General features: G+C 42.7%; 51 protein-coding genes (1 of these 51 running past the window's edge). 33 read left to right on the top strand and 18 right to left on the bottom strand.

The genetic code is table 11. From position 1 onward, the window contains the following. The 10 genes from M2444_RS09875 to M2444_RS09830 form a co-directional block, all read left to right on the top strand. Positions 1-735: the 3' portion of a glycoside hydrolase family 125 protein gene (locus M2444_RS09875; RefSeq protein ID WP_094875083.1), read on the top strand. The gene continues 585 nt to the left of window position 1, outside the view; 735 of the gene's 1,320 nt are visible here — the last part of the coding sequence; its start codon lies off the left edge, out of view; it ends in the stop codon at positions 733-735. Continuing rightward, positions 732-3,890, top strand: coding sequence for a beta-galactosidase (locus M2444_RS09870; RefSeq protein WP_280786850.1), 3,159 nt, complete (start codon positions 732-734; stop codon positions 3,888-3,890). The genes M2444_RS09875 and M2444_RS09870 overlap by 4 nt, the downstream gene beginning before the upstream one ends. 45 nt (positions 3,891-3,935) lie before the next feature. After that, positions 3,936-6,689 carry an alpha-mannosidase gene (locus M2444_RS09865; protein WP_280786849.1) on the top strand — a complete coding sequence of 918 codons (2,754 nt, stop codon included), beginning with the start codon at positions 3,936-3,938 and terminating at the stop codon, positions 6,687-6,689. Between the two features lie 150 nt (positions 6,690-6,839). Then, on the top strand, positions 6,840-7,601 hold the full coding sequence (locus tag M2444_RS09860; protein ID WP_094869363.1) for an IclR family transcriptional regulator: 762 nt from the start codon (positions 6,840-6,842) through the stop codon (positions 7,599-7,601). Beyond that, positions 7,601-8,374, top strand: coding sequence for an SDR family NAD(P)-dependent oxidoreductase (locus M2444_RS09855; protein WP_280786848.1), 774 nt, complete (start codon positions 7,601-7,603; stop codon positions 8,372-8,374). Before M2444_RS09860 ends, M2444_RS09855 begins: the two co-directional genes overlap by 1 nt. Positions 8,375-8,409: 35 nt before the next feature. Next, positions 8,410-9,321, top strand: coding sequence for a fumarylacetoacetate hydrolase family protein (locus M2444_RS09850; RefSeq protein ID WP_280786847.1), 912 nt, complete (start codon positions 8,410-8,412; stop codon positions 9,319-9,321). A gap of 28 nt (positions 9,322-9,349) precedes the next feature. Continuing rightward, positions 9,350-10,210 (top strand): amidohydrolase family protein, encoded by an 861-nt coding sequence (locus tag M2444_RS09845; protein WP_280786846.1) that lies wholly within the window; start codon positions 9,350-9,352, stop codon positions 10,208-10,210. Positions 10,211-10,213: 3 nt separating this feature from the next. Then, positions 10,214-10,984: an SDR family NAD(P)-dependent oxidoreductase gene (locus M2444_RS09840; protein WP_280786845.1), complete on the top strand. Its 771-nt coding sequence runs from the start codon at positions 10,214-10,216 to the stop codon at positions 10,982-10,984. A 26-nt stretch (positions 10,985-11,010) separates the two neighbouring features. Beyond that, a complete protein-coding gene (locus M2444_RS09835; protein ID WP_280786844.1) occupies positions 11,011-11,334 on the top strand; it encodes an L-rhamnose mutarotase in 324 nt (107 codons plus the stop codon). Positions 11,335-11,370: 36 nt separating this feature from the next. Beyond that, positions 11,371-12,468, top strand: coding sequence for a mandelate racemase/muconate lactonizing enzyme family protein (locus tag M2444_RS09830; protein WP_280786843.1), 1,098 nt, complete (start codon positions 11,371-11,373; stop codon positions 12,466-12,468). A gap of 104 nt (positions 12,469-12,572) precedes the next feature. Here M2444_RS09830 and M2444_RS09825 read toward each other — a convergent pair whose 3' ends face one another. The 3 genes from M2444_RS09825 to M2444_RS09815 form a co-directional block, all read right to left on the bottom strand. Beyond that, complete coding sequence (locus M2444_RS09825; RefSeq protein ID WP_280786842.1) at positions 12,573-13,457, bottom strand: IS3 family transposase; 885 nt, start codon at positions 13,455-13,457, stop codon at positions 12,573-12,575. Further along, positions 13,412-13,726, bottom strand: a complete 315-nt coding sequence (locus M2444_RS09820) for a helix-turn-helix domain-containing protein (protein ID WP_280786841.1) — start codon at positions 13,724-13,726, stop codon at positions 13,412-13,414. The genes M2444_RS09825 and M2444_RS09820 overlap by 46 nt, the downstream gene beginning before the upstream one ends. A gap of 112 nt (positions 13,727-13,838) precedes the next feature. After that, complete coding sequence (locus M2444_RS09815; RefSeq protein ID WP_256989808.1) at positions 13,839-14,276, bottom strand: MarR family transcriptional regulator; 438 nt, start codon at positions 14,274-14,276, stop codon at positions 13,839-13,841. Between the two features lie 334 nt (positions 14,277-14,610). Between M2444_RS09815 and M2444_RS09810 the strand changes: the two genes are divergently transcribed. Continuing rightward, entirely contained in the window at positions 14,611-14,799 is a 189-nt protein-coding gene (locus M2444_RS09810; RefSeq protein ID WP_280786840.1) for an HAD family hydrolase, read from the top strand. 137 nt (positions 14,800-14,936) lie between these two features. Here the strand turns inward: M2444_RS09810 and M2444_RS09805 are convergent, their stop codons facing one another. From M2444_RS09805 to M2444_RS09795, 3 genes are all read right to left on the bottom strand, one after another. Next, on the bottom strand, positions 14,937-15,506 hold the full coding sequence (locus M2444_RS09805) for a YdeI/OmpD-associated family protein (protein ID WP_280787046.1): 570 nt from the start codon (positions 15,504-15,506) through the stop codon (positions 14,937-14,939). 51 nt (positions 15,507-15,557) lie between these two features. Next, positions 15,558-16,073 carry a DinB family protein gene (locus M2444_RS09800; protein WP_094870180.1) on the bottom strand — a complete coding sequence of 172 codons (516 nt, stop codon included), beginning with the start codon at positions 16,071-16,073 and terminating at the stop codon, positions 15,558-15,560. 79 nt (positions 16,074-16,152) lie between these two features. Next, positions 16,153-17,064: a helix-turn-helix transcriptional regulator gene (locus M2444_RS09795; RefSeq protein ID WP_280786839.1), complete on the bottom strand. Its 912-nt coding sequence runs from the start codon at positions 17,062-17,064 to the stop codon at positions 16,153-16,155. Positions 17,065-17,276: 212 nt separating this feature from the next. Between M2444_RS09795 and M2444_RS09790 the strand changes: the two genes are divergently transcribed. The 4 genes from M2444_RS09790 to M2444_RS09775 are packed head-to-tail and all read left to right on the top strand — an operon-like array spanning position 17,277 to position 20,191. Continuing rightward, the gene (locus tag M2444_RS09790; RefSeq protein WP_094870178.1) at positions 17,277-17,903 is read left to right on the top strand and encodes a TetR/AcrR family transcriptional regulator; all 627 of its coding nucleotides are present in this window, start codon (positions 17,277-17,279) and stop codon (positions 17,901-17,903) included. Position 17,904: 1 nt separating this feature from the next. Continuing rightward, complete coding sequence (locus M2444_RS09785; protein ID WP_094875095.1) at positions 17,905-18,759, top strand: ABC transporter ATP-binding protein; 855 nt, start codon at positions 17,905-17,907, stop codon at positions 18,757-18,759. Beyond that, entirely contained in the window at positions 18,756-19,469 is a 714-nt protein-coding gene (locus M2444_RS09780) for a fluoroquinolone export ABC transporter permease subunit (RefSeq protein ID WP_094875096.1), read from the top strand. The genes M2444_RS09785 and M2444_RS09780 overlap by 4 nt, the downstream gene beginning before the upstream one ends. Next, positions 19,466-20,191: a hypothetical protein gene (locus M2444_RS09775; RefSeq protein WP_094875097.1), complete on the top strand. Its 726-nt coding sequence runs from the start codon at positions 19,466-19,468 to the stop codon at positions 20,189-20,191. The genes M2444_RS09780 and M2444_RS09775 overlap by 4 nt, the downstream gene beginning before the upstream one ends. Here the strand turns inward: M2444_RS09775 and M2444_RS09770 are convergent, their stop codons facing one another. From M2444_RS09770 to lacZ, 3 genes are all read right to left on the bottom strand, one after another. Next, positions 20,192-21,847: an AraC family transcriptional regulator gene (locus M2444_RS09770; protein WP_280786838.1), complete on the bottom strand. Its 1,656-nt coding sequence runs from the start codon at positions 21,845-21,847 to the stop codon at positions 20,192-20,194. Positions 21,848-21,987: 140 nt separating this feature from the next. Beyond that, the gene (locus M2444_RS09765) at positions 21,988-23,013 is read right to left on the bottom strand and encodes an ABC transporter substrate-binding protein (RefSeq protein WP_280786837.1); all 1,026 of its coding nucleotides are present in this window, start codon (positions 23,011-23,013) and stop codon (positions 21,988-21,990) included. A gap of 286 nt (positions 23,014-23,299) precedes the next feature. Next, positions 23,300-26,413 (bottom strand): beta-galactosidase, LacZ type, encoded by a 3,114-nt coding sequence (lacZ, locus tag M2444_RS09760; RefSeq protein ID WP_280786836.1) that lies wholly within the window; start codon positions 26,411-26,413, stop codon positions 23,300-23,302. Positions 26,414-26,529: 116 nt separating this feature from the next. On the opposite strand from lacZ, the gene M2444_RS09755 reads away from it, so the two are divergent. From M2444_RS09755 to M2444_RS09745, 3 genes are all read left to right on the top strand, one after another. Then, positions 26,530-27,351: an AraC family transcriptional regulator gene (locus tag M2444_RS09755; RefSeq protein ID WP_094875160.1), complete on the top strand. Its 822-nt coding sequence runs from the start codon at positions 26,530-26,532 to the stop codon at positions 27,349-27,351. A 208-nt stretch (positions 27,352-27,559) separates the two neighbouring features. Then, on the top strand, positions 27,560-28,465 hold the full coding sequence (locus M2444_RS09750; protein WP_094870172.1) for a hypothetical protein: 906 nt from the start codon (positions 27,560-27,562) through the stop codon (positions 28,463-28,465). Between the two features lie 196 nt (positions 28,466-28,661). Further along, complete coding sequence (locus M2444_RS09745; protein ID WP_280786835.1) at positions 28,662-31,043, top strand: alpha-L-arabinofuranosidase C-terminal domain-containing protein; 2,382 nt, start codon at positions 28,662-28,664, stop codon at positions 31,041-31,043. A gap of 31 nt (positions 31,044-31,074) precedes the next feature. On the opposite strand, the gene M2444_RS33550 is transcribed toward M2444_RS09745, so the two are convergent. Continuing rightward, complete coding sequence (locus M2444_RS33550; protein ID WP_373455804.1) at positions 31,075-31,209, bottom strand: alpha-L-arabinofuranosidase C-terminal domain-containing protein; 135 nt, start codon at positions 31,207-31,209, stop codon at positions 31,075-31,077. Positions 31,210-31,424: 215 nt separating this feature from the next. Here M2444_RS33550 and M2444_RS09735 point away from each other — a divergent pair, with 215 nt between their 5' ends. The 9 genes from M2444_RS09735 (at position 31,425) to M2444_RS09695 (ending at position 39,791) form a co-directional block, all read left to right on the top strand. Continuing rightward, positions 31,425-31,712, top strand: coding sequence for an ArsR/SmtB family transcription factor (locus tag M2444_RS09735; protein ID WP_094870170.1), 288 nt, complete (start codon positions 31,425-31,427; stop codon positions 31,710-31,712). Positions 31,713-31,839: 127 nt separating this feature from the next. Beyond that, positions 31,840-32,850 (top strand): LacI family DNA-binding transcriptional regulator, encoded by a 1,011-nt coding sequence (locus M2444_RS09730; protein WP_094870169.1) that lies wholly within the window; start codon positions 31,840-31,842, stop codon positions 32,848-32,850. Positions 32,851-33,028: 178 nt separating this feature from the next. Beyond that, the gene (locus M2444_RS09725) at positions 33,029-33,970 is read left to right on the top strand and encodes an ABC transporter permease (RefSeq protein ID WP_280787045.1); all 942 of its coding nucleotides are present in this window, start codon (positions 33,029-33,031) and stop codon (positions 33,968-33,970) included. 14 nt (positions 33,971-33,984) lie between these two features. Next, positions 33,985-34,872 (top strand): carbohydrate ABC transporter permease, encoded by an 888-nt coding sequence (locus M2444_RS09720; protein WP_094870168.1) that lies wholly within the window; start codon positions 33,985-33,987, stop codon positions 34,870-34,872. 117 nt (positions 34,873-34,989) lie between these two features. Continuing rightward, positions 34,990-36,627, top strand: coding sequence for a type 2 periplasmic-binding domain-containing protein (locus M2444_RS09715; RefSeq protein WP_280786834.1), 1,638 nt, complete (start codon positions 34,990-34,992; stop codon positions 36,625-36,627). Positions 36,628-36,716: 89 nt separating this feature from the next. Beyond that, positions 36,717-38,060, top strand: coding sequence for a glycoside hydrolase family 30 protein (locus M2444_RS09710; RefSeq protein WP_280786833.1), 1,344 nt, complete (start codon positions 36,717-36,719; stop codon positions 38,058-38,060). 122 nt (positions 38,061-38,182) lie between these two features. Further along, positions 38,183-38,611, top strand: a complete 429-nt coding sequence (locus M2444_RS09705; protein ID WP_280786832.1) for a hypothetical protein — start codon at positions 38,183-38,185, stop codon at positions 38,609-38,611. Positions 38,612-38,738: 127 nt separating this feature from the next. Beyond that, entirely contained in the window at positions 38,739-39,170 is a 432-nt protein-coding gene (locus M2444_RS09700) for an RrF2 family transcriptional regulator (protein WP_094870164.1), read from the top strand. 246 nt (positions 39,171-39,416) lie between these two features. After that, positions 39,417-39,791 carry a DoxX family protein gene (locus M2444_RS09695; protein WP_280786831.1) on the top strand — a complete coding sequence of 125 codons (375 nt, stop codon included), beginning with the start codon at positions 39,417-39,419 and terminating at the stop codon, positions 39,789-39,791. Positions 39,792-39,880: 89 nt separating this feature from the next. On the opposite strand, the gene thiD is transcribed toward M2444_RS09695, so the two are convergent. Beyond that, positions 39,881-40,693 carry a bifunctional hydroxymethylpyrimidine kinase/phosphomethylpyrimidine kinase gene (gene thiD, locus M2444_RS09690; RefSeq protein ID WP_280786830.1) on the bottom strand — a complete coding sequence of 271 codons (813 nt, stop codon included), beginning with the start codon at positions 40,691-40,693 and terminating at the stop codon, positions 39,881-39,883. A gap of 130 nt (positions 40,694-40,823) precedes the next feature. Further along, positions 40,824-41,711 carry a DUF4850 domain-containing protein gene (locus M2444_RS09685; RefSeq protein ID WP_280786829.1) on the bottom strand — a complete coding sequence of 296 codons (888 nt, stop codon included), beginning with the start codon at positions 41,709-41,711 and terminating at the stop codon, positions 40,824-40,826. 220 nt (positions 41,712-41,931) lie between these two features. Between M2444_RS09685 and M2444_RS09680 the strand changes: the two genes are divergently transcribed. Beyond that, complete coding sequence (locus M2444_RS09680; RefSeq protein WP_280786828.1) at positions 41,932-43,026, top strand: glycosyltransferase; 1,095 nt, start codon at positions 41,932-41,934, stop codon at positions 43,024-43,026. Here M2444_RS09680 and M2444_RS09675 read toward each other — a convergent pair. Continuing rightward, positions 42,983-44,725 carry a response regulator transcription factor gene (locus M2444_RS09675; protein WP_280786827.1) on the bottom strand — a complete coding sequence of 581 codons (1,743 nt, stop codon included), beginning with the start codon at positions 44,723-44,725 and terminating at the stop codon, positions 42,983-42,985. The two genes, M2444_RS09680 and M2444_RS09675, sit on opposite strands and share 44 nt — an antisense overlap. Before the next feature lie 14 nt (positions 44,726-44,739). Next, positions 44,740-46,461: a sensor histidine kinase gene (locus M2444_RS09670; protein ID WP_094875108.1), complete on the bottom strand. Its 1,722-nt coding sequence runs from the start codon at positions 46,459-46,461 to the stop codon at positions 44,740-44,742. Between the two features lie 248 nt (positions 46,462-46,709). On the opposite strand from M2444_RS09670, the gene M2444_RS09665 reads away from it, so the two are divergent. The 4 genes from M2444_RS09665 (at position 46,710) to M2444_RS09650 (ending at position 51,910) form a co-directional block, all read left to right on the top strand. Continuing rightward, the gene (locus M2444_RS09665; RefSeq protein WP_280786826.1) at positions 46,710-48,314 is read left to right on the top strand and encodes an extracellular solute-binding protein; all 1,605 of its coding nucleotides are present in this window, start codon (positions 46,710-46,712) and stop codon (positions 48,312-48,314) included. An 81-nt stretch (positions 48,315-48,395) separates the two neighbouring features. Next, a complete protein-coding gene (locus M2444_RS09660) occupies positions 48,396-49,319 on the top strand; it encodes an ABC transporter permease (protein WP_094870157.1) in 924 nt (307 codons plus the stop codon). A gap of 17 nt (positions 49,320-49,336) precedes the next feature. Continuing rightward, the gene (locus M2444_RS09655) at positions 49,337-50,260 is read left to right on the top strand and encodes a carbohydrate ABC transporter permease (protein WP_042187073.1); all 924 of its coding nucleotides are present in this window, start codon (positions 49,337-49,339) and stop codon (positions 50,258-50,260) included. 45 nt (positions 50,261-50,305) lie between these two features. Beyond that, on the top strand, positions 50,306-51,910 hold the full coding sequence (locus tag M2444_RS09650; RefSeq protein WP_280786825.1) for an extracellular solute-binding protein: 1,605 nt from the start codon (positions 50,306-50,308) through the stop codon (positions 51,908-51,910). Positions 51,911-52,000: 90 nt separating this feature from the next. Here the strand turns inward: M2444_RS09650 and M2444_RS09645 are convergent, their stop codons facing one another. Beyond that, positions 52,001-53,344, bottom strand: coding sequence for a glycoside hydrolase family 30 protein (locus M2444_RS09645; RefSeq protein ID WP_094870155.1), 1,344 nt, complete (start codon positions 53,342-53,344; stop codon positions 52,001-52,003). Positions 53,345-53,479: 135 nt separating this feature from the next. On the opposite strand from M2444_RS09645, the gene M2444_RS09640 reads away from it, so the two are divergent. Next, a complete protein-coding gene (locus M2444_RS09640) occupies positions 53,480-54,274 on the top strand; it encodes an AraC family transcriptional regulator (protein ID WP_094870154.1) in 795 nt (264 codons plus the stop codon). A 12-nt stretch (positions 54,275-54,286) separates the two neighbouring features. Here M2444_RS09640 and M2444_RS09635 read toward each other — a convergent pair whose 3' ends face one another. From M2444_RS09635 to M2444_RS09625, 3 genes are all read right to left on the bottom strand, one after another. Further along, positions 54,287-55,333 (bottom strand): glycosyltransferase family 4 protein, encoded by a 1,047-nt coding sequence (locus M2444_RS09635; RefSeq protein WP_280786824.1) that lies wholly within the window; start codon positions 55,331-55,333, stop codon positions 54,287-54,289. 118 nt (positions 55,334-55,451) lie between these two features. Further along, positions 55,452-56,297 (bottom strand): sugar phosphate isomerase/epimerase family protein, encoded by an 846-nt coding sequence (locus M2444_RS09630; RefSeq protein WP_094875111.1) that lies wholly within the window; start codon positions 56,295-56,297, stop codon positions 55,452-55,454. 50 nt (positions 56,298-56,347) lie between these two features. Beyond that, entirely contained in the window at positions 56,348-57,256 is a 909-nt protein-coding gene (locus M2444_RS09625) for an alpha/beta fold hydrolase (protein ID WP_280786823.1), read from the bottom strand. Positions 57,257-57,671: the final 415 nt, after the last annotated feature.

Below are 57,671 nucleotides of genomic sequence, written 5' to 3'. Positions count from 1 at the left end.
CGTTTTACGCGTAATAACGGAATTCCTGAAGATACGCTGCGCAACAACGGCCTTGGTATGCCTGTAAATTACACGGGTATGGTCTGGTCAGGGTTCCGATCAAGCGATGATGCTTGCGACTTCCATTACAATATCCCGGGGAATATGTTCGCCGTTGTTGCCTTACGTCATATGCAGGAATTCGCAGAATGGGTATTCCGTGATCTTGAATTTCTAAAAGAGCTTAAAGCATTAGAAGCGGACATTGATCATGGCATCAAGCTGTATGGGATTTACCGTCATCCTAAGTTTGGTCCAATCTACGCCTACGAGACCGATGGGTATGGCAACTACTGCTTGATGGATGATGCGGGAACACCGGGACTCATGTCGATTCCTTATCTCGGCTATGTTACGGCAGAGGATGAGATTTATCAGAACACACGCCGATTTGCGCTGAGCAAGGAGAATCCTTTTTACTTTGAAGGAACCGCAGCGAAAGGGATTGGCAGTCCACATACTCCGAAAGATTATATCTGGCATATGGCATTGTCTATGCAAGGTTTGACGGCTTCTACGAAGGAAGAGAAGCTGGACATGCTTGCGATGCTAGAGTCAACAGATGCGGGGACTGGTTTTATGCATGAAGGATTTCATGTCGATGACCCGAATATATTCACTAGGAAATGGTTCGCTTGGTCTAATAGTCTGTTCTCCCAACTCGTCTATAAAGCGATGAAGGAAGGACTACTATGAGCAGCCCTAACAGACCTGTAATTATATTCTATGATTCTGATTTTCCGATTTCGAATTCGATTCCTAGCGATGCGATTAAATTCATGCGTGAGTTCGGTACGATTGTGAATGGAGATCAGCTTGCAGCAGCGCTTAGGGAAACCGAAGGCGGCTGTTTCATTAATCTGCATGCACCCTATTTCCCAAAAGCGGCATGGATAGACATTCTTGGATATTTGCAGAGAGGTGGCGGGCTGATCAGCATTGGAGGCGCCCCCTTCAAACAACCCGTTCGCTGGAGAAATGAACAATGGCATGTGGAAGCGGAGCAGACTTCATATCATCAAGAGCTGTATATTCATGAGGCATTACGTGTTGATTGTTCTCGTAATCAATCCTTGCTAGCATCAGATGTCATTCCTTTGCTTAAGGGTCAAGAAGCTCTCTTTTCAGCGAGTGAAGAGACATGGAACCTTGTGCCACATACGACGAAGACGAGTGATTTGCCCCATCAAATGGGGTCGGCAGGTCCGATGAGCACACGCATTTACCCGCTTTTGAAGGGAATTACGCATGAGGGCCGGGAAACTGCCGCTCCAGTAGTTCTTTGGGAGAATACGATTGGTTTATTTGCAGGCTCACGCTGGTTGTTCGTAAATACGGCTGCAACGTCTTCTTTATGGAAGGAAAAAGGGCTGTCCGCGATGTCTGAGTGGGTTCGTTTCTGCAGTAAGGGTGTAACGGAAATGTGGGTTAAGCCAAATTACGCATCATATGAGCCAGGAGAACGCGCTTCTCTGACACTTCAGATTCAGCAGCTTGAGCGGGTAAAATCTTCTTTGCGAAATGAAGACAAATGGAAGTTAACAATGTATGTTGAGCATGAATCCGATCCCTCCTTGCGTTGGTCCCACAGTTTGGAGATGAAGGCTAATGCTGAGCTTAACATCGTTCGGGTGCCTATTCCTCTGGAAATTAGGAGCGGTCTGTTCCAAGTGATCTGCGAAGCGGAAGCCAGTGATGGTGAGGTCCGTATTCTTCGTCAAGGGTTCTGGGGGCATGCCCCTGAACTTCTTGCAGCAGGTCAACCGGTAACGAGTGGAAGAGATTATTTCATAAAAGATGGGCGTCCGCTACCTGTTGTGGGGATGACATATATGACGAGTGATGTGGCACGGAAATTTCTATTTCTGCCGAACGTCGGGGTATGGGATCGCGATATGGATCAAATGCGGAAGGCAGGGATTAACTGGATCCGAACAGGAATCTGGACGGCTTATCGCAATGTGATGCAAGACGATGGTCATGTTTCAGAAGAGGTACTGCGAGCGATTGATGCCTTTATCATGACGGCGAAGAAGCATGATCTTCAGGTGACTTTCACGTTCTTCTCCTTCACACCGGAAACGTGGGGTGGTGTAAATCCTTACTTGGACCCCCAAAGTGTTGAGGCTCAGAAGCGGTTCATTCGTTCTATTGTATCTCGTCATAAAGCGTCTTCGAATGTAGATTGGGATCTTATTAATGAACCGTCGATGTTTGATCCGGCACGGATTTTCTCGGAGGGTCCGAGTTCATGTCATGATCGCTTCGAGCAACAAGCTTTCATAGAATGGCTTCGGCATAGACATGGGGAAATCGAAGTGCTACAGGAACGTTGGAATATGACACCCGCACAGCTTCCAGACTTTGCATCGGCAGGGCTGCCAGAAGCGAAAGAGATGAACTTCGATGTACAGGATATGCACAGCGCAAAAAGAGGGACACGTTGGCTTGATTATTGCTTGTTCTCTATGGATATGCATAACCGGTGGGTGAAGCAGTTATATGACACCATTAAGGAGCAATGTCCAGATCAGATAGTTACGGTTGGGCAGGATGAAGGGCTAGGGGCACAGCGACCTTCGCCGTTCTTCTACGAGGAGGCGGTGGATTACACCACTGTACATTCCTGGTGGTTTAATGATTATCTGGTGTGGGATGGCATCTTTGCCAAGACGCCTAATAAGCCAAACCTGATTCAAGAAACCGGCGTCATGTATGTAGAAACTCCTGATGGACGAGCCAAACGTTCGGAGCTAGAGCTGCGAAATCTGCTCGAACGCAAATATGCCTATGCGTTTGGAACTGCTGGTGCGGGGGCCATACACTGGATTTGGAATACGAACTTCTATATGGATAATGCGAATGAGTCCCATATCGGAGCATTGAGAGCAGATGGAACCGAAAAGCCAGAGGCGGATGTCTCTTATGACTTCGGGAAGTTTATAGAGGGCATTCGTGACGTATTTGGAGATCGGAAACTGGAAGAGATCGCTGTGGTGTTTCCGTATTCGAATGATTTCTCTAACCGGAAGCTGGCTTTCGCTGCTACAACAGAGCTTACCCGTATTCTTTCATATGATCTGAAGATGCCTTTCAGAGGGGCTTCTGAATACCACCTAGATGATTTGGAGAACCATCCTGTGAAGCTTATTATACTGCCAAGCGCGCATAACTTCGATGATGCAGCGATGGAAAGGCTGTTACACATCGTTGAAGAGACTGGTGCGGTATTGCTTGCTACAGGCCCGCTCGACATTGATGCTTACTGGCGTTCTTCAGAGCGCTTAAGTGATATTCTCGGCAAGCGTGAATTGCGTAATGTGCGCCGTGAAGAAGTGCTTAGCCTTCAAGGTCAAGAACTACCCGTCTCCTTCGGTCACCGGCGGATTGCTGAGGTATCGAAGGAAACGATGATTCACGAATCCGGCGGAAGTGGAAGTTCTGCCATAGATACTGTCGTGAATATTCCACTCGGCAAAGGCCGGCTCCTATGGAGTCCACTGCCCGTTGAATTGAGCGACCGAAGTGACACTACAGCTGCACTGTACAGCTACGCGATGACTTCTGCTCGTGTGGAGTGTGATTTGGAATGGATTAGTGGTGGGAACTTAGCAGGCATCTATGGACGGAAATTGAACTTTGATACGGGGGCACTGTTCACCTTCGTGTCGGAATATGCTCAAGATGCGAAGATCGAGGTGAAGGATTCAGCCACTGGCCGAACCTACGCGTTCTTGTTGGAACAGGAACGTTCAGTCCTGTTTGCTACGGACTATAAAGGTGATCTTCTTGGCGTGTATCGCCAGCAGGAAGTCGAAATCCATATAACTTATCCACAGCTACTACATTAAGCATCTTAGTAGAGAAAACGTATTGCATATAAGGAGGTCTTCACTTTGGAAAGCTCAGATAAATCTATTAAACCTCAGACTGCTCATATCATTTCTCATACCCACTGGGACCGGGAATGGTATCTTCCATATGAGAAGCATCACGTGCGTCTTATTAAACTGGTCGATGAATTGCTGGATCGATTGGACGCGAATGGTGAATTTAAGAGTTTCTTTCTGGATGGACAGACCATTATTCTGGAGGATTATCTTCAAGTTCGTCCCGAAAATCAAGAGCGTCTACAAAAATATATTACGGAAGGTCGTCTTCTGATCGGACCTTGGTATATTCTGCAGGATGCTTTCCTTACCAGCGGAGAGGCAAACGTACGTAATATGCAGATTGGTCATCAGGATTCGAAGCGTTACGGAGAACCTTCCAAGATCGGTTATTTTCCGGACACCTTTGGACTAGTTGGCCAGACTCCACAATTAATGAAGCAATCGGGCATTAATAATGCCTTTTTTGGAAGAGGTGTAAAGCCGACTGGATTCAACAATACAGTATCGGACGGTGGATATGAATCTTCGTTCTCGGAGCTGGTATGGGAAGGTCCGGATGGATCGAAAGTGCTTGGCATTTTATTTGCAAACTGGTATTCGAACGGAAACGAAGTGCCAGTGAATGAAGCAGAGGCAAAAGAGTTCTGGGAGAAGAAGTTAGCAGATGCGCGGAAATTTGCCTCTACAGGCGAGCTACTATTCATGAACGGCTGCGATCATCAGCCGGCTCAGCTGGATTTGCCGGAGGCGATCGAAACTGCGAAGCGGCTATATCCAGATATGGAGTTTGTCCATTCTAACTTCCCTGATTACCTTAAGGCTGTAGAGGATGTAATGGATCACAACAAATTATCGACCGTAAAGGGCGAACTGCGAAGCCAGCACACTGACGGATGGGGGACGCTAGTGAATACCGCATCTGCTCGTGTTTATTTGAAACAGATGAATCAGGAAGGTCAGGTCTTGCTTGAAAAAGTGGCCGAGCCACTTGCTTCGTTCGCGCATTTACTGGGCAAAGATTATCCCCATCATCTGTTCACCTATGCCTGGAAGACGCTGATGCAGAATCACCCGCATGACAGCATTTGCGGCTGCAGCGTGGATGAGGTGCATCGAGAAATGGTCACCCGTTTTGATAAAAGCCGCCATGTAGCAGAGACCATTGTTGATGATAGTAAGCGTGTGATCGCAGATGCGGTTGATACGTCTGGTTTTACAGCATATGGTGAAGAAGTGCTTCCACTCGTAGTTATGAATACGACCGGATGGAGTCGCACGGGTACAGTGAGCATAGAAATTGATGCGGCACGTCTATATTTGCGAGAGGGTTTCTCTTTAGAAGAAACAGCCAGCCGTATGAAAGATATTGATTTAAACGGCCGTGAATTAGTAGACGATCAAGGGAATACCATTACATGCCAGATGGAGGATTTGGGTCTTCAGTTTGGTTATGATTTGCCTGACGATAAATTCCGCCAGCCCTATATGTGCCGCCGAGTAAGACTTACCTTTGAAGCTGTGCAAGTTCCGGCGCTGGGTCTTCGTGCATATGCGTGGGTTCGCCGTGCTAACGCAGGGTTGCCTATAGCTCCTGAATCTTTGCTTCAAGGGGATCGGGTGTTGGAGAATGAGACCATCAAAGTAGTGATCCATGATAATGGTTCATTTACGCTGAGTGACAAAGCCAGTGGCATGACCTACCGGGATCTTGGTATGTATGAGAACACAGGTGATATCGGGAATGAATACATGTATAAACAGCCAGAGGGTGAACAAGCTTTAACGACTAAGGGACTACAGGCGAACATTTGTGTTCTGGAAAACACACCTTATCGAGCATCTGTGGAAATTAAGCATGACTGGGAGATTCCAGTCTCAGCAGATGATAAGCTGGACGAGGAACAGCGTGCTCTTGTGTACTACCCAGAGCGGAAAGCACAGCGCAGTAATGACACAGTCATTCTTAAACTTCGTACCGTAATTAGCTTGGAGCGGGGCGGGAAGGGGCTGCATATCGAAACGAAGATAGACAATAAAGCCAAAGATCACCGGATTCGGGCGCTATTTCCGACAGATTTATGCACCGCCACACATCATGTGGATTCGATGTTTGAGGTTGCGGAGCGGAATATTGAGCCAGCTGCAGAATGGATGAATCCGAGTAATACGCAGCATCAGCAAGCCTTTGTTGATATCAGTAATGACACAGCCGGTCTAACCGTCGCTAACTTTGGATTAAATGAATATGAAGTGCTAAGAGACGGTCGTAACACCATTGCGATTACACTACTCCGTAGCGTGGGTGAACTGGGAGACTGGGGGTTGTTCCCGACTCCAGAAGCGCAGTGTCTCGGAGAGCACGTTGTACGTATGGAGCTCATCCCACACACAGGAGATGGTATAGCCTCAGGTGCTTTTGCTGAAGCCTATCAATTCCAGATTCCTTGGATCGTATGTCAGACTGATGTACATGAAGGAGCAATTGCTCCGGTGTATACTCCATTCGAATGGGAGAGTCATGAGCTCGCATTTTCCTCTCTAAAAATGAACGAGCAGACTGGAGACCTACTGCTTCGCTGGTACAACATGAGTCAGCAGAGTACCGACCTGACCATCCGTTCAACGATACCGCAGCAGTATTTCTATAAGACGTCGATCCTGGAAGAGGAGAGCCACCCACTCTCTAGTGAAGAGAAAGGCAGTTCGCTCTTACAGATCGGTCCATGTGAAATTATAACGATTGGTATTCGGAGATAATATGAATATAAAGACGATAGTTAACCTAGGCATCAGCTTGGGAGCTATCGTCTTTTTTTAAAAAAAAAGATTGCCAAATATAACTAATAAAATTAAAATTAGTTTGTATAGAAAACTTGGTTTTGTATAATGTTCGAAGGAGGTGCTCACATGGAGAAAAAATATTGGGTGCCTGCTTTGGAGAAAGCAGACGGGATTCTACGCCTTGTATCCGAGGAACCCTATAAGCATCGATTAATTGATTTATCCAATCAGCTTGGTATCCATAAGAGTTCTATGTATTCTATTTTGCAGACTATGGAAGTACTTGATTGGGTGAATAGAGATACTAACGATACTTATGCCATTGGCTCCGCTACGGGAAGGTGGGGAGATTCCTACTTGCAAGGTCAGGACTTAATCTCATCATTCCACCGAGAAGCTGCCGCCACAAGAGAACGCCTGCAAGAGACGGTTCAGTTGGCCAGACTTGAAGGTAATGAAGTGTTGTATCTGGCTAAGGAGGAAGCGCCGACTATGGTCAGGCTAGCATCCGGCCCCGGTATGAAGTTCCCGGCTCATGTGACTGCACTTGGGAAATTGCTTCTGTCGTTCATTGATGATAAAGATCTGGATTCATTATACCCGATTCAAGAATTAACGAGCGCTACAGAGTATTCATTGAAAACTAAGGCCGATCTGGTTAAGCAACTACGAATCATCCGCGATAAGGGGATTGCTTTCGATGAGCAGGAAGTTATCGTTGGGTTCAGCTGTGTTTCAGCCCCGATCCTATCTAAATCAGGTGAGGCTATCGCAGCAGTGAGCTGTACCATGCAGCAGCATATCTGGGAGAAAAAGAAGGATGTTGCGGAGGCTGAAATTCGTCATTTGGCGAATCGGTTATCGCTATACCAAGGAGGCAATCATTAATGAGATTAGCCAATAAAGTCATCTTAATTACGGGATCAGGTTCAGGGATCGGAAGAAGCACGGCATTGCTGTTTGCTCGTGAAGGCGCAACTGTAATTGTGAACGATTTAGATGAAGCAAAAGGTATAGAGACTTTGAAGAATATTCATGAAGATGGAGGAAAAGGTCATTTCATCCATGCGGATGTGACCCATGCTGAATCTGTAGAGCAGATGGTAGATCAAATCATTGAACACTACGGTCATATAGATGTGCTTTTTAACAACGCAGGAATTAGCGGAGTAGGCGCTTTACATGAAGTTGAACCGGATGCATGGGAACGGGTAATTCAGGTTAATATTCGGGGTGTATATTTGCCATCCAAATATGTGCTACCTCATATGATGAAACGAAAATCCGGCAACATCATTAATATGTCCTCTTGCGTCGCAGAAATCGGGCTCGCCAGAAGAGCTTCTTATTCAGCTACCAAAGGAGCGGTATTGGCCCTGACGAAATCCATGCAAGTAGATTACGCAGCATACAATATTCGTGTAAATGCCCTTTTACCAGGCACAATCTTAACGCCGTTCGTTGAGAATTACTTAAAAACCTCTTACGATAATCCGGAAACTGCGATTGCGTCAATTAAGAAACGTCAGCTTAGTGAAGAGCTCGGCTTACCTGAGGATGTTGCCCAAGCCGCCTTATTTCTTGCTTCGGATGAATCAAAATTTATGATGGGTTCTCCTCTCTATATTGATGGAGGCGCAACTTTTGGGAAAAACGCCTGAACAGCATGAAACGATAAAAGGAAGGGGAACTAATAATGAAGTTATTAACATTCCTTAACAATGGCGATTACCAATTAGGGGTCGTAACAGAAAAGGGAATATTGGATGTTGCAAGCGCTTTAATAGATTTGCCTAGACAGTATGGGTATTCCGTACCTATGACCGTTCACGAAGTCATTGACGGTGGTGAGGCAGCGGTTTCGAGGCTGGATCAATTCACAACTCAAGCACTGGATATAGCTGGAGAAGACTGTTCATACCTATTAGATGAAGCGAAGTTGACACTCGGTCCATGCGTGACTCATCCAAATAAAATTATCTGTGTCGGTCTTAACTATCGCAAGCATGCGGTTGAAACGAACGCAGCGATCCCTGAGTTCCCGATATTGTTCAATAAATTTAATAACACGTTGGCGGGACATGGCGGCGATATTCCGCTTCCAAGAGTGACAAAAAAAGTTGATTACGAAGCAGAGCTTGTGATCGTTATCGGTAAATCAGCTAAGTACGTTACGAAAGAGGACGCGCTTAACCACGTATTTGGTTATTGCAACGTAAATGATTTGTCCGCACGTGACTTGCAGCTAAGGACTCCGCAATGGCTGTTAGGCAAGTCATGTGATAAATTCTCTCCTCTTGGACCTTATTTAGTTACAACGGATGAAATAGAAAACCCGAATGATTTAGAGATTAAATGTACAGTCAACGGAGAAATCCGCCAGCATTCGAATACGTCAGATATGATTTTCCAATGCGATGAGATCGTAAGTTATATTTCGCAACATATGACGCTTGTGCCTGGAGACATCATTTTGACTGGAACACCAGAAGGCGTCGTCCTCGGTTATCCGGTAGATCAGCAGATTTACCTGAAGGCTGGTGATATCGTCACGATTGAGATTGAGAAGCTCGGCAAGCTGACGAATCGGCTCGTTAAGGAAGACTGAGAATGTACTCATTTTGTGAGGTGAAAGCATGAGAGTTGATGCACATCAGCATTATTGGCGATTAAGTCGAGGCGATTACGTATGGCCTACACTAGAATTTCCATTACTATATAAAGATTTTATGCCTGATGACCTGACAGAATCATTACTACGACATGGAATCATGAAAACCATTGTTGTTCAAGCAGCAGCTACTGTTGAAGAAACTGAATTTCTACTAAGTTTATGCGAGATCCATGATTCAATAGCTGGTGTTGTGGGGTGGCTAGATTTAGAGCAGGACAATTTTACGGAAACCTTTGAACTTTTGCGTAAAAATCCTTATTTTATTGGCCTCCGATTAATGCTTCAAAGTATTGATGCTGATGAATACTTGCAACGTCCTCAAGTTATTCATCATTTAAAATGGTTAGAGACCATGGGATTCCCTGTTGATTTATTGATCCATGCTGCACAATTCCCAGCCGTATTGAAATTGCTCAAGCTTGTGCCAAATCTACATGCGGTCATTGACCATATAGGTAAGCCACAAATTTCCCAGCAGGAAACCTCACCTTGGCAAGAGTGGGTTACGGAGGTCGCGCAATATCCCCAGACGTATTGCAAACTTTCAGGTATGGTTACCGAAGCAAATTTGGCGGCCTGGGTAGAGTCTGACTTTAACTTTTATATCAAACACGTCATACATGCATTTGGATTAAACCGTGTCATATTCGGCAGTGACTGGCCAGTGTGCCTGCTTGCAGCAAGCTATGATCAAACAGTAAGCATTTTGTTAAACAATTTACCTGAAGCGCTTACAGAGCGAGAATTAGACGATGTTTTTGGCAAAAATGCGATCCGCTTTTATCAATTGGAGACATCACATTTTATTGAAACTGGAGTGTAGCCTATGCAATTACAAGGGAAAGTCGTTATTGTTACAGGCGGTGGCTCTGGGATTGGCGAAGCGACTGCCAAATTATTTGTTAGTGAGGGTGCCAAGGTGATCATTGCGGACTGGAATGAGGCTGAAGCTAAACGAGTAGTCGAGGAAATTCATTCAGTTCATTGTGGGGATTCTGTTGCTTACGCTGTGAAAACAGATGTTTCATCGGAGCTAGAGGTTAAACAATTGGTAGAATGGGTCCTAAATAAGATTGGCAAGATTGACATTCTATTCAATAACGCAGCTGTTGTATTGCCGAAGTCCTTGGAGGATATTTCTGAATCAGAATGGACTCGTACCTTAGATATCAATTTGAAGAGTGTCTATTTGATGATTAAATTCTGCATTCCTTCGATTAGAGAAAACCGTGGCTGCATCGTGAATATGGCATCATTAAGCGGATTGGTAGGCCAAAAGCAAAATCCGGTATACTCTGCTTCAAAAGGCGCAATTATTGCAATGACTAAAGCATTAGCGTTGGATTATGCGAACGATGGAGTCCGTGTCAATTGCATATGTCCAGCAGGTGTAATGACGCCTTTATTAGAAGAGTGGATCGGTCAACAGCCCAATCCGGCAACTACAGTACAAGATTTGATCGATATGCATCCATTGGGAAGATGTGCTTCAACGGAAGAGATAGCTAGAGCCGTGTTGTATTTAGCGAGTGATTTATCCGGATTTGTTACGGGTGTAGCGCTCCCTGTTGATGGTGGAGCAGCCTTAGGTTATTAATGAGTTATTGGAAAGGGAGGGGCGGAATGACTCGATATGGGAGTGTTATTCATGTCAAGGATGAGAAGCTGGAAGAATACAAAGCGTTACATGCATCTGTATGGCCTGAAGTGTTGGATAGATTAAGGAAATGCAACATTAAGAACTATTCCATTTTTTATAGAGACGGCTATTTGTTCAGTTATTTTGAATATACAGGGGCTGACTATACGGCTGATATGGCCATCATGGCTGAAGATCCTCGTACACAAGAATGGTGGAGCTTAACAGATCCTTGTCAGTATCCTGTGAAGTCTGCATTAGAGGGTGAATGGTGGGCGAGTATGGATGAGGTTTTCCATTTGGATTGAGTAATTATTTCATTTAAAGCTAGGGAGATGAAAAAAATGAAAATTACAAAAGTAGAAAGCTTCGTCTTACACGTTCCGATTACGCCACCAATTACGGATGCAATTAATGTTGCTACGCATTGGGGACTTGCAGGCATTCGGATTTTTACAGATGAGGGTTTTGTGGGGTATGGGTATACAGGAACTTGTGCACATGGTGATGATATGATCGTTGATACGATTGACCGTTATTACGCTCCTTTATTAATTGGCAAAGATCCGTTTATGGTTAAAGAAATTTGGGATGAGCTGCGTTTTGGGAAAATGCATTGGATTGGTAGAGCGGGAGTAACTCATATGGCATTGGCTGCAGTAGATATTGCACTTTGGGATATTATGGCGAAAGCTTCCAATAAACCGTTGTGGCAATATCTTGGCGGACATAAATCCAAACAAATAAAAGCTTATAATACAAACGGCGGCTGGTTGAACTGGTCTAAAGAACGTTTAATAAGGGACGTTACTGAAATAGTAGAGCAGGGCTTCACTGGAGTCAAAATTAAAGTGGGTAAAGCAGATTCACATGAGGATTATGATCGTTGCAAAGCGGTTCGTAAGGCGATAGGAGATCAAACCATCTTCATGATCGATGTGAACCAACAGTGGAATATCAATACAGCGATGACATGGGGGAGGAAGTTAGAGGAATTTGATTTGTTCTGGTTAGAGGAACCCTTAAATCCAGATGACATCATGGGACATAAGAAGCTGGCCGATGCATTAAATGTACCTATTGCGTTAGGTGAACATGTCTATACGAAATATGCATTCCGGGATTATATCCATCATGGGGCACTCGAATATTGCCAAGTAGATGTAACGCGTGTTGGTGGGATTACGGAATGGCAACAGATTGCAGGTTTAGCCGCTTCATACGATATTCCGATTTGTCCGCATGTTGGTGATATGGGGCAAATTCATCAGCATTTGGTTGCAGCAACACCGGGTGCGATCATGCTGGAATACATTCCTTGGATCCGTCATATTTTTGTGGAGCCGGCCACTGTAGTCAACGGGCACTATATACTTCCTCAAATGCCGGGTGCATCAACAGAGATTATACCAGCGCTGTTTGATCTGTATCGAGTGAGATAATGAAGAAGATGATGCTTTAAGCCTACACTCATAAGTGGAACATGAACAAGAAACCCGCTTTATGCATGGTCAAGACCCCATTTTATAGGCACTGAAAAAAGACCCTAGGCTATAAGCTGCTCCCGGTACCGAACCGGAGGCAGCTTATTTAGCTTTCGTTGTGGTCGATGCTTGTTGTAAAAGTGGATATATTCTTCAATTTTCCTTTGTACCTCGTCCATATTTCGGATATCATAAGGGTAGAGTCCTTCCGTTTTGAGATGCGAGAAGAAGCTCTCCATCGAGGCATTGTCATAACAATTTCCTCGACGAGACATGCTGATTTGGGCGCTAACCTTTGGCAGCATGTCGTGGTATGCATGAGACGTGTACTGGAATCCCTGGTCGCTATGAACGATCAGCCCGGTCACGTCTTTTGTCTTGCTAAAGGCTTTCTCAAAGGTCTGTAGAACCAGTGGATTGTCATTTCTCTGACTCATGTGGTAGGCTACAATCTCATTTTTAAACAAGTCTTTCACCGCTGAGAGGTAAATCCACGACTCCCCCACCCGGTATGGTGTGACATCTGTGACCCACTTTTGGTTGGGCGTATCCGCCTGGAAATCCCGTTTCAATAGGTTTTTAGCTACACGACCTTCAGTAGAAGAAGCGTAGTTGCAGCGATGTTTCCGCCGAATCCGTGAGCGGATGCCCAGCATCTGCATAAGCCGAAGTACCTTCTTATGATTCATCCAGACCCCATGATCCTGTAGCAAGAACAGTTGAAGCTGACGGTAGCCGTAGACTCCATTGTAGTGCTCATAGACCTTCTTCACGAGTGCCTCATCTTCTCGGTCCCGATGGAATTCTTTGCGCTTTAGAAAAGCGTAGTAACCGCTTCGGGAGACCCCAAAAACTTTACAAAGATGACTAACCGGATATTCGTTTGCGGCTCTCTCAATCGTTACATACCGTTTGGCTTCATCTCCTGCATCCAGATTTCCAAGCACTTTTTTAGCATTTCGTTCTCCCGTTTTAGCCGCTCTACTTGCCTGTCTCGATCGACGTACTCCTCGCGCCTTCCCCGTTGATCCACAAGTCCGAACTCTCCGAGTTCCCGATATTTCCTCATCCATGCTTTCAGTCGATGTCTGTCTGTGATTCCAAACTTCTCCATGATTTTACGATAGGTCCAACCTTCCACGACGTGAAGGCGTATCGCCTCTATCTTGGTCTCATACGAATACTCTTTAAACTTCTGACCTTTTATCGCTGGCATAAAAAATGCACCCCCTAGAATTTCATCGGACAAACCAGGGGTTTTATCCAATGTCTATTCTAAGGGGTGCACTTCATGCAATAAGCGGACGTTCTTGTTTTTAGCATTTGAGTCAAGAAGAAGACTTACTGCGTGTTCCGGAACTGAGATGATCAATTTGCTCGTCTAAAACGGTGCTGGCTTTGCCTAAAAATTGTGAAATGAGGGCAAGTTCTTCATCGGTATAGGAAGCAGCCAATTTAACCATAGCAGTATGAAGCGGCAGGTAGGTGTCAATAACATCTTCTTTATTTTCATACAACGGGACAATAATTACTTTACGGCGATCATTAGGGTCGTTTTGTCTGCGAACGTATCCGTTTTTTTCGAGACGATCTATTAATGCAGTAACGCTGCCAGTGGCAAGTCCAGTTAGTTTGGACAGCTCTCCAGCGGTAATGGGGCCTTTTTCACGCAGGATATCCACAGATAAAAAATCATTATTGTATAACCCAAGAGAGGCGGCTACGTTTTGCTGGTATACCACCGTTCGGGTTCCCAGACCACGCATGAGTAAGGTGAATTGTTCTTGCTCTGGTGTAGGTTGAGCTTGTTCATGGCTTGACAAAGGATAACGCCCCTTTTAAAATCTTTATATCTTGTTAATCAAGATATTTGATTGTGAAGTTATTTTAAAATGTGTTATTTTACAAATTCATTCTATCGAAATAAGCATACTTTTGCAAAAGAAGTAGTATGACAGCATTCGTAATCGGTTATGGATAAGAGATATATCTATGTGTGATTGCTTTAATTGAGAGGGGAATCATGATGAAAGAAGCTATTGTTATTAAAGGCGCACGAGAGAACAATCTGAAGAATGTCTCGCTCACGATTGTACCGTTATGATTGGCAACAATCTTAGCCGTGACATGAAGGGGGCCAATGCGCTAGGCATCACCAGCATTTTTCAGAGCTGGACGCCCCGTTATCCCCATGAGCCGGCAGATGAGTCTGAACGTCCGATGTATACAGTTAGTGAGCCGCTGCAATTGCTAGAGTTGATTGAGAGGCTGAACGCTGAGGTCAAGTAAGCTGGAAGTCGTTCATTATGCTATTTTTCCATAATTAAATACAAAAAAGAGAAACCCGAGGTCATGAGAATGACTGGGTTTCTCATCTTTCTTAATCAATCAGCAAGAGTTACAAAGCAATTTTATGATCCAGCAGCTTAATAATCTAGAAGCCGTCCATGATCATGCCATTGACCGTATATTTTATTTTCTTTAGTGTTTATTATAAATTTATCTAACTTACGCTTAAATAAATCTGGTTGATGTGTATAGCTTTGTATCGTGTCGATCCGGACTCTTGTATAAAGAGCTGGAAAGGTTAAGAGGTTCTCATATACCTGCTGCTCCTCTTTTAACCTTTGTTCTATAACCCTATCGACTTTAAAAGAAGCGAGATTCATATCCGGAAGTACCTTTCTTCCTTCGTCACTCATTAGCCCCAGTTTATCGAGGCGGCGGACACGTTCTTTATTTAATTCTGTCCAAGAGCTTCGTTTGCTTCTGGGAGACAGTCGCTGTGCCAGTTGCGTTTCAGAAACTTTCTTTTTCACTCCATCGATCCATCCAAAGCACAAACATTCCTCAACCACATCCAAATACAGCAATGTTTCTGAATTTGGCGTCATACTTACGAGTACCCAACAAAACTTTTCAGTCGTATGATTCTGCTGCAGCCAAACCCGTAAATCTTCTCTCGATTTTACTGTGATTAGATTTTCTATCTCCATCATTAAATTCCAATTTCCTTTCTAGCTAGGGAAAGCATTGCCCATCATAGATTAAATAGCTTTCGCTGGCATCTGATACCAAAAAAAGGAATAGTCATTCATGGTAGAAGCGTGCCCTAACTGACGTAACATAGTAGATATATTACCTCTATGATAAGTCCCGTGATTGGCGGCATGCAGCACAATTTCTGATAGGCGTGTTTGCCGGATTCCAGCAAATGGGTTATCAAGTAGAATAGTCTGCTCTAAATCGGGTTGGTTTTGTAACCATTCTTTGTATTGTTCAGATAGCTGGGCAAAAAGATTAGCGTATTCATCAACCGAATCTAAAATGCTCATATTTAGCGGGATACTTTTTTGAAAAGCCTCAGGCATACCAGTGCCTGTTAAAACCAGATACCACATCGTATCAACCGCATAGATATGGCTAAGGGCATGAGCGATAGTAGGAAAAGAGCTATTCACTTCTTGATTTAGCACAGAGGGAGAGAGTTCCTTGATTCTTCCCAAGATCGTTTGGTTCGCCCAAATGTGATAATTAAACATTTCTACTGGATGATTGGTCATTGTATGATCTCCTTTTGAGTTGTGATAGATTTTTTTGTAGCTGTTGTTAATATAAAAGAAGAAGTATGACAGCAGACTGTCATACTTCTTCATAAAGATTTAGGGTATTAAGCAGCTGCTTTTTTAAGATACCCCGCAGTGCAAGAGGCTCGAGGACTTCAGCGCCGCTGCCGAAGCTCAGCAGAATTGACCATAGCCAGCGGGCTTCCAGTGGCTTATACACAGGAATTCGCATCGTCATGCTCTCATCGGTATGAAATTCCTTATCCATCTGGTGAAATTGATCCAGCGCTTCTGCCAAAGCCTCAGGTCCTACCCGGATTACGACTTCCTCAACCTGATCGGCCCTATTTGAACAACCGGCCTCTATGGGAACCTCATGTTGGGAATGAAAGATATTCTGTGTCAGAAGCAAATTCATCATCCGGGATAGCCGGAACTCTCGATAATCCTGTCGTTCCCGGCAATAACCATATATGTACCAGTTGCTATATTTAAAATGAAGCTTTACGGGTTCCATATCACGGGTTGTGCGTTCGTTTTTTACATTGATGTAATCAAAACGGACGATATTTCGTTCCGTAATAGCTGTACGTAAAAGAGAAAGTGCATCGGGATCCATACGGCGAGTTTCAAAATTCACCGCTAGACTAGAAGTCTGTTGTTCTGCTCCAATCGTTTGCAGCCGCTCAATGGTTCCTTGCGCCTGCGCGTCTTCAAACACAGAGGAGAGACTGTTCAGCACGGTAATCAAAGAAGTGACATCATAAGAACGGAGCAGGCTTTTATCCATTTTATATCCGTCCATGATGCCATATCCGCCTTTAGTTCCCTGATACGATACAACCGGGATGCCTGCGGCACAAATGACATCGATATCCCTATAGATAGTTCTCTGAGAAACCTGAAACTCTTCAGCCAGCTTGGAGGCAGATAAAACTTCGTGGTTCAACAGCTTGTAGATCATAGAAATCAAACGTTCCAATTTCATTTGTGTATCCCACCCATTAGTCCATTTCGTGTTACTGCATGATTATAGCATAGATTTTTCAAGCTAATTTTGGGGAGGATTGTGGTGGTGATGCACAAGAATACTAATTGTACCTCACAGAGGAAAAAGATTGACAAAATATGGTTAGTTGGTTTATCTTGTGAATATAAAATAAAAATATTCATAAAACCATAAAAAGCGAGTGAACTTATATGCCTAAAAAATTCTCTGAACAAGAAAAAGAATGGATAAAACATAAATTGTTGACAGAAGGGCGTCGCTGCTTTGAAATACATGGCATTAAAAAAACTAGTGTTGAAGAATTAACAAAAGCCGCCGGGATTGCGCAAGGTTCGTTTTACATGTTCTTTGGGTCGAAAGAGGAATTGTTCTATCACATATTGCTTGAAGAGGAACAACGAATTCGTAGTACAATGTTCAATTCATTTAGCGTAGGCGTGCCTGTAAACAAGGAAGAAATCCAATTATTTTTACTGAAATCTTTCCGGATGATGGAAGAGAGTCCGATCGTCCGCCAGATGTTCGTAAGAAGCGAAATGGAGCAGTTATTAAGAAAGTTGCCTAATGAGTTGTTGGAACAAAATTTTACAGAGGATAAAGACTTTTTTATTCCTTTCATTCAATCATGGCAAGCCGAAGGTATCATGGTTGGGATTGACCCGGAATTAATCGTAAGCATGATTCGCTCTGTAGTCCTCCTGTCTTTGCATAAGGAAGAGATCGGTGATGAACGCTATCAGGCAACAATAGAGCTTTTGATTGGGGTTCTGGCTGAAGGGATGACTTCTTTGAAAGATAATAAGACTGGGGGAGAATGATATGATCGAAGTAAAGGAGCTTCATTTTACCTATCCAAAAATAAAAGAGCCAACCCTTAGTGGACTTAACTTTTCCATACCTCAAGGTGAAGTGTTTGGTTTTCTCGGTCCTTCGGGAGCGGGTAAAAGCACAACACAAAAAATACTAATTGGAGTCTTAAAAAATTATCTCGGCAGCGTTAACGTAATGGGCAAGGAAATAAGAAATACCGGACCGGAGTATTTTGAGGGGATAGGGGTAGCTTTTGAGTTTCCAAATTTCTATTCAAAGTTTACTGCGCTGGAAAATTTGCAGCTATTTAGGACTCTGTATTCAGGGAGAACGGTGGAACCGAGGTTTCTCCTGGAGCAAGTAAATCTCACTGAAGCTGCAAATTTGAAGGTCTCCCAGTTATCGAAGGGGATGAAGATGAGGCTGAATTTCTGCAGAGCACTCTTAAATAACCCACAAATTCTATTTCTGGATGAACCCACTTCCGGGCTCGACCCTGTTAATGCGAAACGAATGAAGGATTTAATCCTGGAAAAAAAGGCGAATGGGACAACTGTAATTATTACAACACATAATATGCAAGCCGCGGAGGAACTCTGCGACAGGGTCGCTTTTATCGTAGACGGTCAAATTAAGTTGATTGATTCTCCTCGGGAGCTTAAGCTTCATAATGGAAAAAAACGAGTGCGGCTGGAATATCGCCATCATAATGAAGTTAGAAATGAGGAATTCTCACTTGATGATATAGGGGAGAATGAATATTTCTTAAAGCTTGTTCGTGAGCATCCAATAGAAACCATTCATTCGCTGGAGGCGTCTTTGGAACAAATATTTATTGACGTAACTGGGAGGCAGTTAACATGAGATTCAGATCTGCGTTTGCCTTTGACATCCGGTTTCAATGGCGGCATGGGTTTTATTGGGTCTACGTCATTATCTGTGCGTTTTATTTGGTATTGCTGCATCTTATTCCTGATCATTATCGAGAACAAACGATGTTGTTATTGACCTTTAGCGATCCGAGTGCTTTGGGACTTATTCTCGCAGGGGGGATTGTGCTGCTGGAAAGAGACCAGGGGATCCATGATGCTTTATTTGTTACTCCGATTCGTGTTAGGGAATATTTACTTTCAAAAGCTGGCTCATTATCTGTACTCTCCCTGTTTGCCGCTTGGGTTATTCATGTAGCAGCTAGCGGGATTCCGCATTCCCCGTTTGGCTTTTCTACTGGAATCATTTTAACTTCAAGCTTCATGACGCTATTGTCGATTGGTGTTGTGGCTCGTTGCCAGACAATTAATGGCTTCATTCTACTCTCACAAGTATTCGCATTGCCTTTTATCCTTCCATTGCTTGGTTATTTTAAGGTGTGGAACTCCAAACTTTTCTTATGGCTTCCTACGGAAGGAACGCTTCGCTTGTTGAATTCGGGAACCTCGGCTATGTCACTTGGCAGTTACATGTACTCCATATCGATATTACTCCTATGGAATGTAGTGATATACGTATGGGCAAAAATGTCCTTCGAAAATCATGTAATGATGCGCATAGGTAAGGGAGGAGCAGGAAAATGAAAAAGTATCGTATGCTTTTTATAAGCGATATCCGGCATACTGGTTTGGACCCAGTGCTTATGGTCGGCATCTTTGCTCCATTAGCCCTTCTAGTCGTCTCAAGGTTTGGATTTCCAATGATAGCCGATTGGCTTACGAATGGTTATGCTTTTGATTTATATCAATATAGCAGCTTTGCTGCGATTTTCTTAGTCATGACCTTTCCCATGCTAACCGGTATGATGACAGGTCTTTTAATGCTTGATGAAAGAGATGAGAATGTCATCTCTTATTACGCGGTTACACCATTAATGCGCAGAGGGTACATGGTGTATCGTCTAGTTCTTCCATCTCTACTCTGTGCATTTCTTTCATCGCTATTTTTTATAGTCTCCGGCTTATCTAGCTTCCAATTAGAGCATGTATATATCCTTTTACTATTAGCATTTGAAGCCCCTTGTTTTGCATTATTCCTAGCTTCTTTCGCTGCAAATAAGGTAGAGGGATTAGCTTTAGCAAAGGTCGGTGGTCTGTTTATAGCAGGACCAATCCTAGCATACTTTGTTCCATCACCCTGGCAATTTATCGGTGCGTGGATTCCTACGTATTGGCCTGCTAAGTTATTTTTTGTTGTAGAAATGGCTAGTGGTTTTAGTGTACTTGCATACTTTATGGTGGGACTTCTATTCCACTTGAGCCTTTTGGGCATCATGATCAGGATTTTTATTAAAAGAGCCGATTGATTAACCTCCTCCAAGCAGCTTAGGCAACAGCATAAGTAGCTTCTCTCGGGTTAGCGCATCTCCATAGTTCCATTTGCTTCCGTCAAGTAGATAAGCTTGCCCCTTACGTACTGCAGATAGATTTTTCCAAAGTGAGCTGTCTAGTAGTTTCTCCATAGCCACTCGAGAGTCTTGACGTTCTGGAATAAGCATAAAAATATAATCTCCGGCGTAAGAAGGCAGCCTTGCTGGATCAACCTCTGCAAACCCTAACTCTTCATCGAGAATCGCTTGGATCTCATCTGTGGGTTGTAAACCGTTAGGGGCATAGAGAGCAGTAGACAAACCTGACATTCCCATTGCATATAGATGATTTCCATGGTCATAAATCAATGCAGAAGCTGTTTCTCCAGGTCGAAGAGTATTCATATAAAGCTGCTGCCACATGGCAGCATTTTTTGCTGCGAACGAATCCAGCCATGCTTCAGCTTCGTGCTGCTTACCCAACCAGCTTCCAAGTGTCCGCATACGGTGTTCAAGTGGAGCAAATGAATCAAAGGTAAGTGTCGGGGCGATGTCGACGACTGCTCGATAAGCCTTATCATCTGAATTAGCTATAATAATTAGGTCAGGATTTAATGAAGAGGCAAGCTTCGGATCCAGAGGAAAGCCAACGTTAGAGAGCTTCTTAAGTCGATGTTTATAGACTCTGTTCCATGCAAAGACTTCATCTCCTCCAATAGGTTTTATACCTAATGCGAGAAGGTCACCAAGCGTCTCACCATGGTAGACAATGCGCCTTGGACGCTCCGGAATATCCACCTCATGGCCAGTCCAGTCTTTCACAGTAAGCTTCCGGCCTTGCTGATGCGCATATTGTCCGGGTGTAATTCCAGTCTTTTGACGAAACCGGCGACTAAAATAATATTCATCGGAGAAGCCAACCAGACGAGCAATCTCACGCAGCGGTTCAGCGGATTCCAGAAGGAAACGCTTCGAATGGTTAATACGCAGTTCGGTCAGGTAATCGAGCGGTCTTTTGCCGGTAAGCTTTTGAAAGATCGGAGTATATTGCCACAGCGTAATACCCGCGAGCTCAACCAGTTGCTTCACGGTGATACTCTCCGTATAGTGTTCTTGCATATATTGGATGGTCTTTTCCACGGAATCCGCGGGACTTGGCACCTGCTCGGAAGGATAATTATGCTCAAAAAGTAAGAGCAGCAATTCTTGGAATTTCAATTGCCGCTTAAAAAACTGCACATCATCTGCATTTTTTTTGCTCATAAGCAGATCTTCCGCAAGGCGGATTACCCTAGTGAACGGGTGGACAATTAGCTCCTGCCTACCCGGAAGGAGTTCCTCTGAATAATATTCGGGATACTCGGAGTTATTAATTGCTGTAAAAGTGATGAGATAATAATAAAGAGTCGTCTCTGGATTGTCCGTGCTATAGGATGTTCCAGGAGATAGGAGATAACACGTATCTGTAGTCAGTGTTATGGTTTGACCGCTAAGGATCAGCTGTCCACTTCCGCCAGTGAAGATTAGAAGTCTATAAAAGTGAGTGGTAAGAGTCTTAGAGCAAGAGCCTGCCGGTTGAATATGTAGTTCCGCATCAGTCAGCTGAAACAGCAACGAGCGGAGCGGTGCAGCGACGGGTAATGTTTGCAGCAAGAGGAAGCCTCCGTTCATTTGGTGAGAATCATTATCAATTAATTCATTGTATATAAAATAAAGAAGCATATCAACAGCTGTTGACATGCTTCTTGCAGTTTTCTATCAGCTAAGTGCCAAATGCTTCATGAAGGTGAAGATTATTTCATATTCAAAAGCTGTGGGAGTTCACGGAGCAGCCATTCTCTTGTTGTTGCATCACTTGAAGTCTTCATAATATCTTGTGTATAAACATATCCGTTCTTGACGGCAGGGAGACCTTTCCAAATCGGACTCTTTAATAGAGTAGAAGTGGATTGCTTGGCTTCATCGGCCACAGGAGTTAGGATGAAAATCCGATCTCCGGCATATTCTTTTAGCACTTCCATGGATACTTCCTGGAATCCCATACCTTCATCGAGAACCTTCTGAATCGCTGGGGTTGGCTTGAAGCCATTCTCTCCATATAGGACTTGCGAAAGTCCGGTCGTCGCCATAACAAATAGTCTGTCACCAGGATAATAAGTAAAGACTGAAGCTGTTTCTCCTTCTTTTATGCCTGCTGCCTTTAATTGTTCCCACAAGGCATCTTCACTCGTTTTATACTTAGCGAGCCATGCCTCTGCTTCGGTCGTTCTCCCAAGAATTCCGCCAATATCCAGCATTCGTTCTTTTAGCGGGGCAAAGGTATCAAAGATTATTGTTGGTGCAATTTTGGACAGCTGCTCGAAATCAGCTTCATCTGTTCCTGCATAGATAATCAAATCAGGCTGAAGTTCCAGGGTCTTTTCCAGATTGATAGGGAACCCTACATCTTCGACACCTTGAAGCTGATCTTCAAAAACCTGTCCCTCACCCATAGATAGTGGATAGCCTACCGCTTGCACACCAAGTGCGAGCAAATCGCCATAAGTTTCTCCTGAATAAATTACGCGCTTAGGGTTAACAGGAATTTCTACAGTATGGCCTATGTAGTCCGTGTAGGTGCGAGTAGTCGCCGCAGCTGCATTAGTGCCATTATCGGATGTTTCTGGAGAAGGTGCAGGGGTAGCAGAAGTATTATTTCCGGCTGCGTTAGACGCAGTGTTCTTGGCTGGTTGTTCCTCTGAGTTTCCGCACGCGAGTAGTAATGTGGTCATCAGAAAGAGTACACATAACACGGCGAAGGGTTGTCTTACCTTGTTCATATAATATTGCCTCCCTAAAATATGTAACGATCACCAATAATGATAATCATTCTCGACGAAAACTATCATAATTTAAAGTCTCCTTTTACTCAATGGACAAAACACATTATGGCGATTTGATTTGTACAATCTATTGTTAATGGAGTTGGTAGCCAGAGAAAAGATTGATAAGGCTAAGGAGGTATTGAGGAGCACGCAAAACTCTGTCGTGGGATTGAAATAAATAGAACAAGGCCGTCTTGTTTGGTAGAAACCAACCAGAGACGGCCTTTTTTAATAGATGAGATTAAAGAAGAGAGAGGGTGAAACGGAATGCATATGGGCGATTAGCTGGTAGAGTAAACTCTTCATGTGTCCGTGCGCCCCAACTGTCGTCACCGCCAACACCCATTTGCTTGTAGTTCACTCTCAGCACGCTTTTGTTCGAGACAGGCAATTTATACACATGATCACTTGCTTCCAGCTCGTCAGGCATCCAAGGCAGGGCATTAATCTCCAAAGGGATGGCACTATCAAAATAAAGTCCTGATCCATCGTTGGCTTCCGTTATTGAAGCAAATCTCACATCAGTCTTATTGCCACACTCCTGCGGTCTGAGGTAAGGGACGAACTGGTCACTGACTTTGCCAGAATAACGGCCCAGTGGTGCTCCAGTCTGTCTATCCCAATAATTCTCATGGGGTCCACGGCCGTACCATGACAGGGTATCGAGTCTTCCAGCAAGCACGAACATCATTCCGAACTCAGGAATTTCTGGCAGATCACTGCTACCCGGATTCAGTTCTTGCAGGAACTCTATAGATCCGTCAGGGCGAATCTCATACTGAACCAGAAGGGTGGAATACGGATTCGTTGGCAGAAGGTAAGTGGTGGAAACGAAACAGAGATTTCCTTCGGTTCTATAAACCATGCTCAACAGATTCCGCTCATTAGAAGCCTGCTTCCACACTGCACAGCGCTTTGGCAATCCATTGCCAAGATCATTATCCGTGACTGCTCTCCAGAAGTTAGGTCTTACGGGCTCAAGCAGATGTTCTTTACCGGCAGCATGGTATGAGTTTAGCTCACCAGTTGCTTTATTAAAGCTTAGAGTGAAATTCTCACCCTGTACGCTCAATGCATCTTCATGTTCGTGCACATGTAACGTTCCATCCGTTGTTTTTGGAGCCTTTGTCACGATACGCGGGGACAGAATAAACTGTTCCCAAGCGATTTCGTGGTCAGCATCAGACCAAGAAGTTTCTGAACGCTGAATGAAGGAGAGATTTAGAATAGCTTCGTGATCGCCTTTATGTGAAATCAGTTCATAAGGGATGGTGCATTCAACGATTTCTCCTGGTACAGCAGAGATTTGCAGCAAACCCTCTTGCGCAGCTACTCCGTCTAAAGTAACTTCCCATTTAAGTTCGTACTGTTTAATGTCGGTAAATAAAAAGTTATTATGAATCTGAAAGAGACCTTCACGGATATTTAAAGCAGTTACTTTAATATTTTGATAGCATTTTTTGACCTCAAATAGCTTTGGAGTAACCGAACGATCGGCAAAAAGTAATCCGTTTCCGCTAAAGTTTCCATCATGTGGCGACTCACCAAAGTCACCGCCATATGCTAAATAGGGGACACCTTCGGATGTTTTGGTTCGGATAGCCTGATCCACCCAATCCCAAATAAATGCACCTTGAAAAATATCGTACTTGTCAAACAAGTCCGTGTATAGGTGTAGCCCACCGCAGGAATTGCCCATAGCATGACTGTATTCGCAGATGATATAAGGCTTCTGAGGATGACTCAGCGCATATTTTTCAACATCGTGCGGTTTAGCATACATAGTCGACTCTATATCACTAGCTGCTTCCGACTCTCTGCAATGGAAGATCCCTTCATAATGAACAGGCCGTGTTGGGTCCGCTTCTCTGAGATAGTCATGCATGGCGATAAAATTATCACCACCGTAGGACTCATTCCCCAGTGACCAGATGATAACCGAAGGATGGTTCTTATCTCTTTGCATCATGGAGTTGCAACGGTCAATCACATTGGCCCGCCATTCCGGTTTGCTGGCAGGTACATTTCCCTCATGTATTCCTTGTTGCCCGTACTGCCAAGTGCCGTGCGTCTCCAGATTGGTTTCATCGATAACGTAAAGTCCGTATTCATCACAAAGCTCATACCAAATAGACTGATTCGGGTAGTGAGAGGTCCGAACCGCGTTAATATTATGTGTTTTCATCAGTTGGATATCTCGGATCATGTCGTCTTTGGATGGCGCACGTCCTGTGTCACAAGAGAACTCGTGCCGGTTAACGCCTTTAAGTACAATTCTTTTGCCGTTGATCTTCATAAGTCCGTCTTTGATCTCAAAGGTGCGGAATCCGACCTTACAGCTGACCGTTTCAATAGTGTTTCCTTTATCGTCAATAATGGAGAGAACCAATGTATACAGATACGGTGTCTCAGCACTCCACTTATAAGGATCTTTTACATGCTCAGAAAGCTTGAAATGATGAACGCCCTCTTGATCCATGGAAGTAACTGTAGATACTGGTGCCTCCCAGACAGGCTGATCCTCTTTATTGTATAGCTGCATTTGGAGTGTATAAGGGCTTAGCTTCTGATCAAAGTATTTCTCCATTTTGATGTCTACGTTTAAATCCGCATGAACGAAATCCTCATCCAGCTCGGTTTTAACGAAAAAATCAGCAACATGGACAGAAGGGGCCGTGTACAGATAGACCTCCCGAAAAATACCGCTAAGCCGCCAAAAATCTTGATCCTCCAGCCAACTGGCATCACACCAGCGATAGACCTCAACAGCTAGTTTATTATCACCAGTAACTAGATAAGGGGTAATATCGAACTCTGAAGGCGTAAAGGTGTCTTCACAGTATCCGACCTGTTCTCCGTTTACCCACACATAGAAAGCGGATTCAACCCCCTGAAAGCTAAGGTATACAGGCTGACCGTTCCAAGATTCTGGTACAGTAAAGGTTCTGATGTACGAGCCCACGGGATTATATTTTGTCGGAGCAAAAGGTGGCTTGAGATCAGGTTCGGATTCCGCCCAAGGATAGCGCACATTCGTATATTGCGGGTAATCATAGCCATGGAACTGCCAGTGAGAAGGTACAGGAATCGTAGCCCAATTGCTGCAATCGAAATGAGCTTTATAGAAATCCACGACTCGTAGATCCGGTGTTTCAAAAAAAGAGAACTTCCAAATGCCATTAAGCGTTTTGTAGTATGGCGAGGCTTCTTTATCTCCCACCAGGGCTTGCGTTAGATTGCTATATGGGATCATGGAAGCATGTGCATCCAAGCGATTTAATTCGAAGATCTCCGGATTATTATTCCATTCTGGATAACCGTTTGCAGGAGGCTGGTAAACAAATTTTGCTCGCATGAGTAAATCTCCTTTATAATAGTGATGTTATTATATTCATATTATAGATTGGAGTAATGGTAAGAGATATAAAAGATTTTTCATCAAATATAACAAAATATGAAACGAGTGATCAGATGGAGAGCAAAATAATCTTTTGCCAAACGGAAGAGACGAATATGCTGCCGCTGTATGCTACAACCATTGGATTTTGGGAGCATCAGGCAGAAACCTTACGTCCTACCGGATTTCCGGACTATCAAATGCATCAGATTCATGAAGGCAAAGGCGAGCTTATCATCCAGGAGAAACGATATATTGTCGGCTCAGGGGATGTTTTCTTTTTGTTCCCGAATATTACGCATTCGTATGCGCCAATCAGCAGTAAGTGGAAGCTGTCATGGATTTCATTCAATGGTAGAGAGGCCGGTCAAATGCTGCTGTACGCAGGAATTCGCGAATCAGGCCCTGCTAGGTTGAAGGAGGATAAATGGCTAAATCCTTTAAAAGAAATGCTCAACTTGTCAGATAACAATGATTTGGAAACGAATCTGGAACGATCCAAACAATTATATGCGCTGCTACTGGATTTAAAAAGCAACCTAGTTTCTCCTTTAAATGAAGCTCTTGAATTGGAGCGAATTAATCCGGTGTTGCGTCATATAGAAAGAAATCTTCATAGGTCCCTCCCATTAAAGGAACTTGCGGAGGTTATTGCAGTGTCGCCACAGTATTTATGTAGGCTTTTTCAAAAAACAATTCATGATCGACCTGTAACCTATATCAACAAGCAACGTATAAACTTGAGTAAACAACTAATGTCCAATGAACGAGATAAAAAAATGTATGAGATTGCTCAGTTAGTGGGCTTCGAAAATGCCAGCTACTTTTGTCTAGTGTTTAAGCGGTTGACTGGAATGAGTCCAGAGCAATTTAAACAGCTGCATGGTTTGGACTAAGGGCAATAGAGAATGCCTCTAAGCCCTATGATAAACGCTTACTTGTTAGCATCTAGCACTCCATGATATAGTTTAATTGAGTTCATATGTTGTATTTTTCACGAATTCGCTCATTTTTTTGCAATATGTGTATGTTCAATCTAATTCAATACATAGAACCAAATTTACGATCAGATATTTAGTTAAGCATCAGGAAGGAGTCATCAATTTGAATGAGAAGTTAAAAGAGGCATATGAACGTTTGGACTTGCCTGTAGACATTAGCCGGGAGGAACTGAATAAAAAGTTTGATTTGCACTTGAAACGCCGTAAATCAAATTCCTCAGAAACTGAGGCTACAGCCTATGAAGAAGAATTTCTTGCTTTCAAAACGATCCTAGACGGCTTGGATCAGCAGGAAATTCAGGAGGCAGAGGACAAGCGGCTAGAGAAATGGGGAGCATTTTCCGGCATAGCGCGTAAATCAGAGAATTTTTTTAGGCTATACAAAGTCCATACTTTTGTATCTATCATTGTGCTGTTAGTGCTAATCTTTGGAGGTAACGCTCTTTATAATCAATATCAAGCCAAAAAATATGAAGCTTCACTCCCGCCAGTGGATGTACATATCATGTTCTTAGGCAATTATGAATCCCAAGATCCATCAGGTAAGGATGAAGAGCTTAAACAAGAGATAGTCAATCGCTATCCGACTTGGAAGCGGGTAAAGACGGATGTAGTGTACCTTCCCTCAACAGGTGGAACGGGTGGAGGAACATTAGACATGACTTATATTCAGCGCGCAATGGCGATGCTGGCAGCGGAAAGACCTGATATCCTCATTTTGGATGATGCTACTTTTGATTGGATTGGACAACAGCAGGGACTTAAAAATCTGGAGCCGTTTGTTAAATCAGCGGGACTTCCTTTAGATGATATTCGTTTGAAACGTATAAAAAATACGGAGAACGGTGAAGAATGGATCACTGGCGTAGATATCACAGATACGAAATTTGCTACAGATCTTCCAATTCATTCACGGAAGATGATTATCGGGGTGTTTGGAGAAGGTGGAGATAAGAACAAATCAACTGATTTTGTTGAGTTCTTAGTAGGGCAAATGACTGCCAAATAAATGAGTATTATAAATGGACCTGTGTTATAAAGACCGATGTTGTATGGATTCTCATACGATATCGGTTTTTTTGATATACATTCAAAGCATCTGAATTGACGAATGTGAAGTGAACTCACTATAATAATTCATATAGATATGAACTAAGTAATATAAATATAAACTAAACTGAATATTACAAGGGAGTGATGAAAGAATGAAGACAGAAGGAACTCTGACAATACATACACAGAAGCGTGGTGCAGCATTAGGTGATTTATTTGGAATCTTCTTTGAGGATTTAAATCATGCGGCAGATGGTGGACTTTATGCTGAGCTAGTTCAGAATCGATCCTTTGAATTTGATCCGATTGATCGGGCCGATTATCATGCGTTAATGGCTTGGGAGCCTGTAGAACGTGGGGAGGGGAAATCCGTAATCACCGTGGAAGATAGCGAGCCCTTGAATGATCGTAATCCACATTATGTAGCTATTGATATTGTGGCTGAAGGTGACGGCGTTGGGTTGATGAATCTGGGATTCAATCGTGGTATTCCGGTAAAAGAGGGCGAGAACTATAAGTTCTCCGTTTATGCTCGTCGCGAGACAAGCTTTGATGTCCCCCTTACTGTAACCATCGAAAGTACAAATGGCATCATTCATGGTGAAGCGGAAATAGCTGTGAATCACTCCGAATGGACTCGATACGAAGCAGTTATTAAGTCTAAGGCTACGGATACTAGTTCACGTCTTGTAATCGTTACCAAAGGGAGCGGGAGGGTATATCTGGACATGATTTCTCTATTTCCGGAGAAGACCTTTATGAACAGACCAGGGGGCATGCGTGAAGATATTTCACTGTTACTCGCCGGCTTAAAGCCTAAATTCATGCGGTTTCCGGGTGGTTGTCTGGTACATGACGGTTCCTTAAATCCAGATGACAGAGATTCTATGTACAGATGGAAGAATACAATTGGGGATGTTGCACAAAGACCGGCAAGGCGGAATAACTGGTCCTATAATCAGACGCTTGGGTTAGGTTACTTTGAATATTTTCAGTTCTGTGAGGATATTGGAGCTAAGCCGATTCCCGTTCTTCCGGGCGGCTACGATCCGCATCATAAACGATTGGTCCCACTGGATGAATTAACGCCCTGGGTTGAGGATGCACTGGATTTGATTGAATTTGCTAAAGGGGACATTTCTTCGGAGTGGGGAAGTATACGTGCGAGGCTGGGTCATCCAGAGCCTTTTAACCTAGAGTATATCGGTATCGGCAATGAGGAGGTAGGTGCACCTTTTTTCGAGAGATATCCATACTTTCATCAAGCCATAAAAGAGAAATATCCGGATATTAAAGTCATTAATTCGAGCGGTCCATTCTCTGCAGGTAAAGAATATGATCGGGGCTGGACATCGGCAAAAGAGAATAAGTCTGATCTCGTAGATGAGCATTACTACTGTACACCAGAATGGTTCCTGGCGAATCATCATCGTTATGATGACTTTAAGGCTGACGAACCGAAAGTGTTCTTAGGTGAATATGCTTCATGGGGCAATACCTATTATAACGCGTTGGTGGAAGCGGCTTTTATGACGGGACTTCAGAACAACGCTCATGCGGTTGGCTTGGCATGTTATGCGCCTATGCTCTGCAATGTGGATTATATCAACTGGAAGCCGGATCTAATCTGGTTTAATAATCATGAAGTGTACGGAACTGCGAACTACTATGTTCAAAAGCTATTCATGAATCATCAGGGAGATCAGCTCCTAGAAATAAAAGCGAACGGCTTCACAGTACCTGAGGAACGCAAAATTGAAGCAATCACAGGTGCCATTAGCTTGGGCGTCGATGCATCCGCTGCTCGTTTCTCCGAAATCCATCTTGTCAACAATGTCACAGGAGAATACAAGACATTTTCTGATCTATCGGAAGAAGTATCGAATCTGCTTGACCCCGATCAGAATGGAACGGCTAAACATATGTTAGAGCTTGGAGAGACGGAGTGGGAGAGCTATTCCTTGAATTTTAAGGCTACACGAACCGCAGGGAATAAAGGATTTAAGTTCTATTTTGGCAAAGCGGATGATCAGAATCATTTGTACTGGGAGCTGGGTGGCTGGCAGAATCAGGATTCGATTGTCGCCTCCATCATTAACGGAAGAAACTCTGTTCTGACACATTCGATGTTTACTGTTGAAACAGACGTAGAATATGATCTAAAGCTAAAAGTATCAGGCAGACATATTCATACATACATTAACGGAGAGTTGATCAATGAAACAGAGGATAAACTTCCGGTCACCGAACCGCTGTATTACACAGCAAGTGTGGAGGATTGCACAGGGGATATCATACTTAAGACAGTGAATGTACAAGAGAATAGCGTTTCTGCTGAGATTATATTAAAAGAGTTGGCAAAAAAGGACTTGTCCGTCGAAGGATATGAACTGTCGGGATACCAGCTTGAGGATGAAAATAATTTCGAGAATAAAGAGCTTGTCTCCCCGAAGCAAAAAAACTTTACGACAGTGGGCAGTTGCTTTTCTTATGAGTTTCCGAAGCAATCCGTAACGATTTTTAGAATAAAATAAAAACTAAAAGCGCCCCTTTTGAATCTTAGAATTACAGAGATTCAAGGGGGCGTTTATGGTGGTCTTCTACACTAATGACAGGTGCAATATTATTAATAAGCTGGGGAATGCAAACCATCTTTACACGGTCTGCATGTTCTAGTAATGTAGTGAGACAGCAGCCCACGACCAGCGCATCTTCCAATCGTCCAGCGAAAGATTAATTTTCTACTTGCTCTTTTTTTTAGCTTGAATATAATCACAGGTAACAGCTATACTGCATCAATATATATCTCGCTTGTTAAATTAATAATTAATATTATTGTTAACTAAGAAATAGTTTTGAGATTACATAGTTAGAATTCTTTAAAATACTAATTCAAAGACATAGGAGATCATAAAATGCACTTAAATACAGATACAGAATCGCTTCGGGTCTACGAAGCATTAGCAAGTGAAGTCAGGCTAAGGATTATCGAACTACTGGACCGAAAAGAGATGCATATTAAAGAACTGGCTGCCGAGCTCTATCTAAGTAGTGCTATGGTTAGCACACATGTTGCCAAGCTGCAAAAGGCAGGTCTGATTAGCTCTAAAATGAGACGTGTAGATGGAGGGACTTATAAGTACTGCTCCCTGTCTACGAACTGCCTGCAGATTAAATTATCAGGATCCCGGGGAATCTGCTAATCGGATATTATGAATGATGGGAAATAGATAATTTATAAAAATAAAAAAACATATTGTAATGAAAACGGTTTTATGATAATTTAAATCTATAAAAACGTTTTTATTTGTAAAGGAAGATTGAATCATTATGGAAAAGGTAACCATCAAAGACGTTGCAAGAGAGGCTGGAGTGTCCATTTCTACAGTTTCTAACGCACTAAATGACGTTGATGTATTAAATCCGGAGACCAAATCACATGTGCTTAAGATCGCGAAGCAATTAAATTATGTTCCAAACCTAAATGGCAAGCTCCTAAGGAACGGAAAAACTAAAATGCTAGGTTTTTTCACGACAAGTGTAGCAGGCCCGTACTTCTATAAGCTGGTGGAGTCCATGTCTCGTGAATGTGATCGGTTAGGTTATGGATTAAATGTATTTGTTACAAAGGATAAACAAGTCATTATGAGCAATATTCTAGGCCGACGTGTGGATGGTGTCATTATCTACGAAGAGCTGAGAATAGATGAAGAAGAAATTGCTGCAATGGTGAAAGACAAGATCAAGGCTGTGTTTCTGGATCGACCACTTCAGAATGAAACGATGGGAAGTGTGATTTTTAATTCGTTTGAATCTGCTTACGAAGCAACTAAATATTTAATCAGTCTGGGACACAAGAAAATTGCTTACATATCTGGTGTAGATGAGATGTATGACAGTGTTCAGCGGAAAGAAGGATACTTGGCCGCCTTGCGTCAATATCAGCTTCCGACGAACGAAGAGTATATTATACAAGGATATTTTGAGGAAGAGAGCACCTATAACGCTATAAAGTCTCTAGTTCATTTAAGTCCTGAAAAAATGCCTGATGCTTTTTTAGCAGGGAATGATTTGAGCGCCATTGGATGTATTCAAGCTTTGAAATCGCATGGATATGAAGTCCCGTTGGATATAAGTGTAATGGGGTTTGATGATATTGATATCGCGCAGTATTTCTCACCGCCATTAACGACGGTAAGAAATCAAATTGCCAGACAAGGTATTCTATCCATAAATCACCTGGTTCGCATGATTCAGAAGAAGGAACAGGGCGAAATGATGAAATTGCCGGGTGAGCTAATTGTACGTGGTTCTACTCAAGTGAAGATTGATCGGTACTAACGCTTTCAAGAAGGGCAACAAGATAGTATCCGATCATTTTTTTATAATTTTATTGCTTTTAGGAGGTTTTTTTTAAAAAGAAATAAAAACGTTTTTATTGTTTTGGGGATCATGATTTGGAGGGGAGAAGAAAAACGTGGATAAATTAGCCGTAGTGCCAGTGAACGGGAAGAATCCAATGAACAGTAAGAAGCCTATAGGACAGAGGGTCAAAGAGTTCGTGATTGATTATAAGAGACAATGGGAAATCCAGTCCATGATCATTCCAGGAATTATTTTTATGATTATCTTTTGTTTTATTCCGATTTATGGATTAACAATTGCTTTTAAAAGCTACACCGTAATTGATACGCTCGATTCGGCCCCATGGGTAGGGCTCGATAATTTTAGAATTATTTTATCAGATAAATACTTTTGGGACGCTGTAGTCAATACATTAGGGATCAGCTTTCTGAAATTAGCCATAGGATTTGTTATTCCTATTATTTTATCCGTCATGATTTATGAATTAAGCGGTGGACGTTTCAAAAAAATAGTACAAACGATCTCTTATTTACCTCACTTTTTGTCCTGGATTGTTCTGGGCGGGATGCTGATTGCTTGGTTCTCTTCCTCCGGTATGATTAATGAAATCCTGCTCAATTTGGGAATCATTTCGAAACCGGTAAATATCTTGCTTGATGCGAACAAGTATTGGTGGATTGCAACGTTATCGGATATTTGGAAAGAGGCGGGCTGGGGAACGATTTTATACCTAGCGATCATGTCGAAAATTGACCCTACTTATTATGAAGCTGCAAAAATAGATGGGGCCAGTCGTATGAGACAAATTTGGAATATTACCCTGCCTAACATGAAACCGATTATCAGTTTAAATCTGATTCTGACTGTAAGCGGTTTATTAGGATCGAATTTAGATCAAACCTTGGTCTTGATGAATTCACAGAACCGTGAAAAAGCAGAAGTAATCAATTCTTATGTGTATCGTATGGGTATGACGCAAGGTGACTTCTCTTATGCAACCGCTGTTGGTTTAGGTGTCTCCATCGTATCAGTTATCCTATTGATTAGTGCCAACAAAGTATCCAGCAAATTAAATGATAATCAATCCGTTCTGTAGAAGGAGGCATTTCTGTGAATCGTACGGTAGCTAAAGAAGATCTCGACAGTCGAATCTTTAATACCATAAATATTATTTTACTCTGTATTTGTACTGTAATTATCGTTGTACCTTTATGGAATGTGGTCATCTCATCTTTAAGTTCAGGCAAGGCGCTCGCGGAAGGCGGATTTATATTTTGGTCTCCGGAGTTCTCCTTAGAAAATTATCGGGCTGTATTAAAAGATGAGACGATTGGACTAGCGTTCCTGGTCTCGCTTGCCAAAACTTTCATCGGTGTCATTACCCACGTATTCTTTTGCGCGATGATTGGTTATGGTTTGAGTAAAAAATACATACGTGGCCGCAAGCTGTACGTTGCCATGGGTGTAATCACCATGTTCTTCTCGGGTGGTATGATCCCCACGTATTTATTGATTAAGTCACTGGGTCTATTGAATAGCTTTTGGGTTTATATTATCCCGGCCTTGTTCAGTTACTATGATGTAGTTATTTTAATGAATTTCTTCAGAAACGTTCCGGATTCACTTGAAGAGTCAGCCAAAATCGATGGTGCAGGTGACTGGCGTATTTTCCTGAAAATCTTTATCCCTCTTTCCATGCCAGCTATGGCTACGATTGCGTTATTCAACGGGGTAGGGCAATGGAATGACTTCATGACCACCAAGTTATATATTACCGATCAAGCACTCTATCCGCTGCAAATGAAACTCTATGAAATTATCGTGCAGTCGCAAACGCAATCCATGCAAAATGTCGGTGGATCTGCCATTATCGAAACTACGACTAAAGGGGTTCAACTAGCAACAATTGTCATTACAACTTTGCCGATTGTTGTGATGTATCCAATATTACAGAGGTACTTTATTTCGGGAATGATGATGGGGGCGGTGAAAGAATAGAAAGTTAGGAGGGATTTCATAGAACGCATTGGTGTACGAAGTGTCCATCGGAAGTGTAGCTAGCCCAATCAGATCTGCACTTCCGTTACTTACAAAACTTTTTAGGGGGAAACAAGGATGAATAAAGCATTTGGGAAAAAAGGACTCAAGCTTTGTACAGCGCTTATGGCTGTTGTACTGGTATTTACGGGTTGTGGATCGAAGGGGAGTTCTGATAACTCCAGCAAAGAATTGAGCTCCATTGAAGGTCGCTATACGATAGATCCGGAAACACCGGCATGGAAGCTGGATACAAAAAAAGAGATTACAGATCTTACTTGGTACGTGAATGCAGACTGGTGGAATACTGATTTCGGTAAGGATCTTGTTACAAAGAAAATTAAAGAGGATTTAAACATCAATATTAAATTTATTACTGGGGACGACACGAAGTTAAATACTATTTTTGCCGGTGGCGAAATGCCGGACTTGCTGACTGTATTTGATTCTAACTCTCCGGTGGTACAAAAAGCCTCCACATGGGCGCTGCCTTTGAATGATCTGGCGGATAAATATGATCCTTATTTCAATAAAGTTGCAGAAAAAGATACTATGAATTGGTTCCAGCAAGCAGATGGCAAGACTTATGGCTATCCTAACTATTCAAATACTCAGAACGATTATGACAGCGGTAACATTCCTGCAAAAACGGCATTTATCATCCGTAAGGATGTTTATGAAGCCATTGGAAAACCAACGATGGGTACTCCAGAAGAATTCAAGAGCGTTATGCAACAAATCAAAAAGCAGTTTCCAGCAATGATTCCTTTTGGTTTTAACTCCATTGGTACAGGTACGGGTTCTTTGGGAGATGTACTACAGGACTTTATCGGTGTACCGCTGGAAACTGAAAATGGTGAATTCTACAACCGTAACCTGGATGAGGATTACTTGACTTGGTTGAAAACGTTAAATGAAGTCTACAGAAATGGTGACATCAGTGATGACAGTTTTGCTGATGACGGCACAGGCTTTGAAGAAAAATTAAAATCAGGCAAATACGCTACATTGCTACTTGATGGAACGCCTCAACAAAGTGGTAACCTGCAAATCTTCATGACTGGAAATCCAGGCAAAGAATATATCGCTATTGATGGACCGCAAAGCACGGTTGGTCATGAACCAACATTAAATCAATCAGGAATTACAGGCTGGATGATCAGTTTCATTACTAAAAAGGCTAAAGACCCTGCTAAAGCCATTCAAGTCTACACGTATTTGCTAAGTGAAGAAGGACAGAAGCTTATGAACTACGGTATTGAAGGAGAGACCTATAAAGTTAACGATGCTGGTAAAATTGAATTCTTGCCTGAAATCAAAGATCTTCAATTGAATAATGCAGATAAATTTAAAAAAGATTACCGGATGGGCGAATTTATGTTCTTCGGACATGACCGTGATAAAGCATTGAGTAATGATGCATTCGCAGAGTCGATCAAACAAATGCAAGAATGGGGCAAAGGAAAGATGAAACCTCACTTCATTCTAGAAAATATCAACCCTGCTCAAGGAACGCCTGAAGCGCGCAGTCTAACTGCAATTGATGCTACTTGGAATACTACGCTTGTAAGTTTGATTCGTTCAAAGGATGAAGCAACTTTTGAAAGTACTTTGGCTGCTTACAAAACCTTCTTGAACGAAAACAACTGGGATAAGATCGTAGAAGTTCGTTCTGAAAAAATGAAGAACAACAAAGAAAAACTAGGTCTTAAATAAGTAGGATTGTGGAGCAAGGGCCCCTTCATTGGGGCCTCTTCATTACAGAACCAAACTAATATATATATAGAAAAGTGGAGGGAAACAACATGACAAAGCTTAAAATTTACCAATCTACAGGGGAAAATGAATTGTTCATAGAGCAGACGCTAGAGCAATTGACTCCGATCGCTTCAGATGAGTCTGTTACTACTGTAAACCTTGACGAGAATCAAACCTTTCAGGAAATGGATGGCTTTGGGGCATCCTTTACGGATTCATCCGCATATTTGATTAACCAAGTCCTTGACAATGAACAGAAAAAAGAGGTCATGAGCAAGCTTTTTGATTCCCAAGATGGAATTGGCTTGTCTGTATTAAGAAATCCAATGGGCGCATCCGATTATGCTAGAGATATTTATAGCTATGACGATATGCCTGCTCAGGAAACCGACACAGAATTAACTCATTTCTCCATCGCACATGATGAAGCTGATATTATCCCTTTGTTACAAAAAGCGCTGGAACTTAATCCTGAGATCAAGCTGATGGCTTCACCTTGGAGTGCACCAGGCTGGATGAAGACCAGCGGATCTATGATCGCCGGTGAACTTAAACATGAACATTACCAGGCTTATGCCGATTATTTTGTACGATACATTCAAGCTTTTGAAGAGCACGGTCTGCCAACTTATGCGGTAACCCCGCAGAACGAGCCTCTTTTTGAACCCAAGCACTATCCAAGTATGTTAATGCTGCCTGAGGCGCAAAGAGATTTCATTAAAAATTATCTGAAGCCTAGCTTTGTGAAACACAACATTCATACAAAAATTCTCTGCTATGATCACAACTGGGATCGTCCGGATTATCCACTCACAGTGCTCGATTATGCGAAAGATGAAGTGGACGGTGTTGCCTGGCACTGGTATGGAGGGAATGCGTCAGCACAGTCAGAGGTTCTGAAAGCTTTCGCGGATAAAGAAGTGCATTTCACAGAAGGTTCCGGTGGGGAATGGATTCCTCCGTTTGAACAAGCTTTCTCGAATGTTATGAGAACAGGAATTGATATTCTCAGAAATCATAGTAAATCCTTCGTCTTGTGGAATATGGCCTTAGATGAGAAGAACGGTCCAACGGTGCCGGGCTTTGGCAAAAGCACTTGTCGGGGTATTGTAACGGTCAACCAAGAGACTAAAGAACTTACGTATACGCTCGACTACTATGCACTTGCACATTTCAGCAAATTTATTCGTCCGAAGGCTGTACGTATTGACGCTTCCTCTAATCAAGAAGTGATCCGTTCCGTAGCTTTTAAGAATACAGATGATTCTATAGCGGTTGTTCTGTTCAACGATAGTGAAAAGGACGAGAATGTAGCTGTGAAATTGCAGGGCAAGGATGATCTATCGTTCCGTTTGGCTTCTAAAAGCGCCTTATCTATTTTAATAAAATAATTGAAAAATGTATCTCTAAAGTGCTCGAATCTCGCTTCGGGCGCTTTTTTTTGCGAAAATACGCATAAAAAATCAGTGTTCGTGAATCTTAAATGTATCCCTATAGCGAGGAGACATGAGCATTGAATAGAAAGTTTGTGCTAACGCTGCTAGTTCTGTGTTTGATGATTACTGGTGGCTCTAGTATTTTTGCTGTTAAAAATGTGTTGCCTGCAAAGCGTGAAACACCCAAATGGGCGATGGAGCTTCATAAAAGTAAACTGCCTTCGCCACAACCGGAAAAATATAAGAGCTACGAGCTATTAGTCACTAACTTAAGTGAAGATGCCATAGATGTAACGTTTGAGTTGTACCGACCCGTGCAGGATCCTAATCAGGAGCAAATCATCTTAATAGATACATTCAGCGATGATATGAGACCCAATGAGACGGTGAACTTTAGTCATTTTTTTATAAAAAATGGGGCTAAAGAGTTGGAAGTCGTTCTCTCGTGGAATGATCATAATAAACGTAAGCATAAGCAAAGTTTTCGATTTGCGGATTTTGAATAATAAATCATAGAAACGCCAAATATTACAGGGCATATTCCTTCGGGATGTGTCCTTTTTGGTTTGCTCCACCCCTTGTTTTACTCTATAATGTGCTTTATATAATTGCAGTTGAAAGGGGAGATGGGGCATGAGTACAGCTAATCGCGGAGTGAACATCGGACCTCCCCGTTTTAAAATAGCGGTACATTCGATTGTTTGGCTGGCTAAAAGCGGAAGCATTTTATCTAGTGCAATGATTGCAAGCCAAGTCAATTCACACGCGACCTTTATGCGTAGAGTGATGCAGTCATTGGCAACTGCGGGAATCGTAGAGTCCAAAGGTGGACGTGAGGGTGGGTACGTTCTCCGAAAATCTGCGGATGAGGTTACACTGGGCGAAATTTATGAGGCAGTAAGTAGTACGATTGAGGAGCCAGAAGTGGATCTGGCGTGTGGAGCAAGTGCTTTGCTCGATGTCGAACTAGAGAGAATTCTCCAAGAGACCGAACAACGAACCATTGAGTATTTACGTCAATATACGATTACTAATGTGATGGAACGGGTAGATTTCTTTTCTTAAGGATTTAAGGTATAAAAAAAGTGCTAGTCAAGGGTTTCTCCGGCTATTATAATGTGCTTATCAGAGTTGCAGTTTCCACTGTAACTTTATTTTTAGAGGTATTGTGCTTGAGGTGAGCACATATAGTAACAAGGGGGAGTGAACGAAGAGGATTATTGAAAGTATCCACTGTCTTTTAGCAAGGAGTTCTTTTACTTTAATATGTGCTTGTCTTAGTTGCAAATAAAGGTGTTGGGAGTGATGATCATGAATATTGTATCCATCGTATTGCAAAGCTTGTTGGTACTTGCTTTCGTTATGGCAGGGTTGGGAAAGGTAGCGGGTTCATCGATGCACGTGGATAACTTTAACAAATGGCGGTTACCACAGTGGTTTCGCGTAGTAACAGGACTCGTTGAGCTTGTCGCCGCAGCAGCTTTGGTTGTTGGCTACTGGGAGCCTAGCTGGGCAGCGGCAGGTGCGCTTTTACTTGGTGTTACGGCCATTGGCGGAGTTCTGGTTCATATTCGTGAACAGGATTCGTTTAAACATACGTTTCCAATTATACTGCTCGGTGTATTAGCTGTTATCGTATTTTTCATTCGCTTCTCTGATTTAGCTGATTTTCCAGGGTTTAATTAATTTATACTCGCAAAATAAAAATGGCAGTTCAGAGCTGAATTTCAGCATCTGGACTGCCATTTATGTTTTTGGATCTTTAGCTTAGGGGTTTAACGTTCTAAACGATAGCCACCATGAAATACAGGACCTACATATTCATTAAACGCAAAGCCATTACGAATGGCTGCGGAGACGAAATCCTTAGCTTTTGCTACAGCTTCATGAACGGATAGACCGTTAGCTAAACCGCCTGTAATGGCAGCGGCAAAGGTACATCCAGCCCCATGATTGTGAGCAGGCTCGATTTTGGCTTTTTGAAATACGGTGTACTCAGAACCGTCGAAGAAGACATCAATTGCTTGATCGCCGCCGAGTGCTTTGCCGCCTTTAACCACGACATTACGTGCACCAAGCTTATGAATCAGACGAGCAGCTTCTTTCATATCCTCTAGGGTAGAAAGTTTGCCAAGACCTGAAAGAACGCCAGCTTCAAACAGATTTGGTGTAACCACGGTGGCTAATGGCAGCAGTAAATCGCGAATAGCTTCTGCGCTGTCTGGGTTCAAGACTTCATCTTCACCCTTGCAGACCATGACCGGATCAATCACTACATTGGTCTGTAGATTTTCTTTGATCGCTTGCTCAGCAACACGCACAATTTCAACACTTCCCAGCATACCCGTCTTCATGGCATTAACTGGACCGCCTGCGAAAATAGTTTTTAGCTGCTCAGCAACAATGGATGCATCAATTGGATACACATTGTGGTGCCATCCATTGTCAGGGTCCATGGTAACGATAGTGGTTAAGGCACTGAAGCCGTAGGTTCCATATTCTTCAAAGGTTTTTAAATCCGCTTGGATCCCTGCACCACCACTGGAGTCGCTGCCTGCAATAGTTAGTGTTTTAATAATTTGAGTCATGGTAACGTCCCCTTTATATAACTGAATTCAAAAACAACGCACTGCAATGATTATAACAAAAATTAGCACATCCGTCTTTTAAAAAGCAAGAGTAGAGGTTGAAAATACCTTCTTCTAAAAATTCCCACGCTTAGTCCGACTTCTCTCTATTGGGGTCAGCAATAAAGAGGGGGCCATGATTATCTGTAAAAAACTTCATGAGGGTTTCCACTACTTCCTGATGCTGGGTTATTTGTGATAGATGTATTTTAATGCTACGGAATAAATAACCCCATTCTCCTTCATCGTAATAGGCAGCTCCCTCGTCCTGATAGCCATTTGAGTCTGCTGACAGCGTATATCTGACGGTTCTTGCTTCAGCTCCTGCAGCACCTAAAATATGCCGTTCGCTGAACTTAAGGGGATTATAAATTGTAAATCCCATCGCGTCAGCCCATTCGGCTTTGTCCGGGAAATAGGCCCCGATTGAAGTGATAGCACAGCCTGTGCAGCTCCAAGCCGTATCTGAATAGTTCATGTTTTGTTCTGGATTGTTTGGATCTTGAAAGGTAACCCCATACGAACCATTAGCACCAACAACAGCGGTGGCTAGCCATCCAGCAGGTGCAAGTATAACATAACCCCCACCGATATCAGGTCTATAGACAAGCGTTGCTTCAACTTGATTTTTCATTTCTTGAGATAAGGCAAAGGTCATTTCAGGAATGGGAGGAACCACTGTATTTACGGTTTCGTCACCGCTATCGATATTTAACTGTGCCAGCGTGGTGTGCAGTGGAATGAGAACCGGTCCATTGTTGAGATCGCTGTTAGGAAATTCAAGCACTTCTTGAGTGAACCTGGGTTCTGATTCGTTATTTGCTGCAAGATTAGTTGGTGCGTTGGTGGATGTAGGTGGAGGGGTGGACTTTCCCCAGTTGAGGCCTTTATAGCCAATCAGCAGTACTAGTGCCATTACGACACATACTATTGAAGTTAAGATCGAGCCGTTTCTAACGCTTCTTCGTTTTGATTTCATATATGCTGTACCTCCTTTGAACTTACTTATATCTTATATAGACATCAGAATGGAGTGGGAAGTTTCTTATGAAAATTAGAAAGTATAAGTCTCATAATATATATAACCTTTATATTTCGGAAGTTCTTCATTATCGGTCGGGTTAGTGAAGGATTCCATTTCACCAACCCTGCATATCAATATAGAAAGTAATTTTAACAAAGCTTATAGGAGGGCGAGTATGGTCACGATTAGTTTATGTATGATTGTACGAAATGAAGAAAAAAGCCTGCATAGATGTTTGTCTAGCATTGCAAGTCTTGTAGATGAAGTGGTTATCGTGGATACAGGCTCGACGGATAAGACGAAAGAGATTGCATTGTCCTTCGGAGCTGTGATTTATGATTTCGAATGGATCGATAATTTTAGTGCCGCACGTAATTTTGCCTTTAGTAAAGCTACTCAGGAGTACATTTTGTGGCTGGATGCGGATGACTATATAAAGGAATCGGATCAGATTCTGTTTAAAAAGCTAAAAGAGATTTTGCCAAAACATATCCACAGCGTGAGTATGCAGTATAATCTGGCTTTTGACGAGGCGGGAAAAGTCACAGCTAGCTTACGTCGGAATCGGCTTGTTCGCCGGAGCTGTAATTTTAAATGGATTGGCCCAGTACATGAATATTTAGAGGTAAGTGGTCCTTCATTCAGTAGTGATGTTTGTGTTACCCATGAGAAGGATAAGGAGTATACAGACCGTAATTTGCGGATTTATCAAAAAAGAGTGGCCGAGGGAGAAACATTCTCTCCAAGAGATCAGTACTATTATGCAAATGAATTACGGGATCATGCCTTAAATGAAGAGGCTTGCAAATACTACGAGCTGTTTTTGACGGGTGGGCAGGGCTGGATAGAAGATAATTTTCAAGCTTGCTTAAGGCTTGCCGAATGCCGGGAACGGCTGGGGGATAAAGAGGGTTCATTTGAAGCGTTATGCAGAACCTTACAATACGATAAGCCACGTTCAGAGTTCTGCTGCCGAATTGGAGCCTTTCTTCTGGAAAAAAGTCAATTGCAACCCGCGGCATACTGGTATGAGCTTGCGATACAGCTGCCGCGGGATGTTGATTCGATGGGGATGAAGAATGGGATCTTTTATACCTGGCTCCCGCATCTTCAATTGGCTCTCTGTTACGATCGGCTCGGCCAACATGAGTTAGCAAACCAGCATAATGAAACGGCGCTGAGCTTTTACCCATCCCATCCTAGCATGTTATATAATCGCACGTATTTCAAAAATCTGCTGGGTGACAAATATGTAGCGTCTCAAGCTTAACCAAAGAGCCCCCAAAGTCATGATTATGACATTGGGGGTTTTGCTGTTCAGATGTATGCGTACAACGCCGGTGGCATAATCCCTCTTTTAAATATGCTGGATTATATTGTTGTTCTTTTTTGTAATCGTTGGGAGGGAGTCCGACCTCTTGCTTAAACAGCTTAGAGAAGTAGGAGTAGTTGTTATAGCCAACCTTGTTTGCGACAGTATAAACAGACATATTTGTGGATTCCAAAAGATGCTTTGCAGCCGCGATTCTGACTTGGATGACGTAGCTGCCTAATGAAACACCAGTTTCTCGTTTGAATATTCTTGCCAGATAATCAGGATTGAGGTAGACAATTTCGGCCAAATCATTTCGCGATAGATCGTCACCGTAATGCGAATGAATGTATTGTTTGATTTCCTCTGCGACGGATTTGGTCTGTGCGGCAAACTCACGGTATTTCATGGCTGTAGTCACTAGATATTTAAGATATTCTTCCATATCCTCAATCGAGTTCAGAGAGTGCAAGGATAATTTATCGTTAGTTTTGCCGGAGTAAAGTTTGTGTGACCGTATCCCTTTGAGGTTGAGAAATGAATAGACCAGCTGAACAATATCTAAGCGGAACAAGCTAAGGACAGAGGTCTCCAGTGTTCTATTGTTAAGCATAACCCTTAGAGATTTCGTAACTTCCTCAAGAAAAGTAGTGAATTGATTCTGGTTCAGGAGCTCTTCCAAATAGGCAAGATCCGGTGGTGTATAGCCTGTTTTATTTTGATAGAGGTAGGCTTCCACTAAAAAAGTCTGATTTCTGCATCTCGTAATTTCCTCATCCATGCGAAGCGATTGTTTCAGAACATTTCCCACATGAGTCAGTTTATCGGATAAACCAATATTGCAGCAGACGTCGCATTTTAAATATGGAATCGCCTTTTGAATAAAGGAAGAGCATAATTCTTCAAGCAAGGGCGTGTCTGGTGTCTGGTTCCATTTTAATAAAGCGATCCAATTATAATCTTTATATTCCAGAATGCTCTCGATGGTAAAGCAAGGACTCCGTAACAATTCGTATAATACGTTCAGCAGGGCAAAATCAAAAAGATCCTTCTCTTCTTTTCCCATACTACCGTTGTATGGAAATAGGTTGAAGATTAAAGGCTGCAGAGTGTCGCTCATTTGATAGGAAAGGTTCTGTTCCTCAATGGCAAGGGTGATGTCTGCTAATTTAATCGGAAATGATGTGCTTCCACTAACCAGCTTACGCCAAAAATGTTCGAGAATCTTCGCCTGGTTTTTTTGCCAAAAGTAACCGCCTTGAATGGCTTTTTCATTTCTTTGCTGCTCTTTTGCCTGTGTGACAGCCTTGTGGATAATCAGCATCAGCTTATCAAATTCGATGGGCTTTAGAAAATATTCAAAGCTTTGCAATTCAATCGCTTTCTGCGCATAGTTGAAATCGGCATAATTAGTAAGAAGTATAGTCTGAATACTATAATTCCCTTCGCGAATCCATGCCAGTAATTCCAATCCGCTACCCTGAGGCATTTCAATATCCGAAATCAGAATTTGAATAGAATGCTTTTCTATTATTTCACGTGCCTGAGCGACATTATTTGCTGTATAGACCGTATCAATGTGTAACGATTCCCAATCAATTCTCTTTTGCAATGCAGCGATAACATAAAAATCATCATCAACAAGCAGTACATTCATAGTTAGCTCTCCATTCATTTAGATTTTTTAGGAAGCTCCGGAAGAGATAAGATTACACTAGCGCCGCCGCTCTCCAAATTGGAAAAGGTGATTGTTGCTCTTTTTAAATAGAGATATTCCAGTCGTTTAAGCGTATTCATAATGCCGATTTGCATACCGTTGCTTTGATCCAAGGGCTCACCAAGATTAAGCTTCTCTAACACTTGCGGTGGAAAACCGGGACCGGTGTCGGTGAGCTGGATAACGAGCATATCTTCCTCTTCAATCCGTAGTCGCTGGACTGTAAGCCTGATCTCTACTACATGTTCTCGTGAAATCGCATATTTAATAGAATTTTCAATGAAGGTTTGCAGCACTAATGGCGGAATTTCTACACAGCTTGCCTGATCCTCTTGCTCAATAGTGTAAATAAATGCATCCTGATAACGTTGCTTTTGAATCTCCAGATAGGTTCGGACATGCTCGATTTCATCCTCCAGCCGGACAAAATTCTCACCATTTTGAAAAATATAACGGAAATATTTCGACGTAGACAACGTCATATTCTCAATTTCTTTATACATTTCAATTTGGGCCATGCTATAGATGCTAGTCAGGCAATTCAAGAAAAAGTGGGGCTTGATCTGTAGCTTCATATAATCCAGTTGTATCCGCTGCTTCTCCAGTTCCTGCTCGTACATAGTGATTTTGAAGGTTTTGATTTGTTCAACTAAATCTTTGAACTGTGTGTTTGCTTGTTCCAGCTCTATAATCTCACTGCTTTTGAAATCTGCGGGTTGCCCAGCCTCATTAATTGAAGCAAGGTTCTCAGAGAAGCTTTGAATCGGGCCTAGTACTCTTTTCTTGAAAAACAGCAGAACGATGCATAAAGTGGACGTCACAATGAAGAAGAGTAACATTATAAGCAGCTGAGCAATGATGATTTTTTCGAATATGCCATATTTTATGACCATTTTGGTGCTGAAAGTGGTGTCCGAGAAGGCGCTGTTGATGGTTGTACGCGATTGCAAAAGATTAGAGAAGCCTCCCTTTTCCGTTATCAGCTTTCCGCTGTTCGATATGGGACTTGATAAAGGCTGTTCATTCTCATCTACTAGAGAAACATAACCATTAGCACCCAGATTAATTTGGCGTAGAGGGCGGATCAAATTATCTGCGGAGATCAGTCCAATTAAATAACGATTGTAATAGGGAACGATATTAATCACGTAGTAATGGTTGTTAACAAGGATTGGCGTCCATTTGGAATAAAACTTCTCATACATCTCCTTATCATCAATATAAGAAATAATCTTCGTTTTGAGCTGCCTGTAATCTGTATAGGTCACACTGATCGGTGCACAATTTAAAAAGTAGTTCTCATTTTTCAAATAGTAGAAAAAGTTGTACTCATGTCCGTAGTTTTTTTGCAGCTCGGTAAAGCGTTTATGCAGATTATCATTTGCTTTCAAGAACTCGATACTGTTGACCCCGTAAGTATTCATCGCAAGCAAGCTCTCATCGTTCCCAAGCGTCCAGCCCATATAGTGATTAATGTAGGCAAAATCATGATTGATGCGATTAATGTAGAGTGCCGCAGTATCCTGTAAATTTCGAGTGGACTGCTGCTTAACGATAGAAATGGAAGTAATGCTGATCGCTAAATCCAGAATGAGGACTGTGAACGAGACCGCCATCATGACTTTTATATAATGACGAATGGGGTAGGTTTTGTGTTCCGCTGTTTTTTTGTTCATAAAATCATTATAAGACCTCTGCAGGAAAAATACAGGAGAACTCACTAGCGATTTACCGCAAAGTCCGGAAAGCACATACAGAAGTCGGGATACTGTTATTAAGTCTCTTCAAGCGAGGATATTTGATTTTGTAAGCGAATTCAAAGGTCTGGATAACCGTCTTAAAGAGTCCGGAATACGAAAAAATAAGAAGCTATGATTAAGCTATTCCGATGAACTTTGATTAATTGAAATGGGGGATTAAGAGGATGAGCCAAGACAGTAAGCAAAAGACGGCAAAGAAATGGACTGTGGGTCTGCTGGCGGCTGCTATGGTATTTGGTATTGCTGGCTGCGGCGGAAAAGACGGGAATAATGCTGCAACTAGTGAGACGAGCAGTTACAACAAAGAAGGTCTGCCAATTGTTAATGAGCCTGTAACACTTAAGGTGCTGACCGTACGTTGGGGAAGCATGGGAGACACGTTTACGCAGAATCAATGGCTGAAGGATCTTGAAAAAAATACAAATGTCAAAATCGAATGGCAAGTGATGTCCTCCAATGATTGGGCCGAACAGAAGTCCATTCTGCTGGCTAGCGGTACACTTCCAGATATTATCCTCGGAAATCAAACCTTCGGAGATTCCGATATCGTTAATAATCTAAGCTTTTTCCGGCCGTTAGATGATTATATTGAAAAAAATATGCCAAATCTTAAAGCGGCCATGGAAGAAACGCCTGAGTTGAAAAAAATCAGCACTTTTCCTGACGGGAAAATCTATTCACTGCCAACAAGACTTCCATCGCGTCCAAAAAGCTCTCGTCAGCCTGTGATTAACAAAACTTGGCTCGATAAATTGGGTCTGAAGACTCCTGAAACGATTGATGAGTTATACAACGTACTTAAAGCTTTCAAGGAACAAGATCCAAACGGAAATGGCAAAAAAGATGAGATTCCTTTTATTGAAATTGGGAATGACTTGATCAGTCCTTTCGGAATTGCAGACTTGAATAACAACAATATGATTATCAAGGACGGAAAAGCGATCTATTTCCCTGTTTCGGAGGCGTTCAAAGAAGGACTCAAATGGGAAAATAAATTGTATGCGGAAGGTTTGTTAGATAAAGAAGTATTCACTCAGGATGATACGATGAGATCGGCGAAGTTCCAAAATCCGGATGCTCCGATTGTGGGCTTTACTTACCAGTGGACCCCGGACGCTGTGTTTGGTAAATGGAGCGATCAATATGTGACGATTCCACCGATTGCCGGACCGGATGGTAAGCGTTATACCATCGGGAATCCTATTGGGATGAGTCTTAACCGTAATGAACTGCTGATTACTACGTCTAGTAAGTATCCAGAGGTTGCTGCACGTTGGGCAGATCAGTTCTACACGAACGAAGCGAGCATTCAGAATTTTTGGGGTGCGATTGGAACTGTAATTAAAAAGAATGATGACAGCACCTATACATTGATGGATCCACCTGCTGGAACCAGCGCAGATGCCTGGTACTGGGATCAGTCTCTTCGAGATTTCGGACCCAAATATGTGAGCCCATCCTTTGAACAGAAAATTGTCCTTAATCCTGAAAGTGGAGATGGACTGAAGCTTCAGCTGGATAAGCTGGGCAGTGAATATGTAACAGAACCTTTCCCTAACGTTATGTATACCTCCGATGAGTTCGAGGAGCTGCCAACCTTGACCACGGATATAGACGGTTATGTGAATACAATGCGCGCTCAATTTATTAGCAAAGGCGGAATTGACGAAGGCTGGGATGATTATGTCAAACAGCTTAATAAAATGGGTCTTGAAAAATTAGTTAAAATTCGCACAGATGCTTACAGTCGTTATATGAGTGTAAAATAACCTATTCGTCTTTCGAAAAAGGTGCTGCCCTACATAAATCTGTGGGGTAGCATTCTCTATTTTTAATAAGGAGGGGATGTTATGAAATCTAATCCAATTCATTTGAGTAGGAAACTCGGACAAATCAAACAAAACTGGGGTCTGTATACGTTGCTTTTTCCTGCAGTAGTCCTTACGTTATTGTTCGCATATAAACCCATGTATGGGGTGCTCATTGCCTTTAAGGATTATAGCCCGGCATTAGGAATTGGCGGAAGTCCATGGGCCGGATTCAAATACTTCGAGAAGTTTTTTAATTCCTATCAATTTTCAGCAACGATTAAAAATACACTAATCATCAGTGTGTACAGTCTGATTACGTTTCCGATTCCGATTATACTTGCGCTGATGGTTAACCAGATGAGACCAAACCGTTTCAGACGTTTTTTTCAGACGGTGTCCTATATGCCTCACTTTATCTCAACCGTAGTTATGGTGGGCTTAATGATGATTCTGTTCTCACCTAGCACCGGACTACTGGGCAATATATATAGTCTTTTTGGGAAAGAAGCTCCTGATCTGATGGGCTCTGCCGGATTATTCAGCAGTGTGTACGTCTGGTCGGATGTGTGGCAGCATGTCGGCTGGGACAGTATTATCTTTATCGCTGCTCTCTCTGCTGTTGATCCTAGTTTGTACGAGGCTGCAACCGTGGACGGCGCAAGTCGGATGCATAAAATTCGTTACATCGATATTCCGATGCTGATGCCAACAGCGATAACATTGCTTATCCTGCGGGTCGGGGGGCTGCTTGGGGTTGGATTTGAAAAGGTGTATCTGATGCAAAATGACTTGAACATCACTTCAAGTGAAATTCTGTCTACATATGTCTACAAAATTGGTCTGCTCAGCAGTCAGTATAGCTTTTCGTCGGCGATCAACCTGTTCAACACGGTCATTAATTTTATTTTATTGATCATGGTCAATCAGATTTCTAAAAAATTAAGCGAAAATAGCTTGTGGTAGAAGGGAGGAGCATTGAAATGGGAGGTTTAGAGACAGCGACAAAAGGAAATGTAGGAAAAATAAAGAAGAATCGCTCATCAGATACTATAATGGAAATTGTGATGTACGTAATATCGGCAATTTTTCTAATCATCCTGATCTATCCGCTGTATTTTATCGTCATTGCTTCGTTCAGTGATCCTTCCGCGGTGGCAGGAGGTCAAGTTTGGCTATTTCCTAAAGGGTTTACTTTTGATGGTTATAAAGAGCTGCTTCGTCATGAGAATATTTGGATCGGATATTGGAATACCATCCTGTACACGGTGGTTGGGACTGCAATCGGTTTAGTAGTTAATATCTCAGCCGCCTATGCGTTGTCAAGAAAGGACCTTGTGGGGCGGAAATATATTTCACTGTTTTTCATCTTTACAATGTTCTTTAACGGGGGTTTGATTCCTACTTTTTTAACGGTTCGTGATTTCCATCTCTATGATACTTTCTTGGTTATGGTACTGCCTTTCGCAGTTGGAGTTTTTAATATCATAGTGGCACGAACTTTTTTCCAGACTAGTATTCCGGGCGATTTATGGGAAGCAGCGCAAATTGATGGTTGTGGAAATCTCCGTTATTTTGCACAGATCGTTCTACCGTTGTCGAAGGCTATTATTGCAGTGTTAGGTTTATGGATCGCTGTAGGGTATTGGAATTCATATTTTAATGCCTTGATTTATTTGAAGAATCCTAATATGTATCCTTTGCAGCTGATCCTGCGAAATATTCTGATTACCAATCAGATGCAGTCTGGTATGGGGACCGGAGAAGCCGCACAAATCGCGTTACGGCTCGCTAATATGATGCGGTATTCAGTTATTATCGTGGCAACTGTTCCAATTATGTGTGTATACCCATTTGTGCAAAAATACTTTAATCAAGGGGTAATGATCGGCGCAGTGAAGGAATAAGCTCTTCTGCTTTTCTACTAACATTTGTGAGGGAGCAAGACCGTAATGAAAAAGCAACCCAAAAACAGTATCAATAGAACAATCACCGTCATTCTTTTAGTGACAACGTTACTTGCTGGCCTTACAGCCTGTAAAGGGGATAAAGGGGTAAACTCTGTTGAATCTGATCCGGGTCAATTTCATAAAGAAGGTTTGCCAATCGTGGATAAGCCCATGACGCTGAAGGTTCTAACGGTTCGGTGGGGAAGCATGGGAGATAACTTTATCCAGAATCAATGGCTGAAGGATTTGGAAAAAAATACGAATGTCAAAATCGAATGGCAGGTGATGTCTGCGAATGATTGGAGTGAACGTAAGTCTATTTTGCTGGCAAGCGGGACACTTCCAGATATCATTTTAGGGAGTGAGACCTTCGGAGATTCAGATATCGTCAATAATTTAAGCTTATTCAGGCCGCTTGATGACTATATCGAAATGTATATGCCTAACCTCAAAGCAGCCATGCAGGAAGAACCTGAATTGAAAAAAATCAGTACTTTTCCGGATGGGAAAATCTACTCTTTGCCTGCAAGATTACCTTTACGCCCTAAAAGCTCGCGCCAACCCGTGATTAACAAAACCTGGCTGGATAAATTGGGATTGAAGGTTCCGGGTACGATTGATGATCTATACAACGTGCTAAAAGCTTTTAAAGAACGTGACCCTAATGGGAATGGAAGACTGGATGAGATACCTGTTATTGAAGTAAGTAATGATCTCATCAGTCCCTTTGGAATTACGGATCTGAACAATAACTTTATGGTTGTCCAAGACGGAAATGCTGTATATTACCCTGTTTCAGAGGCATACAAAGAAGGGCTCAAATGGGAGCATAAATTATTTGTTGACGGGTTGCTTGATAAAGAGTTATTCACCCAAGATGAAACGATGAGATCAGCCAAGTTTCTTAATCCGGATGCTCCTATTGTAGGATTCTCGTATCAGTGGACGCCAGATGCCGTGTTTGGTAAATGGAGTGATCAATATATCACGATTCCCCCGATTGCAGGACCGGAGGGTAAGCGCTACACCATAGGAAATCCGTATGGAATGAATCTGGAGCGCAACGAGCTGCTTATTTCTACTTCTTGTAAATATCCAGAGATTGCTGCCCGCTGGGCTGACCAGTTCTATACCAATGAAGCAAGCATTCAAAATTTCTGGGGAGCGATAGACACCGTTATTGAGAAAAATGTCAATGGTTCCTATACATTAATGGACCCACCGATGGGTACCAGTGCTGATGCCTGGTATTGGGATCAATCACTCCGGGATTTCGGGCCGAAATATGTCAGTCCAGTGTTTGAGAAATCCATCTTGCTTAACCCAAAAACCGGAGATGGACTGAAGCTGCAGCTCGACAAGCTGGGAAGTGATTATACAACGCCGCCTTTCCCTGATGTAATGTACACCGCTGAAGAGTTTCAGATGCTACCGGCTTTGACTACGGACATCGATAGTTACGTCAATACAATGCGTGCTCAGTTTATAATTACAGGTAAAATTGACGAGGGCTGGGCTGATTATGTGAAACAGCTGCGGGGAATGGGACTGGAGAAGCTGGTTAAAATTCGTACCGATGCTTACAGTCGTTATGTGAATGTAGAATAAGAACCTTTCCAAGGTCTATTTCGACTAAAACAAAACACAGCAAGTCTCCAATCCCTCAGAGACATGCTGTGTTTTTAGCTTTCGAAATTTCTATTTAATGAGCAGGGTTTGAATAGCATGAGCCGGTATCATGTTCTCAGCCAAGCTGTTATGGAAGCGCAGGCTGAAAGGAAGCTCTTGTTCCGTGCGGTTCATAACGATAACAGCAATAGTACCATCTGGATTACGGAAAGCTGTAGTTTCAAGCTTATCTGTATATTTGGAATGTCCAATTCGTTTAGCACCTGGGCGAATATATTTACTGAAATGTCCGATGTAATAGAAGGAGCTCTCAAATATTATTTCATCGTTTTTCGTATCCCCGATAATTGGAGCATCGCAGAAGTTACCCACATGGTTAGGTCCGCCTTGCTCGTCCAACACAATATTCCAGTCTGTCCAGCATGACATCCAATTGTTCAGATTGCCAATGATATCATGGCCGTAACGTTCGCCTGTGTTCCATGAGCCGAGATGAACGCCACCTTCTTGGCAGCCTTCGCTGAAGAACAACTTCTTGTCTGGGAAGCGATCATGAACGGCCGATAGGGCTTCGAAGTGATCGCCGGAGTACCAGTGGAAGCAAATTCCCCAAATGTATTTGGAAGCTTCTTGATCTTCAAAGGCAACCTTGGCACGGTCATACACGCGCTCCTTGTTATGATCCCAGATCATAACCTTTACATGAGCCAAACCGGCTTGTTCCAAGGCTGGTCCCAAGTAATCACGAACAAAATCTTTTTCTTCTTCGGCAGTATAAAGGCAAGAATCCCATATTTGTACAGCCTTTGCTTCGTTCTGAACACTAACGGCCCAAATATCGATGCCTTCCGCAGCGTAAGCCTGAATATATTTTACGAACATGTTGGCCCAAGCCTCACGGTATTCAGGCTTAAGAGCTCCACCACCGTTCATTTGACCGTTCGTTTTCATAAAAGCTGGTGGACTCCAAGGAGAAGAGAACAAACGGAAATCTTCGCCAACAGCTGCTGCAGCATTTTTGATTAGGGGGATAATTGACTCTTGATCTCTGGAAATATCGAACGAACGGAGCTCTGCATCGCCTTCTTCTACATACGCGTAGTTGCCCAGTGAGAAGTCACAGCTTTGGATATGCGAACGGCAAAGGGTAAATCCAATACCATCCTTAGGATCAAAATAAGCGTCGATGATTTCTTTCTGTTTAGCTTCACTTAGTTTAGCGATGGTAACAGCAGAAGCCTCGGTAAGTGCACCACCGAAACCTTCCATTTCCTGATACTCCAAATCATCATAAATATTGATGAGCTCTGATTCGACGCCTGACGTATCGGGGAGGAAGATCAGAGGGTCTTTTTCTGTTAGTCGGTCGGTAGTTTCTTTTGCTGTTTGAATGACGCGAACAATTTTACTCATAGTGGTTGGTAACCTCCTGTACATATAAATTCTGTCTTTATTATAGAAGGAGATTCACTGTTCTTTGAAGAAACAATATGGCTAAGAACCTCAACAATCTGGTCATCGACTACTTAGGGAAGAGGAGTGAATGCTATGGAAACTAATAGTGTCCAAATAAGCCTATGCGGCTTTATTCGCCATACTCAGCCTTTTCGGCAATTATATCGCAGTGGGCTGGATACCTATATCATAAGGCTGCAAGCAGAAGGAGAGTGTGAAGTACTGATCGATGGAGACATGGTAACCGTGGTGCCTGGTGATCTGTTATTATTTAAGCCTCAAGATATATATGATCTGAGAATCGGCGAAAAGAAGAGTAAGCTGGGACATAGTGTGGACTATTTTGTAATGTGTACAGGGGAATGGGTGGATCAGTGGTGGAACCTGCGCGAAAGACCGAAGAAGGTTAGAATTGCGGATGACGGCAAACTGCAAAGTATATGGCAACAGCTTGATCTGGAGAATAGAAGATTAGATGGGGGGAGCCCTGAAATACTTGAGGCGCTGTTTAAAGCGCTATGCCTGCTGTTAGATCGGGCTATGGAAGAAGCACCTGCATCATCATCAGCCTCACTGCTACACGGGCTTAAGATGAAGAGTTATGTAGAGGAGCATGCTACATCAGAGATCAGATTAAAGGATGTAGCTGCCCATGCAGGAATTAGTGTAACGAGGGCCGTACATGTATTCAAAATTCAATTCGGCTACTCTATTATGCAATATGCTGGGCAAATTCGGCTTGCTATGGCTCTTCGATTAATGGACAACACCAATTATACCTTAGAGCGAATAGCAGAGGAGACGGGGTTTGGAAGCTACACCTATTTCCACAGGGTATTTCGGGAACGTTATGGCGTCTCCCCAGGCAACTATCGTAAGAGAGAGTAGCCTTCACTATTTTTAAGATCGTCTAGTTTTTAACAAGAAGTCCCTAACCGCTTGCTCAAATAACCTGACACTATTTGCCCATGTCCATTTGTGGGAAGATCTTTCACCTTGTGCGGCCAATTTAGTTCTTAAGTTTGGGTCTCGGATTAGGCGGATGACATCTTCACCAAGCCGATTCTCGTACCGATAGGAGAGCAGGCAGTTCTTCTCGTGATTTGCGTATTCCATATTTCCACCTGAATAAACACAGACCAGTGCTGCGCCACACCGCATGGCTTCAAGCCCCGGCAAAGAACCCGTATCAAAAATACTAGAACTAACAAAGATATCTGCACCGTTGTAATGGTAACAGAGCTCTTCATCATTCGCTGGCGTGAAGAATCGATATTTGCCAGTAGCTTTCATTCTTTGGAGAACTTCTGAAGTATTGAACTCGTCGGGCGGACTGATAAAGTTAATATTTACATGGGGACATTGATTTTTCACATGATCCAGTTGCTCTATAAGATAGTCTTGCTCACGGTGCCATGAGAAACCACGTTCTGCTTTTCTTAATATTGCTGTTATGTTTAAAGGCTCCTGAAGACTGTAACGGATATTCATATTCTTGAAGGATGAGCTAATGCCAATGGGCACGATTTTTCCTGTGATCCCATGATTTAAACGAATCAGCTCCTGCTGCCAATGCGATAAAACAATTAGATGCTCTGTGACATGATAAGAAGGGAACGACAGCGAGCTATCTGGTAAAAAGGGGGGTTCATAACATAATGATAATCTTACATGAATTCCTTTTCCTTGATTGCTAGCTGCTTGAGAGGTAGGGACTGTTGTATGGAAATTAGAAACAATAACATCGCCTGGGGGATAGTCCTGTTCTTTAGGCGACATATGTGTGGAGCGGATTAAGGTGGAGCGGACATCATAGGAAACAACACCATCCACAGGCATGAGGATAGTAACCTGATGCCCCATAGCTGTCAGCCCATTGGTGAGTTCTACCAGCATGCGTTGAGCTCCACCATGTGATAAGGTCAGAATAGGGAATGTGAATCTCATCGGTAATCCCGTCCCTTCCAAGTTAGGGCTTAATCGTCAAACGAAGTTACTCAATCGTTCTGTTTCTTATTTTATTCAATTCGCTTAGAAAGGTACCATTTATCTAGTTTAAAAATCATTATTTTTCCATAAGAGCGATATTCTTTAGTAAAGCAACGGTCTCATTAATCTCGAGGTTCGTTATATCTTCTAAAGATACGTCGATCATGGGCTTAAATTGCTGGAGTTTGCTCAGGAAAGCTTCAGTATGGAAATGCCCTCCACCAGCCTTACCGTGGTAAGTTCTCTCTCCATCTTGATAGATGTCTTTTAAATGCGCCAAAATGATCCGATCCCCGAACAACCTGAAGGCGTCATCAACAATTTGATCCTGCATATCTACAGCGTCACCAATAAAATTGCATGGATCCAAGACTACACCAATATTGCCTGAGGGAATTTCATCTAAGATGCGGCGCATCTTGTCTGGTGTAGAAAGAGTATGTGTGCAGACACCCTCCAATCCCAGAAAAACACCCCATTTTTCAGCTTCCTCCGCAAGCTCTTGTACAGTTTCCCTTAAAATATCCCAGCCGATATCTTCGTAATGGAGCGGGTCTTGTGCTTGGAAAGTAGTCAGAGCGCCCGTCTCCGTAGCCACCATTGGGGCGCCGAATTGGCGGGCATACCGAAGATGTTCTTTGAAGCGATCTATTTCTAATCTCCGGATAACAGGATCTGGATGAATGGGATTGATGTAACAGCCTAACGCGCCGATACGTATACCTGCTCTTTCAAATTGTTCACCAATATAGTTTGCGAGGCCTGGACTTAATTTACCTGTGGAGGTGTTGATGTCCTGAATAGCTTTGGATAAAGCAAGTTGAACAAAATCGATATCATAATTCTGAAGCGTTGCTGTCAACGATTTGAGGGGTAAACAACCAAATGTATGCGCTAATGTTCCGTATCTGATGGTAATCATCTCCTTATCTAAGATAGGTATGTGTAATTACAAACATAATAGTAGCGCTTTCATCTGGATGCAAGTGATTTATCCTTATCGTTTGTCAGGAAATTGATGATCTCAGTGTTTATTCTATCCGGTTGCTCGTGATTAATGCCGTGTCCCGCATGGGGGATGACTTGGTAATAGAACTTTCCAGCTTCTAAAATATTTATGAAATCCTTCGATTGCTTTAGCGCGTGTTCTCCAACTAGAAAATAGAGCTTGTCTCTAACTGCGACTGCGGCGTTTTGATCATACGGATGAAGCTTATGCACAAACATAGCTTGCTGATTATGAGTGCGCATTAAAAGGATCAGATGAGCAGCTAATACTGGATGGTTGTCAAATAAAGGGGAGTTAGGGGCGCTTAACTTCTTCAGAACTTTCAGTAAATTGCGATCCGTTGGAATCAGAATCTCCGGGAACATCATCATTAAGGTTTGGATCATGGCTTTAATCGGTGCATTAACCATTCCACCCTCCAAACAAACGACACGGTTCACTTTGTCCGGTTGCTTGGTCGCATAATTAAAAGCAATATAGGCGCCATTGGACACACCCGCGAGATTAAAGACTTCAACCCTTAGATGTGTCGCTATTTCGTTAATCCATGCCACTTGCTCAAAATTCTGTTTGTTAAAATGCTCATTAGGTATGCTTTTACCAGGTCCGCCTAAAGTATCAATAGCAATGCAATAAAAATGCTTCGATAATTCCTCGATGTTTAAGATCCACATGACCGCCGAGTTATCGCCAACACCATGGAACAGGAGTAAAGGTGGATTACTCTTTTGACCAGCAAGGATGCAATGTGTCAGTCCATATGAGGTAGGAATATCGATTTCCTCAAGTGGAGTGGGCCACTGCTCAACAAGCTGCTGATAGGATTGCCACACTCGTTCTTGCGCCTTGGTATTCTTAAAGCTATTTACCATCACAGACCTCCATATCCAAAATAAAGAATATACATCTTATTCCAATTAGTATACTACGAGAGTTCGCAAGGGGGAGAAAGAAATAGAAACATTACTGTGAAAAAGAAGGTGGGAGGTGAGTCGGCACACAGAATTTTTGATTTTTGATGCTAACATCCATCCCGAAGCCTGATACGTGCATTTCGTACAACTAAATAGCCACTTTACGCGCATAAAAGCGATATAGATGCACTCTGTACAACTATATCTCTGGAAATTAGCGGATATTGCTAGATTGGAGGGGATTAGTTGCACAAAGTACACTTACCACTAGGCGCGAAGGTAGCGTCAAGAAGTTTGTGTAAGAGAACAGAAAGTAGCTTCTCGGGTATCTGTTAGTGGGTGTGGATGTTCTTTGGGGCGGGGAAACCCGCCC

The organism is Paenibacillus sp. PastF-3 (assembly GCF_029893135.1).
GTDB classification, from domain to species: domain Bacteria; phylum Bacillota; class Bacilli; order Paenibacillales; family Paenibacillaceae; genus Paenibacillus_AQ; species Paenibacillus_AQ nitricinens.
This window is presented reverse-complemented; position numbering and strand designations above follow the sequence as displayed.

Bases quoted from the DNA above. Each gene is read 5' to 3' on its own strand.
- M2444_RS09645 (WP_094870155.1), bottom strand. From the start codon at position 53,344: ATGAGTAAAATTGTTCGCGTCATTCAAACAGCAAAAGAAACTACCGAC.
- M2444_RS09710 (WP_280786833.1), top strand. From the start codon at position 36,717: ATGACAAAGCTTAAAATTTACCAATCTACAGGGGAAAATGAATTGTTC.
- M2444_RS09625 (WP_280786823.1), bottom strand. From the start codon at position 57,256: ATGGTAAATAGCTTTAAGAATACCAAGGCGCAAGAACGAGTGTGGCAA.
- M2444_RS09785 (WP_094875095.1), top strand. From the start codon at position 17,905: ATGATCGAAGTAAAGGAGCTTCATTTTACCTATCCAAAAATAAAAGAG.
- M2444_RS09800 (WP_094870180.1), bottom strand. From the start codon at position 16,073: ATGACCAATCATCCAGTAGAAATGTTTAATTATCACATTTGGGCGAAC.
- M2444_RS09630 (WP_094875111.1), bottom strand. From the start codon at position 56,297: ATGATTACCATCAGATACGGAACATTAGCGCATACATTTGGTTGTTTA.
- M2444_RS09815 (WP_256989808.1), bottom strand. From the start codon at position 14,276: ATGCGTGGTCTGGGAACCCGAACGGTGGTATACCAGCAAAACGTAGCC.
- M2444_RS09650 (WP_280786825.1), top strand. From the start codon at position 50,306: ATGAAAAAGCAACCCAAAAACAGTATCAATAGAACAATCACCGTCATT.
- M2444_RS09695 (WP_280786831.1), top strand. From the start codon at position 39,417: ATGAATATTGTATCCATCGTATTGCAAAGCTTGTTGGTACTTGCTTTC.
- M2444_RS09755 (WP_094875160.1), top strand. From the start codon at position 26,530: ATGGAGAGCAAAATAATCTTTTGCCAAACGGAAGAGACGAATATGCTG.
- M2444_RS09845 (WP_280786846.1), top strand. From the start codon at position 9,350: ATGAGAGTTGATGCACATCAGCATTATTGGCGATTAAGTCGAGGCGAT.
- M2444_RS09835 (WP_280786844.1), top strand. From the start codon at position 11,011: ATGACTCGATATGGGAGTGTTATTCATGTCAAGGATGAGAAGCTGGAA.
- M2444_RS09775 (WP_094875097.1), top strand. From the start codon at position 19,466: ATGAAAAAGTATCGTATGCTTTTTATAAGCGATATCCGGCATACTGGT.
- M2444_RS09780 (WP_094875096.1), top strand. From the start codon at position 18,756: ATGAGATTCAGATCTGCGTTTGCCTTTGACATCCGGTTTCAATGGCGG.
- M2444_RS09670 (WP_094875108.1), bottom strand. From the start codon at position 46,461: ATGAACAAAAAAACAGCGGAACACAAAACCTACCCCATTCGTCATTAT.
- M2444_RS09820 (WP_280786841.1), bottom strand. From the start codon at position 13,726: ATGCCAGCGATAAAAGGTCAGAAGTTTAAAGAGTATTCGTATGAGACC.
- M2444_RS09790 (WP_094870178.1), top strand. From the start codon at position 17,277: ATGCCTAAAAAATTCTCTGAACAAGAAAAAGAATGGATAAAACATAAA.
- M2444_RS09715 (WP_280786834.1), top strand. From the start codon at position 34,990: ATGAATAAAGCATTTGGGAAAAAAGGACTCAAGCTTTGTACAGCGCTT.
- M2444_RS09675 (WP_280786827.1), bottom strand. From the start codon at position 44,725: ATGAATGTACTGCTTGTTGATGATGATTTTTATGTTATCGCTGCATTG.
- M2444_RS09685 (WP_280786829.1), bottom strand. From the start codon at position 41,711: ATGAAATCAAAACGAAGAAGCGTTAGAAACGGCTCGATCTTAACTTCA.
- M2444_RS09735 (WP_094870170.1), top strand. From the start codon at position 31,425: ATGCACTTAAATACAGATACAGAATCGCTTCGGGTCTACGAAGCATTA.
- M2444_RS09805 (WP_280787046.1), bottom strand. From the start codon at position 15,506: ATGGAGATAGAAAATCTAATCACAGTAAAATCGAGAGAAGATTTACGG.
- M2444_RS09640 (WP_094870154.1), top strand. From the start codon at position 53,480: ATGGAAACTAATAGTGTCCAAATAAGCCTATGCGGCTTTATTCGCCAT.
- M2444_RS09840 (WP_280786845.1), top strand. From the start codon at position 10,214: ATGCAATTACAAGGGAAAGTCGTTATTGTTACAGGCGGTGGCTCTGGG.
- M2444_RS09850 (WP_280786847.1), top strand. From the start codon at position 8,410: ATGAAGTTATTAACATTCCTTAACAATGGCGATTACCAATTAGGGGTC.
- M2444_RS09730 (WP_094870169.1), top strand. From the start codon at position 31,840: ATGGAAAAGGTAACCATCAAAGACGTTGCAAGAGAGGCTGGAGTGTCC.
- M2444_RS09700 (WP_094870164.1), top strand. From the start codon at position 38,739: ATGAGTACAGCTAATCGCGGAGTGAACATCGGACCTCCCCGTTTTAAA.
- M2444_RS09860 (WP_094869363.1), top strand. From the start codon at position 6,840: ATGGAGAAAAAATATTGGGTGCCTGCTTTGGAGAAAGCAGACGGGATT.
- M2444_RS09765 (WP_280786837.1), bottom strand. From the start codon at position 23,013: ATGAACAAGGTAAGACAACCCTTCGCCGTGTTATGTGTACTCTTTCTG.
- thiD (WP_280786830.1), bottom strand. From the start codon at position 40,693: ATGACTCAAATTATTAAAACACTAACTATTGCAGGCAGCGACTCCAGT.
- M2444_RS09745 (WP_280786835.1), top strand. From the start codon at position 28,662: ATGAAGACAGAAGGAACTCTGACAATACATACACAGAAGCGTGGTGCA.
- M2444_RS09810 (WP_280786840.1), top strand. From the start codon at position 14,611: ATGATTGGCAACAATCTTAGCCGTGACATGAAGGGGGCCAATGCGCTA.
- M2444_RS09795 (WP_280786839.1), bottom strand. From the start codon at position 17,064: ATGAAATTGGAACGTTTGATTTCTATGATCTACAAGCTGTTGAACCAC.
- M2444_RS09660 (WP_094870157.1), top strand. From the start codon at position 48,396: ATGAAATCTAATCCAATTCATTTGAGTAGGAAACTCGGACAAATCAAA.
- M2444_RS09635 (WP_280786824.1), bottom strand. From the start codon at position 55,333: ATGAGATTCACATTCCCTATTCTGACCTTATCACATGGTGGAGCTCAA.
- M2444_RS09830 (WP_280786843.1), top strand. From the start codon at position 11,371: ATGAAAATTACAAAAGTAGAAAGCTTCGTCTTACACGTTCCGATTACG.
- M2444_RS09680 (WP_280786828.1), top strand. From the start codon at position 41,932: ATGGTCACGATTAGTTTATGTATGATTGTACGAAATGAAGAAAAAAGC.
- M2444_RS09665 (WP_280786826.1), top strand. From the start codon at position 46,710: ATGAGCCAAGACAGTAAGCAAAAGACGGCAAAGAAATGGACTGTGGGT.
- M2444_RS09655 (WP_042187073.1), top strand. From the start codon at position 49,337: ATGGGAGGTTTAGAGACAGCGACAAAAGGAAATGTAGGAAAAATAAAG.
- lacZ (WP_280786836.1), bottom strand. From the start codon at position 26,413: ATGCGAGCAAAATTTGTTTACCAGCCTCCTGCAAACGGTTATCCAGAA.
- M2444_RS09870 (WP_280786850.1), top strand. From the start codon at position 732: ATGAGCAGCCCTAACAGACCTGTAATTATATTCTATGATTCTGATTTT.
- M2444_RS09855 (WP_280786848.1), top strand. From the start codon at position 7,601: ATGAGATTAGCCAATAAAGTCATCTTAATTACGGGATCAGGTTCAGGG.
- M2444_RS09725 (WP_280787045.1), top strand. From the start codon at position 33,029: ATGAACAGTAAGAAGCCTATAGGACAGAGGGTCAAAGAGTTCGTGATT.